General features: G+C 71.9%; 57 protein-coding genes and 1 riboswitch (1 of these 58 only partly in view). Of the genes, 28 read left to right on the top strand and 29 right to left on the bottom strand.

All coding sequences use genetic code 11. The annotated features are described in order from the left end of the window. The 6 genes in view from ACP7BP_RS08735 to ACP7BP_RS08710 are tightly spaced (at most 39 nt apart) and all read left to right on the top strand, a layout consistent with a single transcriptional unit that may run on beyond the window. Positions 1–430, top strand: partial view of a YbaK/EbsC family protein gene (locus tag ACP7BP_RS08735; protein WP_426244185.1) — the 3' portion only. Its footprint begins 44 nt before the window's first position; 430 of the gene's 474 nt are visible here — the last part of the coding sequence; its start codon lies beyond the left edge, outside the window; it ends in the stop codon at positions 428–430. A gap of 11 nt (positions 431–441) precedes the next feature. Further along, positions 442–825, top strand: coding sequence for an ArsC/Spx/MgsR family protein (locus ACP7BP_RS08730; protein ID WP_426244184.1), 384 nt, complete (start codon positions 442–444; stop codon positions 823–825). Between the two features lie 37 nt (positions 826–862). Then, positions 863–1,357, top strand: coding sequence for a SigE family RNA polymerase sigma factor (locus ACP7BP_RS08725; RefSeq protein ID WP_426244183.1), 495 nt, complete (start codon positions 863–865; stop codon positions 1,355–1,357). Continuing rightward, entirely contained in the window at positions 1,354–2,277 is a 924-nt protein-coding gene (locus tag ACP7BP_RS08720) for a hypothetical protein (RefSeq protein WP_426244182.1), read from the top strand. The genes ACP7BP_RS08725 and ACP7BP_RS08720 overlap by 4 nt, the downstream gene beginning before the upstream one ends. Positions 2,278–2,316: 39 nt before the next feature. Beyond that, a complete protein-coding gene (locus ACP7BP_RS08715; RefSeq protein ID WP_426244181.1) occupies positions 2,317–2,901 on the top strand; it encodes a DUF4126 domain-containing protein in 585 nt (194 codons plus the stop codon). 10 nt (positions 2,902–2,911) lie between these two features. Then, the gene (locus ACP7BP_RS08710) at positions 2,912–4,228 is read left to right on the top strand and encodes a phytoene desaturase family protein (RefSeq protein WP_426244180.1); all 1,317 of its coding nucleotides are present in this window, start codon (positions 2,912–2,914) and stop codon (positions 4,226–4,228) included. 2 nt (positions 4,229–4,230) lie between these two features. Here ACP7BP_RS08710 and ACP7BP_RS08705 read toward each other — a convergent pair whose 3' ends face one another. Both ACP7BP_RS08705 and metF read right to left on the bottom strand, forming a co-directional pair. Next, positions 4,231–4,842 (bottom strand): SIMPL domain-containing protein, encoded by a 612-nt coding sequence (locus tag ACP7BP_RS08705; RefSeq protein ID WP_426244179.1) that lies wholly within the window; start codon positions 4,840–4,842, stop codon positions 4,231–4,233. A 16-nt stretch (positions 4,843–4,858) separates the two neighbouring features. Then, positions 4,859–5,749, bottom strand: a complete 891-nt coding sequence (gene metF, locus ACP7BP_RS08700) for a methylenetetrahydrofolate reductase [NAD(P)H] (RefSeq protein WP_426244178.1) — start codon at positions 5,747–5,749, stop codon at positions 4,859–4,861. A gap of 64 nt (positions 5,750–5,813) precedes the next feature. Between metF and ACP7BP_RS08695 the strand changes: the two genes are divergently transcribed. The 3 genes from ACP7BP_RS08695 (at position 5,814) to ACP7BP_RS08685 (ending at position 8,439) form a co-directional block, all read left to right on the top strand. After that, positions 5,814–6,893 (top strand): polyprenyl synthetase family protein, encoded by a 1,080-nt coding sequence (locus ACP7BP_RS08695; RefSeq protein ID WP_426244177.1) that lies wholly within the window; start codon positions 5,814–5,816, stop codon positions 6,891–6,893. 80 nt (positions 6,894–6,973) lie between these two features. Beyond that, positions 6,974–7,564 carry a carboxymuconolactone decarboxylase family protein gene (locus tag ACP7BP_RS08690; RefSeq protein ID WP_426244176.1) on the top strand — a complete coding sequence of 197 codons (591 nt, stop codon included), beginning with the start codon at positions 6,974–6,976 and terminating at the stop codon, positions 7,562–7,564. After that, positions 7,561–8,439, top strand: a complete 879-nt coding sequence (locus ACP7BP_RS08685; protein WP_426244175.1) for an RNA polymerase sigma-70 factor — start codon at positions 7,561–7,563, stop codon at positions 8,437–8,439. Before ACP7BP_RS08690 ends, ACP7BP_RS08685 begins: the two co-directional genes overlap by 4 nt. 36 nt (positions 8,440–8,475) lie before the next feature. Here the strand turns inward: ACP7BP_RS08685 and ACP7BP_RS08680 are convergent, their stop codons facing one another. Together ACP7BP_RS08680 and npdG are read right to left on the bottom strand one after the other, a co-directional pair. Then, a complete protein-coding gene (locus ACP7BP_RS08680; protein WP_426244174.1) occupies positions 8,476–8,844 on the bottom strand; it encodes an Rv2175c family DNA-binding protein in 369 nt (122 codons plus the stop codon). Positions 8,845–8,874: 30 nt separating this feature from the next. Then, positions 8,875–9,552, bottom strand: a complete 678-nt coding sequence (gene npdG, locus ACP7BP_RS08675) for an NADPH-dependent F420 reductase (RefSeq protein WP_426244173.1) — start codon at positions 9,550–9,552, stop codon at positions 8,875–8,877. 191 nt (positions 9,553–9,743) lie between these two features. Here npdG and pknB point away from each other — a divergent pair, with 191 nt between their 5' ends. The 3 genes from pknB (at position 9,744) to ACP7BP_RS08660 (ending at position 13,704) form a co-directional block, all read left to right on the top strand. After that, on the top strand, positions 9,744–11,801 hold the full coding sequence (pknB, locus tag ACP7BP_RS08670) for a Stk1 family PASTA domain-containing Ser/Thr kinase (RefSeq protein WP_426244172.1): 2,058 nt from the start codon (positions 9,744–9,746) through the stop codon (positions 11,799–11,801). Positions 11,802–11,881: 80 nt separating this feature from the next. Then, the gene (locus ACP7BP_RS08665) at positions 11,882–12,820 is read left to right on the top strand and encodes a DMT family transporter (RefSeq protein ID WP_426244171.1); all 939 of its coding nucleotides are present in this window, start codon (positions 11,882–11,884) and stop codon (positions 12,818–12,820) included. A gap of 155 nt (positions 12,821–12,975) precedes the next feature. Next, positions 12,976–13,704 (top strand): NADase-type glycan-binding domain-containing protein, encoded by a 729-nt coding sequence (locus ACP7BP_RS08660; RefSeq protein ID WP_426244170.1) that lies wholly within the window; start codon positions 12,976–12,978, stop codon positions 13,702–13,704. Between the two features lie 145 nt (positions 13,705–13,849). On the opposite strand, the gene ACP7BP_RS08655 is transcribed toward ACP7BP_RS08660, so the two are convergent. The 5 genes from ACP7BP_RS08655 to ACP7BP_RS08635 form a co-directional block, all read right to left on the bottom strand. Then, positions 13,850–14,851, bottom strand: coding sequence for a threonine aldolase family protein (locus ACP7BP_RS08655; RefSeq protein WP_426244169.1), 1,002 nt, complete (start codon positions 14,849–14,851; stop codon positions 13,850–13,852). Positions 14,852–14,999: 148 nt separating this feature from the next. Next, positions 15,000–16,337, bottom strand: coding sequence for a class II 3-deoxy-7-phosphoheptulonate synthase (locus ACP7BP_RS08650; RefSeq protein WP_426244168.1), 1,338 nt, complete (start codon positions 16,335–16,337; stop codon positions 15,000–15,002). Between the two features lie 59 nt (positions 16,338–16,396). Continuing rightward, positions 16,397–17,863 carry an APC family permease gene (locus ACP7BP_RS08645; protein WP_426244167.1) on the bottom strand — a complete coding sequence of 489 codons (1,467 nt, stop codon included), beginning with the start codon at positions 17,861–17,863 and terminating at the stop codon, positions 16,397–16,399. A gap of 142 nt (positions 17,864–18,005) precedes the next feature. Beyond that, the gene (locus tag ACP7BP_RS08640) at positions 18,006–19,034 is read right to left on the bottom strand and encodes a 6-phosphofructokinase (protein WP_426244166.1); all 1,029 of its coding nucleotides are present in this window, start codon (positions 19,032–19,034) and stop codon (positions 18,006–18,008) included. Positions 19,035–19,139: 105 nt separating this feature from the next. Continuing rightward, on the bottom strand, positions 19,140–20,375 hold the full coding sequence (locus ACP7BP_RS08635) for an MFS transporter (RefSeq protein WP_426244165.1): 1,236 nt from the start codon (positions 20,373–20,375) through the stop codon (positions 19,140–19,142). An 84-nt stretch (positions 20,376–20,459) separates the two neighbouring features. On the opposite strand from ACP7BP_RS08635, the gene ACP7BP_RS08630 reads away from it, so the two are divergent. Then, positions 20,460–21,272, top strand: a complete 813-nt coding sequence (locus ACP7BP_RS08630; protein ID WP_426244164.1) for a DUF1028 domain-containing protein — start codon at positions 20,460–20,462, stop codon at positions 21,270–21,272. On the opposite strand, the gene ACP7BP_RS08625 is transcribed toward ACP7BP_RS08630, so the two are convergent. Then, positions 21,273–21,869: a class I SAM-dependent methyltransferase gene (locus ACP7BP_RS08625; protein WP_426244163.1), complete on the bottom strand. Its 597-nt coding sequence runs from the start codon at positions 21,867–21,869 to the stop codon at positions 21,273–21,275. An 82-nt stretch (positions 21,870–21,951) separates the two neighbouring features. Here ACP7BP_RS08625 and glpK point away from each other — a divergent pair, with 82 nt between their 5' ends. Beyond that, positions 21,952–23,424 carry a glycerol kinase GlpK gene (glpK, locus tag ACP7BP_RS08620; protein ID WP_426244162.1) on the top strand — a complete coding sequence of 491 codons (1,473 nt, stop codon included), beginning with the start codon at positions 21,952–21,954 and terminating at the stop codon, positions 23,422–23,424. 69 nt (positions 23,425–23,493) lie between these two features. Here the strand turns inward: glpK and ACP7BP_RS08615 are convergent, their stop codons facing one another. The 7 genes from ACP7BP_RS08615 to ACP7BP_RS08585 all read right to left on the bottom strand — a co-directional run bounded on the left by ACP7BP_RS08615 (position 23,494) and on the right by ACP7BP_RS08585 (position 28,843). Next, complete coding sequence (locus tag ACP7BP_RS08615) at positions 23,494–24,396, bottom strand: hypothetical protein (protein WP_426244161.1); 903 nt, start codon at positions 24,394–24,396, stop codon at positions 23,494–23,496. A gap of 62 nt (positions 24,397–24,458) precedes the next feature. Beyond that, positions 24,459–24,935, bottom strand: a complete 477-nt coding sequence (locus tag ACP7BP_RS08610) for a GNAT family N-acetyltransferase (RefSeq protein WP_426244160.1) — start codon at positions 24,933–24,935, stop codon at positions 24,459–24,461. Further along, the gene (locus ACP7BP_RS08605; protein WP_426244159.1) at positions 24,932–25,780 is read right to left on the bottom strand and encodes an arylamine N-acetyltransferase family protein; all 849 of its coding nucleotides are present in this window, start codon (positions 25,778–25,780) and stop codon (positions 24,932–24,934) included. The genes ACP7BP_RS08610 and ACP7BP_RS08605 overlap by 4 nt, the downstream gene beginning before the upstream one ends. Then, the gene (locus ACP7BP_RS08600) at positions 25,767–26,402 is read right to left on the bottom strand and encodes a response regulator (RefSeq protein WP_426244780.1); all 636 of its coding nucleotides are present in this window, start codon (positions 26,400–26,402) and stop codon (positions 25,767–25,769) included. Before ACP7BP_RS08600 ends, ACP7BP_RS08605 begins: the two co-directional genes overlap by 14 nt. A 46-nt stretch (positions 26,403–26,448) precedes the next feature. Continuing rightward, positions 26,449–26,955: a flavin reductase family protein gene (locus ACP7BP_RS08595; RefSeq protein ID WP_426244158.1), complete on the bottom strand. Its 507-nt coding sequence runs from the start codon at positions 26,953–26,955 to the stop codon at positions 26,449–26,451. Further along, positions 26,952–28,100, bottom strand: a complete 1,149-nt coding sequence (gene macS, locus ACP7BP_RS08590; protein ID WP_426244157.1) for a MacS family sensor histidine kinase — start codon at positions 28,098–28,100, stop codon at positions 26,952–26,954. Before macS ends, ACP7BP_RS08595 begins: the two co-directional genes overlap by 4 nt. A gap of 5 nt (positions 28,101–28,105) precedes the next feature. Continuing rightward, the gene (locus ACP7BP_RS08585; RefSeq protein WP_426244156.1) at positions 28,106–28,843 is read right to left on the bottom strand and encodes a lysophospholipid acyltransferase family protein; all 738 of its coding nucleotides are present in this window, start codon (positions 28,841–28,843) and stop codon (positions 28,106–28,108) included. Positions 28,844–28,914: 71 nt separating this feature from the next. On the opposite strand from ACP7BP_RS08585, the gene ACP7BP_RS08580 reads away from it, so the two are divergent. Then, positions 28,915–29,697 carry an alpha/beta hydrolase gene (locus ACP7BP_RS08580; RefSeq protein WP_426244155.1) on the top strand — a complete coding sequence of 261 codons (783 nt, stop codon included), beginning with the start codon at positions 28,915–28,917 and terminating at the stop codon, positions 29,695–29,697. 7 nt (positions 29,698–29,704) lie between these two features. Here ACP7BP_RS08580 and ACP7BP_RS08575 read toward each other — a convergent pair whose 3' ends face one another. Continuing rightward, positions 29,705–30,535 carry a hypothetical protein gene (locus ACP7BP_RS08575; protein WP_426244154.1) on the bottom strand — a complete coding sequence of 277 codons (831 nt, stop codon included), beginning with the start codon at positions 30,533–30,535 and terminating at the stop codon, positions 29,705–29,707. A 100-nt stretch (positions 30,536–30,635) separates the two neighbouring features. Between ACP7BP_RS08575 and ACP7BP_RS08570 the strand changes: the two genes are divergently transcribed. Together ACP7BP_RS08570 and ACP7BP_RS08565 are read left to right on the top strand one after the other, a co-directional pair. Next, on the top strand, positions 30,636–31,055 hold the full coding sequence (locus tag ACP7BP_RS08570) for a hypothetical protein (protein WP_426244153.1): 420 nt from the start codon (positions 30,636–30,638) through the stop codon (positions 31,053–31,055). 33 nt (positions 31,056–31,088) lie between these two features. Beyond that, a complete protein-coding gene (locus ACP7BP_RS08565) occupies positions 31,089–32,327 on the top strand; it encodes a TIGR00300 family protein (protein ID WP_426244152.1) in 1,239 nt (412 codons plus the stop codon). Here ACP7BP_RS08565 and ACP7BP_RS08560 read toward each other — a convergent pair. The 5 genes from ACP7BP_RS08560 to ACP7BP_RS08540 are packed head-to-tail and all read right to left on the bottom strand — an operon-like array spanning position 32,312 to position 36,245. Beyond that, positions 32,312–33,292, bottom strand: coding sequence for an ROK family protein (locus ACP7BP_RS08560; protein ID WP_426244151.1), 981 nt, complete (start codon positions 33,290–33,292; stop codon positions 32,312–32,314). The genes ACP7BP_RS08565 and ACP7BP_RS08560 overlap by 16 nt on opposite strands. Continuing rightward, positions 33,285–34,232: an ROK family glucokinase gene (locus tag ACP7BP_RS08555; RefSeq protein ID WP_426244150.1), complete on the bottom strand. Its 948-nt coding sequence runs from the start codon at positions 34,230–34,232 to the stop codon at positions 33,285–33,287. Before ACP7BP_RS08555 ends, ACP7BP_RS08560 begins: the two co-directional genes overlap by 8 nt. Then, complete coding sequence (locus ACP7BP_RS08550) at positions 34,229–34,639, bottom strand: hypothetical protein (protein WP_426244149.1); 411 nt, start codon at positions 34,637–34,639, stop codon at positions 34,229–34,231. Before ACP7BP_RS08550 ends, ACP7BP_RS08555 begins: the two co-directional genes overlap by 4 nt. Next, positions 34,636–35,805: an ArsA family ATPase gene (locus tag ACP7BP_RS08545; protein WP_426244148.1), complete on the bottom strand. Its 1,170-nt coding sequence runs from the start codon at positions 35,803–35,805 to the stop codon at positions 34,636–34,638. Before ACP7BP_RS08545 ends, ACP7BP_RS08550 begins: the two co-directional genes overlap by 4 nt. 2 nt (positions 35,806–35,807) lie before the next feature. After that, complete coding sequence (locus ACP7BP_RS08540) at positions 35,808–36,245, bottom strand: SRPBCC family protein (RefSeq protein WP_426244147.1); 438 nt, start codon at positions 36,243–36,245, stop codon at positions 35,808–35,810. 172 nt (positions 36,246–36,417) lie between these two features. On the opposite strand from ACP7BP_RS08540, the gene ACP7BP_RS08535 reads away from it, so the two are divergent. From ACP7BP_RS08535 to ACP7BP_RS08490, 10 genes are all read left to right on the top strand, one after another. Then, entirely contained in the window at positions 36,418–38,208 is a 1,791-nt protein-coding gene (locus ACP7BP_RS08535) for an AMP-dependent synthetase/ligase (RefSeq protein WP_426244146.1), read from the top strand. Between the two features lie 138 nt (positions 38,209–38,346). Continuing rightward, entirely contained in the window at positions 38,347–39,087 is a 741-nt protein-coding gene (gene cpaB / locus ACP7BP_RS08530; RefSeq protein WP_426244145.1) for a Flp pilus assembly protein CpaB, read from the top strand. A gap of 6 nt (positions 39,088–39,093) precedes the next feature. Further along, positions 39,094–40,254 (top strand): AAA family ATPase, encoded by a 1,161-nt coding sequence (locus ACP7BP_RS08525; RefSeq protein WP_426244144.1) that lies wholly within the window; start codon positions 39,094–39,096, stop codon positions 40,252–40,254. Positions 40,255–40,258: 4 nt separating this feature from the next. Then, positions 40,259–41,779, top strand: a complete 1,521-nt coding sequence (locus tag ACP7BP_RS08520; protein ID WP_426244143.1) for a CpaF family protein — start codon at positions 40,259–40,261, stop codon at positions 41,777–41,779. Continuing rightward, positions 41,779–43,701 carry a type II secretion system F family protein gene (locus ACP7BP_RS08515; protein WP_426244142.1) on the top strand — a complete coding sequence of 641 codons (1,923 nt, stop codon included), beginning with the start codon at positions 41,779–41,781 and terminating at the stop codon, positions 43,699–43,701. The genes ACP7BP_RS08520 and ACP7BP_RS08515 overlap by 1 nt, the downstream gene beginning before the upstream one ends. Position 43,702: 1 nt before the next feature. Further along, positions 43,703–44,629, top strand: a complete 927-nt coding sequence (locus tag ACP7BP_RS08510) for a type II secretion system F family protein (RefSeq protein WP_426244141.1) — start codon at positions 43,703–43,705, stop codon at positions 44,627–44,629. Beyond that, on the top strand, positions 44,629–46,218 hold the full coding sequence (locus ACP7BP_RS08505; RefSeq protein WP_426244140.1) for a sensor histidine kinase: 1,590 nt from the start codon (positions 44,629–44,631) through the stop codon (positions 46,216–46,218). The genes ACP7BP_RS08510 and ACP7BP_RS08505 overlap by 1 nt, the downstream gene beginning before the upstream one ends. Beyond that, on the top strand, positions 46,215–46,877 hold the full coding sequence (locus ACP7BP_RS08500; protein ID WP_426244139.1) for a response regulator: 663 nt from the start codon (positions 46,215–46,217) through the stop codon (positions 46,875–46,877). Before ACP7BP_RS08505 ends, ACP7BP_RS08500 begins: the two co-directional genes overlap by 4 nt. A gap of 152 nt (positions 46,878–47,029) precedes the next feature. Next, positions 47,030–47,260: a Flp family type IVb pilin gene (locus tag ACP7BP_RS08495; protein WP_426244138.1), complete on the top strand. Its 231-nt coding sequence runs from the start codon at positions 47,030–47,032 to the stop codon at positions 47,258–47,260. A gap of 92 nt (positions 47,261–47,352) precedes the next feature. Then, positions 47,353–47,544 (top strand): Flp family type IVb pilin, encoded by a 192-nt coding sequence (locus tag ACP7BP_RS08490; RefSeq protein WP_426244137.1) that lies wholly within the window; start codon positions 47,353–47,355, stop codon positions 47,542–47,544. Between the two features lie 16 nt (positions 47,545–47,560). Here ACP7BP_RS08490 and ACP7BP_RS08485 read toward each other — a convergent pair whose 3' ends face one another. The 4 genes from ACP7BP_RS08485 to ACP7BP_RS08470 all read right to left on the bottom strand — a co-directional run bounded on the left by ACP7BP_RS08485 (position 47,561) and on the right by ACP7BP_RS08470 (position 51,630). Next, the gene (locus ACP7BP_RS08485; protein WP_426244136.1) at positions 47,561–48,820 is read right to left on the bottom strand and encodes a M48 family metallopeptidase; all 1,260 of its coding nucleotides are present in this window, start codon (positions 48,818–48,820) and stop codon (positions 47,561–47,563) included. Continuing rightward, the gene (locus ACP7BP_RS08480) at positions 48,817–50,046 is read right to left on the bottom strand and encodes a hypothetical protein (protein WP_426244135.1); all 1,230 of its coding nucleotides are present in this window, start codon (positions 50,044–50,046) and stop codon (positions 48,817–48,819) included. Before ACP7BP_RS08480 ends, ACP7BP_RS08485 begins: the two co-directional genes overlap by 4 nt. Before the next feature lie 46 nt (positions 50,047–50,092). Next, positions 50,093–51,085 (bottom strand): NlpC/P60 family protein, encoded by a 993-nt coding sequence (locus ACP7BP_RS08475; RefSeq protein WP_426244134.1) that lies wholly within the window; start codon positions 51,083–51,085, stop codon positions 50,093–50,095. A 28-nt stretch (positions 51,086–51,113) separates the two neighbouring features. Continuing rightward, positions 51,114–51,265, bottom strand: a riboswitch (cyclic di-AMP (ydaO/yuaA leader). A 158-nt stretch (positions 51,266–51,423) separates the two neighbouring features. Then, on the bottom strand, positions 51,424–51,630 hold the full coding sequence (locus ACP7BP_RS08470) for a hypothetical protein (RefSeq protein ID WP_426244133.1): 207 nt from the start codon (positions 51,628–51,630) through the stop codon (positions 51,424–51,426). A gap of 128 nt (positions 51,631–51,758) precedes the next feature. Between ACP7BP_RS08470 and ACP7BP_RS08465 the strand changes: the two genes are divergently transcribed. Further along, the gene (locus ACP7BP_RS08465; protein ID WP_426244132.1) at positions 51,759–53,651 is read left to right on the top strand and encodes an LTA synthase family protein; all 1,893 of its coding nucleotides are present in this window, start codon (positions 51,759–51,761) and stop codon (positions 53,649–53,651) included. On the opposite strand, the gene ACP7BP_RS08460 is transcribed toward ACP7BP_RS08465, so the two are convergent. Together ACP7BP_RS08460 and ACP7BP_RS08455 are read right to left on the bottom strand one after the other, a co-directional pair. Continuing rightward, entirely contained in the window at positions 53,641–54,927 is a 1,287-nt protein-coding gene (locus tag ACP7BP_RS08460; protein WP_426244131.1) for an NYN domain-containing protein, read from the bottom strand. The genes ACP7BP_RS08465 and ACP7BP_RS08460 overlap by 11 nt on opposite strands. Positions 54,928–54,955: 28 nt before the next feature. After that, positions 54,956–55,237: a hypothetical protein gene (locus ACP7BP_RS08455; protein WP_426244130.1), complete on the bottom strand. Its 282-nt coding sequence runs from the start codon at positions 55,235–55,237 to the stop codon at positions 54,956–54,958. Positions 55,238–55,304: the final 67 nt, after the last annotated feature.

Genomic DNA, 55,304 nt, shown 5'->3' with positions numbered 1-55,304 from the left:
CGCACGTCGCGGCGGCGCCGGCGACGTGGTCATTCTCCCCGACAGCGTCCACACTGCCGCACTCGCCGCCCAGGCGCTGGGCTGCGAGGTCGGCGCGATCGCCAACAGCCTGCTCTTCGACGCAGGGGGCGCGCCGGTGCTGATCCTCACCTCCGGTGCCCATCGGGTCGACACCCACAAGGTCGCGCGGGCGATGGGCACCCCACCGCTCACGCGCGCGAGCCCCGACTTCGTGCGCACCCACACCGGCCAGGTCATCGGCGGCGTCTCCCCCATCGCCCACCCCGTCCCGGTGCCGACCTGGATCGACTCCTGGCTGCGCCGGTACGACGTGGTGTGGGCCGCCGCCGGCCACCCGGCCGCGGTCTTCTCGACCACGTTCACCGAGCTCGTGTCGATGACCGGCGCGACCGAGATCGACGTCGAGTGACGGACCGCCCCATGGAGATCTGGCTCAACCCCTCGTGCAGCAAGTGCCGGGCGGCCGTGACCGCGCTCGACGAGGCCGGTGTCGAGCACACCGTGCGGCGCTACCTCGACGACGTGCCCACCGTCGACGAGCTCGCCGACGTCGTGGCCCGCCTCGGCGTCGAGCCCTGGCACATCGCCCGCGACAAGGAGGCCCGTGCCGCGGGCATCGACCTGCCCCGCGAGCCCGCCCACCGCGCCGACTGGCTGGCGGCCCTGGCCGCCCACCCGAGCGCGATCCAGCGACCGATCATCACGGCCGCCGACGGCACCACGGTGGTCGCCCGCGACGCCGAGACGCTCGCGCGGGTCATCTCCCACGGCACGGGGCAACCCGGAGGCCCGGCCACGGCGTAGGAGGGGTGACACCCACCGGTCGACAAGGAGCACCCCGATGCGTCGCGAGCAGCGCGAAGCGGACTTCACGGAGTTCTACGTCGCCCGGCGCGCGGCCCTGCGCCGGACGGCGTACCTCGTCGTCCGCGACTGGCACACCGCCGAGGACCTCGTCCAGCAGGCGATGGTCAAGGTGTACGCCGCCTGGCCGCGCGTGCGCAGGGACTCGGCCGACGCGTTCGCCCGCAGGGTCGTCGTCAACGAGTGCCTGAGCCACCTGCGCAGGCGCCGCGACGTTCCTGTCGAGGAGCTCCCCGACCGCGCCGTCCACGGGGCCGAGGCCTCGCCGCTCGACGTCGGGGCCGCGCTCGACCTGCTCGCCCCGCGGCAGCGGGCGATCGTCGCGCTGCGCTTCCTCGACGACCTCTCGGTGGCCGACGTCGCGCACGCCCTGGCGATCACCGAGGGCACCGTCAAGAGCCAGACCGCCAAGGCGCTGGCCACGCTCCGCACCCATCTCCCCCAGCTCGTCCTGACCGAGGAGTCTCGATGACCGAGCAGGATCTCGCCACCCTGGTCCGCGACCACGTGTCCTACGACGAACCCGCCTTCCAGCACAGCCCCGTCGAGGTCGTCACCCGAGGTCGCCGGGTCGTACGCCGCCGGCGTGTGCTGGCCGGCCTCGCGGGCGCCGCGGTGCTGACGGTCGGCGCCGTGGCCCTGCCGCAGCTGCGGTCCGAAGGACCCGGCACCGACCGGGTCATCGACCCGGCGATCACCCAGGCCCTCGACGCGTACGACGCGGCGCAGATGCCGCGCATCATGGACGACCATGCCCGCTCGGTCTTCAGCGCCTCGGTGCCCGACCTCGGGCCGGCCGAGTTCGTGGCGTTCGACTCGCAGTCCCAGGAGCTGCCGCCGCGCTACTGGGACAGGGCCAGCGGCCTCGCCATGCAGTACGGCGCCGACTCCGAGCACCGGCTGTCGCTCACGGTCGAGCACGCCCGCAGCTTCGCCGAGGGCGACCCCGACAGGTACTGCGCGGAGGGCCTCGATGCCGGCTACTACGTCGAGTGCAGCGTCGACCGCACTCCCGACGGCGACGTCGCCATCACCACCCTGAGCGCCAAGCGGCCGATGCGCGACAGCGCCGGGCTCCAGGCCTGGAACGACAACTTCATGGCCGTGACGGCCGACGAGCTGCCCTCCATCGCGCCCGATCGGCTGTGGTTCTCCAGCGACGTCAAGGTCATCAAGTCCGAGACGTTCGTGACCTTCACCAGCGAGACCGTCCGCGCGCCCGACCTCGCGACCGCCCGCGAGCGACTCGTCGTACCCACCGCCGACCTCGCGAGGATCGGCCTCGACCCGGCGCTGGTCATGCCCGTCCCTCCGAGGGGTGAGCGCGGCTGCCCGCAGTGGACGATGCCGACCAAGGACATGACGGTCAGCTGCACCGCCGACGCCGGCTGACCGCTGGTCGACTGAGCCGCGGTCGGCCACACTGACGGCGTGGACTCACTCTCACTGGTGTTCTCGAGCGGCTGGGCGAGCGGCGTCAACGCCTACCTCGTGATCCTCGTGCTCGGCATCACCGACCGCGTGCAGGACCTGAGCCAGGTGCCCGACGTCCTGCACCGTGGCGACGTCCTGGCCGTGGCGGGGTTCCTCTACGCGATGGAGTTCGTCGCCGACAAGATCCCCTACGTCGACTCGACGTGGGACGTCATCTCGACGGCCATCCGACCCACGGTGGGCGCCGTGATCGGGGTGCTCCTCGCCGGTGAGGCGTCCTCCCTCGACCAGGCCGTGGGCGCCGTGGTCGGCGGCGGCACCGCCCTGCTCTCGCACCTCGTCAAGGCGGGCGGCCGGCTCGCCATCAACACCTCGCCGGAGCCGTTCTCGAACATCGGCGCCAGCCTCGCGGAGGACGTGGCCGTCCTCGGTGTCGTCGCCTTCGCGATCCAGAACCCGCGAGCGGCCGCCGCAGTGGCCGGCGTGCTCCTGCTCGTGGGGCTGGTGCTGCTCGTGGTCGTGGGTCGCTTCGTGCGCCGTGGCTGGCGGCGCTGGAAGAAGCGCGACGTGGTGCCCGCCTAGTCTGTCCGCCATGCGCGTGGTGGTGATCGGTGGCGGCTTCGGCGGCCTGGCCACGGCCGCGCGGCTGGCCAAGACCGGGCATCGGGTCACCCTGCTCGAGCGCTCGACCGGGCTCGGCGGCGCGCTGGCCACCCGGTCGCGGGACGGCTTCGCGTGGGACGCCGGCCCGACGACGACCCTGCTGCCGGCGGTGGTCCGGGACCTCTTCCGCAAGACCGGACGCCCGCTCGAGCGCGAGGTCGACCTGGAGCCGGTCGACCCCCTCCGCGAGCACCGCTTCGCCGACGGCTCCACCTTGGCCCTGCCCGGCGGCTCGCGAGCCGGCCAGGTCGCGGCCTTCGAGGCGCTCGGCCCCGGCCTCGGCCGATCGTGGACGGCGTACGTCGACCCGCTCGCCGACGACTGGGAGCTGCTGCGGCGCGACTACCTCGAGCGGCCGTGGGACCCGACCTTCGCACCCCGAGAGCTGACGGCACGGCTCACCGGCCGCGAGGTGCTGCACCGGCGGCTGCGCAAGGCGTTCTCCGACGAGCGGCTGCGGCAGGTGGCGGCGCTGCCGTTCACCGCCGACGGCCACGACCTGCGCAACGTGCCGGCCTGGGCGGGCGTGGTCTCCTACCTCGAGCAGCGGTTCGGCTCCTGGCGGGTGCCCGGCGGGATGGCGGGGCTGGGCCTCGCGCTCGTACGCCGCCTCGAGACCCGCGGGGTGGAGGTGCTGACCTCGACGCCGGCGCTCGACGTGGTGGTCCGCGACGGCCGCGCCGTAGCCGTGGCCACGCCGTCGGGCCGGATCGACGCCGACGCCGTGGTGTGCGCGATCGACCCGCGCCGGCTGCCCGCGCTGGCGACGTACGTGCGGGCCACCATGCCCGCGATCCCGCCGGTCGTCGCGCACGTCGGTCTCGAGGGCGGCGTGCCCGACCTGGCCGGCGAGGTGGTCCTGCATCCCGGCGACCCGGTCAAGGAGCCCCTGCTGATCGTGCGCCCCGGCGGTACGGCGCCCGAGGGGGCGCACGCGTGGACGGTCCTGGGCCGGGGCCGGCTGTCGGAGGACGTGCTGGTGGCGCTGGCCCGGCGCGGGCTCGACGTACGTCAGCGGCTCGTCACCCGGCTCGACCTGAGCCCGCGCGACCTCGTCGACGAGTGGGGCGGCTCCCCTCTCGGCGTGCTGTGGCAGGGCCGGTCCACGGTGACCAGGCGGCTGGGCCCGACCACGCCGGTCCCCGGCGTCTACGCCGCCGGTGCGCATGCCACTCCCGGCTCCGGACTGCCGTACGTCGGCCTCTCGGCAGCGCTGGTGGCGCAGGCGATCGGCCCCGCGGGCTGAGCTCAGAGCAGCTCGAAGGTCACCGTCACGCCGGCGCCGATCCGGGTCTCGCCCGGCTCGATCCTGGCCGTGCTCGTGGAGGCCGCGCGCGCGAGCTCTCCGGTCTCCATCGGCCGCGCACCCCCGCCCTCGACGACCTGCTGCACGGCGCCGAGGGTGGCGTCGCTGAGCGCCGCGAGCTGGGCCGCTCGCTCCCGGGCGTCGGCGTACGCCGCCTCGCGAGCCCGGCCCTGCGCGGCTGCGGGATCGGACACCTCGAGGGTGACGCCGTCGAGCTGGAGGGCGTCACCGATCTCCTGGGCCAGGTCGGTCAGCAGGCTGCCTGCCGCGGTGAGGTCGGGGCAGCCGATCGCGAGCCCGTGCCGGGCCTCGAAGCCACGGGCCTCGCCCTGGTTGTCGTGCCAGGTCCAGACGTTGAGGCCCTGCGAGGCGATGCGGTGCGGCTCGGTGTGCCGGCGGGCGACCTCCCCGATCCGCTCCACCGACGCCGACACGGCGGCGAACGCCTCGGCCACGCCGGCGGCCCGGCGCACGGCGGCGACCCGCACCACTGCGGAGTCGGGGACGGCCGGGGCCGACCCGTGCCCGGTGACGGTGACGGTGCGCATGCGCATGCGCCGACGGTAGCCCTCAGACGGGCAGGCGCAGCGCCTGGAAGATCTCGCGGGTCGCCTTCGACCGGTTCAGGGTGTAGAAGTGCAGCCCCGGCGCGCCGGCAGCGAGCAGTGCCTCGCACAGCTCGGTGGCGATGGCGATGCCCTCGGCACGCAGCGCGTCGGGGTCGTCGGCCAACGACAGGATGCGCGCCTCGGTCTCCGCCGGCATCTCGCGGCCCGACATGTGCACCATCCGGCGCATGGAGTTGAGGTTGAGGATGGGCATGACGCCGGGGATGATCGGGAAGTCCACGCCGAGGGCGCGGGCCCGCTCGACGAGGCCGACGTAGTCGCTGGCCCGCAGCACCATCTCGGTGACCGCGAACTCCGCGCCGGCGTCGTACTTCGCCTTCAGCGCGAGCGCATCGGCGTCGAGGCTCTCGGCGTCGCGGTGGCCTTCGGGGAAGGCGGCCACGCCGACCGACACGTCGGCGTTCTGCTTGATGAAGGCGACCAGCTCGGAGGCGTAGGTGACCCCGCCCTCGGTCGGCACCCACGGCGTGCCGGGACCCGCCGGTGGGTCGCCGCGCAGCGCGAGCACGTTGCGCACGCCCGCCTGCTCGAGGTCGGCGAGGATGCCGGCGATCTCGTCGGTCGTGTGGCCCACGCAGGTCAGGTGCGCCATCGGGAGCATCGAGGTCTCGCGCGCGATCCGCTCGGTGATGGCCACGGTGCGCTCCCGGGTCGACCCTCCGGCGCCGTAGGTCACCGAGACGAAGGTCGGCGCCAGCGGCTCGAGCTCGCGGATCGAGCGCCACAGGATCTCCTCGCCCGCCTCGTCCTTGGGCGGGAAGAACTCGAACGAGAACGACCGCCCGCCCTCGCGGACGAGCTCGCCGATGCCGCGGGCAGGATCGTTGCTCATGGCCCTGATCCTAGGGAGGGGGCGGTCCCGGTCACGGCAATGTCCACTGGCTAGTCTCACCAGGGTGATCGCCCCGTCCCCCACCTCAGGCTGGGACGCCGCGGCCTTCAGGGCCTCCGTGCAGGCCGCCCTGGACACCTTCCTCGACGACCAGGCCGACCGGCTCGCCGCCCTCGGCAGCGACGCCGCCCGGCTGCTCGCCGAGGCCCGGGCCAGCGTCCGCGGCGGCAAGCGGTTCCGCGCCGCCTTCTGCTACTGGGGCTACCGCGCCGTGCGCGAGCCGGTCGACGAGGCCGCGCTGGTCCGCGCGTGCGCCGCCCTCGAGCTGCTGCACGCGAGCGCCCTCGTGCACGACGACTACCTGGACGCCTCCGACACAAGGCGCGGCCGGCCCGCTACGCACCGCACGTTCGAGGCCCAGCACCGCACCGCCGGATGGCGCGGCGACCCCGAGCAGTACGGCGCCGCGGCGGCGATCCTGCTCGGCGACCTGCTCCTGGCCTGGTCCGACGAGATGTTGCGCTGCTGCGGGCTCGCCGAGCCCGACGTGAGCCGGGCGCTGCGCGTGTTCGACCTGTGCCGCAGCGAGGTGATCGCCGGCCAGTTCCTCGACGTGTCGGTGCAGGCGCGCGGGCGGGCCGACGTGGACACCGCGATGACCGTGCTGCGGTTCAAGTCCGCGAAGTACTCCATCCAGCGGCCCCTGCACATCGGCGCCGCGCTCGCCGGCGCGGACGAGGAGACCGTGCGGGTGCTCGGCGGTTTCGGCCTGCCGCTGGGCGAGGCGTTCCAGCTGCGCGACGACCTGCTCGGTGTCTTCGGCGACCCGGCCGTCACCGGCAAGCCGGCCGGCGACGACCTGGTCGAGGGCAAGCGCACAGTGCTCGTCGCCCTGGCCCTCGACGCTGTCGGTCGCGACGACGCCGCACTCCTCGACGCCTCGCTCGGCTCCGCGCTGTCCCCCGCGGAGGTCGGCCGGCTGCGTGAGGTGATCGACAGGTCAGGTGCGCACGCGCAGGTCGAGGAGGTCATCGAGGCCCTGGCCGACCGGGCGGTCACCACGCTGGAGGGCGCCGAGATCGACGAGGTCGCCCGCGGCGTACTCCGCGAGCTGGCTGCCGCCGCGACCCAGCGGGTCGTCTGAGCCGGGATCCACCGCGACTTGTCACAGGCCGGCCTCGGCCGGTGTCTCCATGTCCCGACCACAGGACACCAGGAGCAGGCATGAGCAGTCACACCCGAGTTCCCAGCACGGAGATCACCGGCGTCTACGGCGCCGTGATGAAGAGGTTCAGCCGCAAGATGTTCGGCGAGGTGCCCGAGCCCCTCGGGGTGATGTGGAACCACCCCGCCTCGCTCAAGGCGGGCATGGCCCTCGGCAGGAAGGCCGCGTCGTGGCACGAGTGCGACCGGGACCTCAAGTCCTACGCCCACATGGCTGTGGCGGCCCTGATCGGCTGCTCGTTCTGCCTCGACCTGGGCTACTTCCAGGCGCACAACGAGGGGCTCGACGTCGCCAAGGCCCGCGAGGTGCCGCGGTGGCGTGAGTCCGACGTCTTCTCGCCGCTGGAGCGGGACGTCCTCGAGTACGCCGAGGCGGCATCGCAGACGCCGCCCACCGTGACCGACGAGCTCTCCGCCCGCCTGCTCGAGCGGATCGGCGCCGCCGGGCTGGTCGAGCTCACCGTGTGGGTCGCCATCGCGAACCAGATGGCGCGGACCAACGTCGCCCTCGGCATCGAGGCCCAGGGGTTCTCGGCGGCGTGCGGGCTGGCGCCTCTCGCCCGGCCCGGCGGGATAGCGTCGCAGGCATGACCGACGACCCGTTCGTCACCCACCGTCGCCTGCTCTTCACGGTCGCCTACGAGATGCTGGGCTCGGCGGCGGACGCCGAGGACGTCGTCCAGGAGACCTGGCTGCGGTGGGCCGGTCTCGGTGAGACGGCCAGGGCCGACGTACGCGACGCGCGGGCCTACCTGGTGCGCATCGTGACCCGGCAGGCGCTCAACCGGCTGCGCACGGTGGCACGGCGTCGCGAGGACTACGTCGGGCCGTGGCTGCCCGAGCCGCTGCTGACGAGCCCCGACGTCGCCGACGACGTGGAGCTCGCCGAGAGCATCTCGATCGCGATGCTGACCGTCCTCGAGACGCTCGGGCCGGCTGAGCGGGCGGTGTTCGTGCTGCGCGAGGTGTTCGAGACGCCGTACGACGAGATCGCGGAGGCGGTCGGCAAGTCGCCGGCCGCGGTCAGGCAGATCGCCCGTCGCGCGCGCGACCACGTCGCCGCCAGGCGGCCGCGGATGCGGGTCGACCGCGCCGAGCAGGAGTCCGTCGTCGAGCAGTTCCTCGCGGCCCTGCAGGGTGGCGACGTGCAGGAGCTCCTCGACCTGCTCGCCCCCGACGTCGTGGTCAGGTCCGACGGGGGCGGCGTCGTGAACGCGTCGCGGCACCCGATCCAGGGTGCTCGACGCGTAGCGCAGCTGCTCGCCCGTTTCGATCAGCACGCACCCGGCGCCGTCGTGGGCACGATCTGGCTCAACGGGGCCTGCGCCGCCCGGATCGAGCTCGGCGGCGAGGTCAAGGGTGCGGTCAACCTCGTGATCGAGGACGGTCGGATCAGCCGGATCGACGCGATCTTCAACCCGCACAAGCTGACCCGGCTCGACGTGCCGGCGGAGCTGAGCCGCTGATGCGCCTGAGGGCGCAGCCTCGAGGCGACCGTGGGGTCAGAAGGCCATCGACTGCGCGCGGCGCTTGACCTCGGAGCCGCGGTTCTCGCGCAGCGCGTCGATGGGCCGGCCGGGCAGGTCGAGGTCGGTGAACAGCCAGGCGATGCTCTGCCGGTCGTCGTACCCACCGTCGTGGAGCACCGTCAGCAGCCCGGGCAGGCCCTTGACGACGAGGCCGTCCTGCACGAAGTCGGCCGGCACCTGCTGACCCGCGCCCGGAGAGGGCACGGCGGCGGCGAGCTCGTGCTCGCGAATCATCGTGCGGACGCGGCTGACCGAGACTCCCAACAGGCGTGCGGTCTCGGCCCAGTCGATCCAGTCGGGTACGAGGACGGACAGGTCGGGCCCGTCGGGCTGCTCACTCATGGGACAACTCTCCCACCCCATGGGAGCACGTCACACGTCGGACACCTTCACACCGGCGTGCGCCTTGTAGCGGCGGTTGATGCTGATCAGGTTGGCGGTCAGCGCCTCCACCTGGTGGGCGTTGCGCAGCCGGCCGGCGAAGACGCCCCGCATGCCGGGGATCGCGTCGGCCAGCGCCTGCACCAGGTCGGTGGCCGCACGCTCTTCGCCGAGCACGAGCACGTCCATGTCCACGCTGGCCACGTCGGGGTCGTCGAGCAGCACCGCGCTGACGTGGTGGAACGCCGCCACCACCGTTGCCTCGGGCAGCACGGCCTGCGCCTGCTGCGCGGCCGACCCCTCGTCGACCGGCAGTGCGTAGGCGCCCTGGTTGTCGAAGCCGAGTGGGTTGACGCAGTCGACGACGACCTTGCCGGCCAGCAGCGGGGCCAGGCCGGCCAGCAGGTCGCGGTGGCCGTCCCACGGCACCGCCACGACCACGACGTCGCCCTGCTCGGCGGCCGTGGCGTTGTCGGCCCCGCTCACGACGCCGCCGGTCGCGGCGGCGAGCTCCGTGGCCGTCTCGGCCGCCCGCTCGGCGCTTCGGCTGCCGATCACGACCGGGATCCCTGCGGCGGCCCATCGTCGGGCGAGGCCGCGCCCCTGGGGTCCGGTGCCGCCGAGCACGGCGACGATGCGGCCAGTGATGTCACCGGTGCTGGAAGTCATGGCCCAAGCGTGGCAGTACGCCGACGGCGCTGGCCTACCGGCCCGTCGAACTCCGGCGGCAGAACCCCTGTGTGACCACCGCCTGACGGGCGCTGCGCCACGCCGCAACGGGACACATAAGCCCCCGCGCGCCGTCGATCCGTACGATTGAGGCCCGGATCCTTCCCCATCCGGAAGACGGAGGTCCAGCCGTGCAGCCAGACGAGCGCGCCCGCAGCGTCCGCGCCGGTGCTGGCGACCCCTTGGTCGGTCGGCTCCTGGACCGTCGCTACCGCATCGGCGCGCGCATCGCCCGCGGCGGCATGGCCAGTGTCTACGAGGCCACCGACATCCGGCTCGACCGCGTCGTGGCGGTCAAGGTCATGCATCCCGGGCTCGGAGACGACGACGAGTTCGCCGCCCGCTTCGTGCGCGAGGCCCGGGCGGCTGCCCGGCTCTCCCACCCCAACGTGGTCGGCGTCTTCGACCAGGGCGAGGAGGACGGCGTCGTCTTCCTCGCGATGGAGCTCGTCTCGGGCCACACGCTGCGCGACGTCATCCGCAAGGAGGCGCCGATGTCGCCCTCGCGGGCGCTGGCGCTGCTCGAGCCCGTGCTCTCCGCGCTGGCCGCCGCCCACCGGGCCGGCCTCATCCATCGCGACATCAAGCCCGAGAACGTCCTGATCGCCGACGACGGCCGGGTCAAGGTGGCCGACTTCGGGCTGGCCAAGGCGGTGAGCACCGACACCCAGCACACCGCGACGGGCGGCGTACTGATCGGCACCGTCTCCTACCTCGCGCCGGAGCTGGTCGTCGACGGCCGGGCCGACGCCCGCGCCGACGTCTACGCAGCCGGGGTGGTGATGTACGAGCTGCTCACCGGCCACAAGCCGCACGAGGGCGAGTCGCCGATCCAGGTCGCCTACAAGCACGTGCACGAGGACGTCCCGGCACCGTCGGTGCTCGTCCCCGGCCTCCCGGCGTACGTCGACGCGCTGGTCGCCCGGGCCACGGCCCGGGACCGGGGCCAGCGACCGGCCGACGCCGCCGTGCTCCTGCACCAGCTGCACCGCGTCGCCCAGGCACTCGCCGCGGGCGTGCCCGAGGACCCCGAGCTGGTCGCCGACCTGATGCCGATCCGGGGAGCGGCGCTGGACCTGCCCGACCTCGAGGACGCACCCGAGTGGCTCGACACCAGCGACCTCGCCGAGGTGCGCGCCGCCCCGGCGGAGCACCCGACCACCAGCGTCGTGCCAGTGCCCGTCTCGCCGCACACCACCTCGATCGAGCCGCACGCATCCATGGCTCCGGGGCCACGTGGGCGCATCGACCGGCTGCCTGCCCCGCGTCCCGACGTACGACCCGCGGCCGGGACCCCGCGCCGCTCCCGGCGCGGCCCGGTCACGCTGGTGCTGGCCCTGCTGCTGGTCGGGGTGCTGGCCGCTGGTGCCTGGTGGTTCGGCTCGGCCCGCTACACGACCACCCCCGGGGTGCTCGGCCTCGAGCAGGCCGCCGCCGAGGCCCAGCTGGGCAAGGCGGGCCTCGACGCCCAGGTCACCGACCCGGCGTACTCCGAGAGCATCCCCGCCGGCCAGGTGCTCGCCACCGATCCCAAGCCCGGCGACCGGGTGCTCGACGGCGGCACGGTGACCCTGGTGCTCTCGGCGGGCCCGGAGCGCTACTCCGTGCCCGAGCTGCAGGGGCGGACGCTCGACCAGGCGCAGGACGCGCTGCTCGCCACCAACCTGGCGTTCGGCAAGGCCGTCGAGAGATACAGCGAGACCGTGCCCGAGGGCGTGGTGATGGCCAGCGATCCCGTCGTCGGAACCGCTCTCAAGCGCGACGCCTCGGTCAACGTCGTCGTCAGCAAGGGCCGCAAGCCGCTGACGATCAAGGACTGGACCGGCAAGCCTGCCGACCGTGCCGAGCAGGCGATGGAGAAGCGCGGGCTGGTCGTCGACCGCCAGCAGGAGCAGTTCAGCGCCACCGTGCCGGCCGGTGCGGTGATCAGCCAGAACCCCACCACCGGCACCCTCTTCAAGGGCGAGACGGTCACCCTCGTCGTCTCGAAGGGACCCGAGCTGATCGAGGTCCCGCAGGTCGTCGCGATGGGCGTCGAGGCCGCGACCGAACGACTTCAGGAGCTCGGGTTCCAGGTGCAGGTGGAGCACTCCGACAGCTACATCGGCGTCGGGTTCGTGTTCAGCTCCGATCCCGGGGCCGGCGAGATGGTGGCCAAGGGCTCGACGATCACCCTGTACCTCGTCTAGCTGTACCTCGTCTAGCTGCACCTCGTCCGGCCGCCAGCCGGCTGCCGAGTGCCTCGCACCCGGTCACTAGGGTTCCGAGCATGAGCGGCACCCCTGGCGATGCGCACGACGTCCACGACGCGCAGGACGCCGCCACCCGTCGTACGACCCTGCTCGCGATGCTGGCCCTGCTCGCCATGACGGCGTGCTGGGGGTCGACGTTCTTCCTCATCAAGGACCTCCTCGACCGGGTGCCGACCCTGGACTTCCTGGCCGTCCGGTTCGCCATCGCTACGGTCGCCCTGCTGGTCATGGCGCCCCGCGCCCTGGGCCGGCTCTCGGCCGACTCACGACGACACGCGCTCGTGCTGGGCCTGCTCTACGGCGTCGCGCAGATCCTCCAGACGGCCGGGCTCGCGCACACGGCGGCCAGCGTCAGCGGCTTCATCACCGGCATGTACGTCGTGTGCACGCCGCTGCTGGCCGCCGTACTCCTCAAGAGCCGGATCACCGCGATGACCTGGCTCGCGGTCGCGCTCGCCACGGCCGGCCTGGCCGTGCTCACCCTGCAGGGCTTCGCGGTGGGGTACGGCGAGGCGCTCACGCTCGTGGCCGCGATCCTCTACGCGCTGCACATCGTCGGGCTCGGGGCCTGGTCGAGGCCGGGCGAGGCGATCGGGATGACGATCGTGCAGATCATGGTGATCACGGTGGTCTGCTTCGTCGCCACGATCCCCGACGGCATCGTGCTGCCGAGCACCGGCCGCGACTGGTTGTCGGTGGTCTACATGGCGGTGTTCGCGGGCGCGCTGGCGCTCGTCGCCCAGACGTGGGCGCAGGCCCACCTGCCGCCGACCCGCAGCGCGATCATCATGAGCATGGAGCCGGTCTTCGCGGCCCTCTTCGCCGTGCTGCTGGGCAGCGAGTCGGTCACCGGCCGGCTGCTGCTCGGCGGCTCCATGGTCTTCGCCGCGATGCTGGTCGTCGAGCTGGCGCCCCGGCGCAAGCTCGAAGGTGAGGTGACCCACATCGCCGTGTGACGAGCCTGCCCCGACCGCCGGGCGGTTGGGCAAACGCGCTGGCGACTGCTTACCCTGTCGAGCGTCCTGAACGCCGGGAGGATCTGATGGCGACCTGTGCCACCTGTGGCCGCGACGTGGGCGCTGGGCGGTTCTGCACCAACTGCGGAACGCCGGTGTCCGAAGGCGTTGTCGCGACCGCCCAGTTCGAGCGGGTGCCGCTCGTCGTACCGGACGCCGGGCCGCGCCCGCACCGCGAGGTTCCGCGCTGGCTGCCGTGGCTGCTGGGCTGGCTGCTCCTCGCCGTCATCGCAGCGATGGTCGGCTGGGCGGTGGGCAGTGACGGGTCGCCCGCAAAGGGTTCCGCCGGGTCGTCCGCTGGGCCCGCCAGCGACGCACCAGCGTCCCCCGGGTCGGCCCCCCTGCCCGCCGGAGCCTCCGACATCACCGCGACGGCCACCGCCGCGGCGCCCGAGACCGCTCCACCCAACCAGGACCTCGACGGCAAGACGGTCACCTACGACGCCGTGCACATGCTCGACGGAGACCCGTCGACCGCCTGGCGGATGCCGGGCGACGGCACCGGCGTCGTACTCACCTTCACGCTGCCCGGGCCGACCCGGATCGCCTCGGTGGGGCTGGTCAACGGCTACGCGAAGGTCGACGGCCCGGTGGACTGGTACCCCCGCAACCGCCGCATCACCTCGGTCACCTGGGGCTTCGACGACGGCAGCACGCTGGACCAGGAGCTCATCGACAGCCCGGCGATGCAGACCATCGGCACCGAGGGCGTCGTCACGTCGACGGTCACCCTCACCCTGGACACCGTCTCCGCGCCCGGCGCGCGCGCCGGCCGGGACTACACCCCGGTGAGCGACGTCCGGCTCGGCGGGTCGTCCGCCTGACCCACGCCGTACCCGTTGAGTTGCGCGTCCGTACCCGTTGAGTCGCGCGTCCGTTCCTGTCGAGTTGCGCGTCCGTACCTGTCGAGTTGCGCGTCCGTTCCGTGCTCGATACGACGGCGCAACTCAACGGGTACGACGGCGCAACTCAACGGGGGGTGAGGCGGGCGAGCACGGCGGCGGCGTGTTCGGCATCGGCGCGGGTCACGTCGAGGTGCGTCACGATGCGTACGGCGCGCGGGCCGACCGCTCCGATGCGGACCCCCTCCTCGGCGGCACCGGCCACGAACGCCGCCGCGTCGTCGCGGGGCACCACGACGATGTTGGTCTCGACCCCGGCCGGGTCCACGCCGCACGCCTCGGCCAGCAGGCGGGCGTGCTCGTGGTCGTCGGCCAGCCGCTCGATGTGGTGGTCGAGGGCGTGCAGCCCGGCGGCCGCGAGGATGCCGACCTGGCGCATCCCGCCGCCCATCCGCTTGCGCCAGATGCGTGACTCGTCGATGTGCGCCTGCCGGCCGACGACCAGTGACCCGACCGGGGCGCCGAGGCCCTTGGACAGGCAGACGGTCAGCACGCCCGCACAGGCGCCGTACTCGCTGAGCGGGACGCCGGTCGCGACGTGCGCGTTCCACAGCCGCGCCCCGTCCATGTGCAGCCAGGCGTCGTGCCCGTCGACGACGTCGCGCAGCGGCAGGATGTCGTCGGGACGCAGCACGGTGCCGCCCGCGAAGTTGTGGGTGTTCTCGATCGAGACCATCCGCGTCTGCACGAAGAACGGCCCCATGTCGGGAGCCCACATCGCCTCGATGGCGGCCAGGTCGATGCCGCCGCGCGGGTGGGTCCAGGTGCGCATGGTCACGCCGCTGTAGGCCCCGTGGGCGCCGAGCTCCGCGCGGGCGATGTGCGCCGACGACTCGCACAGCACCTCGGTGCCCGGTCCGGCGCCCAGCCGCACCGCGAGCACGTTGGCCATCGAGCCGGTGGGCGTGAACAGCGCGGCCTCGTGGCCGAACATGCCTGCCACCCGCTCCTCGAGCTCGCGGACCGTCGGGTCCTCGCCGTAGACGTCGTCGCCGACGGGTGCGGCGGCCATCGCCGCCCGCATCGCGTCGGTGGGCTGGGTGAGGGTGTCGGAGCGGAGGTCGATCACGGGCAGAACCTACCGCCGGACCAGAGGCAGCCTGTGAACGACCCGTGTTTCGACGCGCCCGTCGCGCCGGCTCGCAAGCTCGCCAACGCGGGGCTTGCTCTACCCCTTCGGCCGACGCAGCCCGCTCGTCCCTCGCGGTCTGCTGGCCTCAGGCCTTGCGCAGCATCTTCGCCACGAGGAACGACAGCTCGAGCGACTGCACCCGGTTGAGGCGCGGGTCGCAGACCGACTCGTAGCGGTCGGCCAGGCCGGCCTCGTCGATCTCCTCGCCACCGCCGACGCACTCGGTGACGTCGTCGCCGGTGAGCTCGACGTGGACACCACCGGGCCAGGTGCCGACCGCGCGGTGCACGTCGAAGAAGCCCTGGACCTCCTCGATCACGTCGTCGAAGCGGCGCGTCTTGTAGCCCGAGGACGCCTCGAACGTGTTGCCGTGCATCGGGTCGCACACCCACGCGACGTTGATGCCCGCCGCGGTCACCTTCTCGACCAGGGTCGGCAGGCCGTCACGGATCTTCCCGGCGCCGAAGCGGGTGATGAAGGTCAGACGCCCGGCCTCGTTGTCGGGGTTGAGCTTGCCCGCGAGCGCGATCGCGTCGTCGGCCGAGGTGGTCGGTCCGAGCTTGACGCCGATGGGGTTCTTGATGTGGCTGATCAGCTCGACGTGCGCTCCGTCGAGCTGGCGGGTGCGCTCGCCGATCCAGACGAAGTGCCCGGAGACGTCGTACGGCATCTGGGTGCGGCTGTCGATGCGCGTGAGCGAGTGCTCGTACTCCAGCACCAGCGCCTCGTGGCTGGAGTGGAAGTCGACCCGGTGGAACTCGTCCGGGTCCGCCCCGATCGCCTGCATGAAGGTCAGGGCCCGGTCGATCTCGGCCGCCACCAGCTCGTAGCGCTGGCCCGCGACCGAGTCGCGGACGAAGTCGGTGTTCCAGGTGTGCACCTGGCGGAGGTCGGCGTACCCACCGGTGACGAACGCGCGCACCAGGTTGAGCGTCGCGGCCGAGGAGTTGTAGACGTCCACGAGCCGCTGCGGGTCGGGCACCCGCGACTCGGGGGTGAAGGCGTAGCCGTTGACCGCGTCGCCGCGGTAGGCGGGCAGCGTGATGCCGTCGCGGGTCTCGAGGTCGGAGGAGCGCGGCTTGGCGTACTGGCCCGCGAGCCGGCCGAGCTTGACCACCGGCACGGAGGCGGCGTACGTCAGCACGACCGCCATCTGCAGCAGGACCCGGAGCTTGTTGCGCACGTTGTCGGCCGTCACGCCGTCGAAGGTCTCGGCGCAGTCGCCGCCCTGGAGCAGGAACGCCTCGCCCCGGGACACGGCTGCGATCTTCTCCTTCAGCTCGTCGCACTCGCCTGCGAAGACGAGTGGCGGCACGGTGCGGAGGCGGGCCACGGCCGCGTCGACGGCAGCGCGGTCGGGGTAGGACGGCTGCTGCCTTGCGCCCATGGCGTGCAGCTGTTCGAGGGTGGGGACTGTGCTCACGACATCCAGGGTACGGCGACCGGGGGCGCCGGCCGATTCATGGCCGATGGGCGGTCGGTTCAGCGGTCGTCGGCGTCCTCCAGGTGCTCGATGTCACGGAAGCCGGTCTTCTTGGCGCGGATGCCGCGGTTGGTCAGCCAGGTGAGGACCCAGAGCACGATGCCGACGACGAGCAGGCCGCCGGCGATCTGGTACTGCTCCTGCTGGTCGTCGCTGCGGGCCCACGGCCCGGCCAGGAAGGCACACGCGACCGCGCCGATCAGGGGCAGCACGGTCGGCGCCCTGAAGTGGTCGTGGTCGACGGGCTGCTTGCGCAGGATCAGGACCGCGATGTTGACGATGGTGAACACGCACAGCAGCAGCAGCGCGGTCGTCCCGCCCAGCAGCGCGACGGAGGTCGCACCGTCCTCGGAGCCGCTGGCGCGGACGACGTAGATGATCAGGCCGAACGAGATCAGGGTCGTGAAGATGATCGAGACCCACGGCGTGCGCCGCGTCGGGTGCACCTTGCCGAAGGTGCGGGGCAGCACGTCCTGCCGGGCCATGCCGTAGATCAGCCGGCTGGCCATCAGCATGTTGATCAGGGCGGAGTTGGCCACCGCGAACATCCCGATGAAGGGGAAGATCGTGTCGAACGGCAGGTCGGGCGCACCGGCCGCGACGACCTGCGTCAGTGCCTGCCCCTTCTCGGGATCGATGAGGTCGCCGACGGGCACCAGCGCGACGGCGGTGATCGAGACGAGCACGTAGATCGTGCCGGTGATGCCGAGGCCGGTGAGCATCATCTTCGGGAAGTCCCGGATCGGGTTGCGGCACTCCTCGGCCATGTTGACGGAGTCCTCGAAGCCGACCATGGCGAAGAAGGCCAGCGAGGTAGCCGCGGTGACGGCGAAGAACGTGCTCTTGTCGCTCGGGCTCTCGAAGACGACCACGCGGGAGAAGTCCGCGTTGCCCTGGGTGACGGCCCACAGGCCGATCATGATGATCAGCAGCAGGCCGGAGAGCTCGACGAGGGTGAGTACGACGTTGGCCTTGACGCTCTCGCCGACACCGCGGAAGTTGACCAGCGCGACCAGGGTCATGAAGGCCAGGGCGATCAGGAGGATCCCCATGCCGCCCACCTCGAAGCCGAGGTCGAACCCGTCGTTGAGGAAGCCCGCGAAGGCGTTGGACGCCGTCGAGGCGGACGTGATGCCCGAGCACATCACCGTGAACGCGACGAGGAACGTCACGAAGTGCACCCCGAACGCCTTGTGGGTGTAGAGCGCCGCACCAGCGGCCTGGGGGTACTTGGTCACCAGCTCGAGGTAGGAGAACGCGGTGACGGTCGCGACCGCGAAGGCGACGAGGAACGGCGCCCACGCCGCGCCCCCGACCTCGCCCGCCACCGAGCCCGTCAGTGCGTAGACGCCGGTGCCGAGGATGTCGCCGACGATGAACAGCAGCAGGAGCCTCGGCCCCATCACCCTGACGAGGTCCGGCTCGTCCCCGTTCACGTCCGTGGTGTCGGTCTCGCTGGCGCTCATGGCTGCTCCCTCCGTGGCCGGGTCGCAGGGGCCCGGATCAGCCCATCGTGACCCAGATCACAACGAAGTTCCAGCACCGGCTGCCTCGTCGGCCCGTGGCGCGTCGGCCAGCGCCCCAGCGGCTGGGCCGAGGCGCGGCTGCTCAGCCGAAGAAGACCGCCGCCTCGCCGTACTCCTTCTCGCTGACGAGCTTGAGCTCGCCGGTGCCCTCGATGAGCGGCACGCGGACGATGTCGGTGCCGCGCAGCGCCATCATCGTGCCGAACTCGCCGTCTGCGACCGCGTCGATCGCGTGCAGCCCGAAGCGGGTGGCCAGCCAGCGGTCGAAGGCGGTCGGGGTGCCGCCACGCTGGATGTGCCCGAGTACGACGGCGCGGGCCTCCTTGCCGGTCCGCTGCTCGATCTCGCTGGCGAGCCGGTCGCCGATGCCGCCGAGCCGGACATGCCCGAAGGCGTCCTTCTCCCCCGACACCAGCGTCATGTCGCCCCCCTCACGCGGCACCGCGCCCTCGGAGACGACCACGATCGGGGCGTACTGGCTCTTGAAGCGGGTCTCGACGTGCGCGCAGACCTCGCCGATGTCGAAGGGCTGCTCGGGGATGAGCACCATGCTGGCGCCGCCCGCGATGCCCGCATGCAGGGCGATCCAGCCCGCGTGCCGACCCATCACCTCCACCACCAGCACCCGGTGGTGCGACTCCGCCGTGGTGTGCAGGCGGTCGATCGCGTCGGTGGCGATGTTGACCGCGGTGTCGAAGCCGAAGGTGAAGTCGGTGCCGGAGAGGTCGTTGTCGATCGTCTTCGGCACGCCGACGACCTTGACGCCGAGGTCGGCGAGCTTGGTGGCGACGCCCAGGGTGTCCTCCCCGCCGATGGCGACCAGCGCGTCGACGCCGTCCTGCTCGAGGTTGGTCCGGATCCGCTCCACGCCGTTGTCGACGTTGAACGGGTTGGTGCGCGAGGACCCCAGGATGGTGCCCCCGCGGGGCAGGATCCCGCGGCACTCCTCGATCCCGAGTGGCTTGCTCAGCCCTTCGAGCGGCCCCTTCCAGCCGTCGCGGTAGCCGACGAACTCGAAGCCGTGCTCATGCACGCCCTTGCGCACGACCGCGCGGATGACGGCGTTCAGGCCGGGACAGTCCCCGCCTCCGGTGAGTACTCCGACGCGCATGGACCCTCCGCTGCTCGGGAAATTGGAACGTTCACAACCTTGGCGAGAGTAGCGACCGTGGGCCAGGGTTGGCGACCGTCACCCGCGCGACACGGCCGTTCCGGGTCAGCTGGCCACCGGCTCGGCCTGGTTGGTGACCCTCGCGGCTGCCGCCGGCATGATCGCGGCCAACCGGTTCACTACCAGGACCGTCACCGCGGCGAGCGCGAGCATGAGGACCCACAGCGGCTCCGGCCCGCGATCGAGCAGCCACGCGAAGAGGACCGGCGCGATGGTGCCGCTGAGGTTCCACGCGAGCTGGATCAGCGAGAGGTAGCGCCCGCGCAGGTGGTCGGGCGAGGCCTCCGCCGACAGCGCGGCGAGCACCGGCCCGCCGGTGAGCTCGGCGAGGGTGTAGACGATGCCGCCCAGGACGACCGGGCCGGTGGCGACGGCCGGAGCCAGCCACCCGCACACGAGGAACACCACGAACGACGCCGCGAAGACGGCCTGGGTGAGCAGGAGCACGCGCGAGCGCACCCGCCCGGTCATCGCGTTGACCACCAGACCCTGCCCGAGGCCGACCATGATGCAGTTCACCGTGAAGATCACGCCGGTGATCCAGCCCGGCAGGTCGAGCACCTCGACGACGTAGACCGGCATCGCGAAGTTGAGGACCATCATCGGCATGGAGTAGCCCATCTGGGCGACCACGAGCAGCCGGTAGGGCCGGTCGGCGAGCACGGTCCGCCACGAGCCGGGCAACGCCTGCTGCCCGCCCCGGGCGGTGGCCGGCACCGCCAGCAACAGCCAGAACGCGACGACGTACGTCGCGGCGTTCGCGGCCACCACGGCCTCGAACGCCAGGTCGGTGCCGATGGCCAGCGCGATGCCGGAGGCCACCCCACCCACGGCGAAGCCGACGTTGCGCAGCGCCCCGAGGAAGCCGAACCAGCGCTCCCGCTCCCCCGGCCGTGAGATCGCGGCGACGATGTTGCCGTAGGAGCCCCAGAACGCCGTGCGGCCGACGGTGACCACGATCGTCCAGAGCAGCACCGCCGCGAACGACTCGGTGAACAGGTAGGCCACGAACCCGGCGGCCTGCAGGGCGTTGCCGGCGAGCAGCACCTGCTTGGCGCCGAAGCGGTCGACGAGCGCGCCGAGGACCGGGCCGGCGGGAAGGGAGACCGCCGAGGCGATCGAGATGGCGGCCCCGACCTGGAGCAGGCTCAGCGGGGTGACCGCGAGGAAGTAGAGCATCGTGAGCGGCATGAAGACGCCGCTGCCGAGCGCGTCGACGGCGATGGCCGTGACGAAGCGCCGGTGGGGGCCGATGGACGGGAAGCCGAGGCGGGAGAGCACGTGCACATCCTCCCCGGCGGCACCGACATCCCCGCAAGCGAGTTTCGGTCACCAACGCTACCTCCGGGCCACTAGCCTCTCGCCATGACGTTCTCGATCGTGGCCAGGTCCGACGACGGTGAGTCCTGGGGGGTCGCCGTCGCCTCGAAGTTCCTCGCGGTGGGGTCCGCGGTGCCCGCCGCCGTGGCCGGGGTGGGCGCCATCGCGACCCAGGCGTCGGCCAACGTCGCCTACAAGGGCCTGGCCCTCTCCCACCTCGACGAGGGCGCCACCGCCGGCGTCGCCCTGCAACGGCTGCTCGAGGAGGACGACGGGCGTGACCATCGCCAGGTGGGCATCGTCGACGTCGACGGGAACGCCGTCTCCCACACCGGCCGGGAGTGCTTCGACTGGGCGGGCGGCGTCACGGGCGCCGGCTTCGCGATCCAGGGCAACATCCTCACCGGTCCCGAGGTGGTCGACGCGATGCTGGCCGCCTGGGAGGGCTCGGTCGGCACCGCCTTCGAGCGTCGCCTGCTGGCGGCCATGGAGGCCGGCGACCGAACGGGCGGTGACCGCCGCGGGAGGCAGTCGGCCGCGCTGCTCGTCGTACGGGACGGAGCTGGGTACGACGGCCTCGACGACATCGCCGTCGACCTGCGCGTCGACGACCACCCCGAGCCGCTCACCGAGCTGGCCAGGCTGCTCGACCTCAACGACCTCTACCTGACCGCGTCGACCGACGAGGAGAAGGTCGAGATCGACGCCGCGCTCGGCGAGGAGATCGGCGCGCTCGTGCGCGCAGCCGGCCACCCCGACCTGGCCGCGTGGAGCGGCTCGGAGAACTACGAGATGCGGGTCGCCGCCGATGGCAGCTGGATCGACCGGCGGGTGCTGGCGATCCTGCGACAGCAGTGATCAGCGGGCCGGCTTCGTGGCCAGCACGTTGAACTCGTTGTAGACGAAGGCCCTCCCCGCCGCGCGTGGAAGCGGGAAGCTCCGCCACGGCCGCGGCTCGAGGCCGACGGTCCGCGCCAGGTCCTGGAGGTCCTCGCCCGTCGTCCACCGGACGTGGGTCGGGTCGGAGGCGTACCCACGTTCCTGGGGGCAGATGAAGAGCACCTTGCCTCCGGGTCGCAGGTAGGGCACGTAGGAGCGCATCAGGTCCTCCCCGGCCGTCGGGGGCAGGTGCTCGATGACGTGGGCGACGAGGAACCCGTCGAAGGACTCGGCCACCCGCAGCTCGGACTCCTCCCACTCGGCGGTCGTGAGGGCCGTGAGCCCGCGCTCCCTGGCGACGCCGACAGAGACCGCATTGTGGTCCACCCCGACCGAGCCCGGTGGCAGGGACGTCAGGTTGCGCCCGAGCCCGCAGCCGATGTCGAGCGTGCGGCCCAGGTCCTGACGGCGCAGGTTCCACCGGTACGGCGCCTGGACGTTCAGCACCCGCTTCCACAGCGCGCCCTCCTTGGCCTGCAGGCGGCGTGCGTAGTCCTCACCTCGGGTGTCGCGCATGGCCGTGACCCTAGCCTCGTGCCCGTCCCGGCCGGCGGCACTAGGTTGGGCCGCGACCTGCCCCCGTGAAGGAGCTCCCGACATGTCCGTCCTCGCCATCGACGCCGGCACCACCGGCGTGACCGCGGTCGTCGTCGACCCCGACGGGACGATCGCCGCGAAGGGCTACCAGGAGTTCGCCCAGCACTTCCCGCGACCCGGCTGGGTCGAGCACGCCCCGGAGGAGATCTGGCAGGCGACGCTGGAGGCCACCCGCGAGGTGCTGACCAAGGTCGACGCGAGCCGGCTGCGCGGCATCGGCATCACCAACCAGCGCGAGACGGTCGTGCTGTGGGATCGCGAGACCCTGGGCTCACCGCGACGGGCCATCGTCTGGCAGGACCGGCGTACCGCCGACATCTGCACCCGGCTGCGCGAGGAGGGCCACGATGACCGCGTCAGCGAGCTCACCGGCCTGCGCCTCGACCCGTACTTCTCCGGCACCAAGCTGACGTGGCTGGCGGAGAACGAGCCGCACACCTGGGCGCTCGTCGAGTCGGGCAGGTACGCCGTCGGCACCGTCGACTCCTACCTCGTCGCCCGGATGACCCGGGGCACGTGGCACGTCACCGACGTCAGCAACGCCTCCCGCACCCTGCTCTTCGACCTGGAGGCCGGCGACTGGTCCGACGAGCTGTGCGGGCTCTTCGGCGTGCCGCGCGACGCCCTGCCGGACGTCGTACCCAGCTGGGGGGAGATCGGATCGTCCGACGCCTCGTCGTTCTGCGGGCTGTCGCTGCCGATCGCGGGCATCGCCGGGGACCAGCAGTCCGCGCTCTTCGGCCAGACCTGCTTCGACGAGGGCGACTCCAAGTGCACCTACGGCACCGGGTCGTTCATCCTCACGAACACCGGCACGACGGTGCAGCGCTCGGATGCCGGGCTGCTCTCGACCGCGGCCTGGCGCTCACCCGACGGCGTGCTCACCTACGCCAACGAGGGCGCCATCTTCGTCACCGGGGCGGCCGTGCAGTGGCTGCGTGACGGCCTCCAGATCGTCGGGTCCGCAGCGGAGACGCAGGCCGTCGCGGCGACCGTCGACGACACCGAGGGCGTGGTCTTCGTGCCCGCGCTGACCGGCCTGGGGGCACCGCACTGGGACCCGCACGCACGCGGGCTGATCATCGGGCTGACCCGCGGCACCACCCGTGCCCACATCGTGCGGGCGACGCTCGAGGCGATCGCCTTCGAGGTCCGCGACGTGCTGGAGACGATGCCGGAGCTCTCCTCCCTGCGCGTCGACGGCGGGGCCGCGGCCAACGACCTGCTGTGCCAGATCCAGGCCGACCAGGTCGGAGTGCCGGTCGAGCGACCCGAGGTCGTGGAGACCACCGCCCTGGGTGCGGCGTTCCTCGCCGGGCTCGGCACGGGCATGTGGTCCTCCACCGACGAGCTGCGCGACACGTGGCAGCTCGACCGCAGGTTCACCCCCCAGGGCGACCGAGCCGCGGCGGACGCGGCCCACGCGCGCTGGACCCGGGCGGTCGAGCGGTCGAAGGGCTGGGCCGACGACTAGCCCCACCCGGCGTCTGGGTCAGCGTCTCGGTCTCGGGAGCCGCACCCGCAGCGCGGACGCGGTCACGAGCTAGTCGAGCTTCGCGAGCGCCGCCGCTGCCGCCTCGCGGTCGCGGATCGCGGCGGCGAGGGTCTCCTCCGCCTCGGCCCGCACGTCCTCGGCGTCCGAGAGCTCGTCGTCGACCTCCTCGGCGGTGGCCTCGTGCTCGGCGATCTGCCGGCGCAGCTCGTCGATCTGGGCCTGCACCTGCATGCTGCGCGCCTCGAGCTCACCCACCTCGACCGCCGCCGTGTCGTAGGCCTCCTGGGCCTCGGCGACCCCGGCCTCGGCGGCATCGAGCTTCTCCTGCGCTGCCTTCCGCCTCTTCTGGTCCGCCTCGGGATCCGGTACGACGTGCAGCTCGGGCCGCGCGGCCGGCGGCTCGTCGTCGGCCTGCCTGACGGAGGCCGTGAACCCGAGCGCCCCGGGCGCCGCGACCACCGCTGCCACGTCGACGGCCTCGACCCCCGTCGCGGCGAGGGACGCGGTGAGCATCCCGCTGCGGACGGCGGCCGCCGCGCCCTCGTCGAGCATCGCGGCGGTCAGCGTGGCCTCCACCTGCTCGACGACGGAGTCACTCAGCCGCTGGCGCTCGTCCGCCGCGCAGGCCCGGACCCGGCTGCTGACCGCTGCGGTGAGCTGGCGCCGCTGACGCGTGAGCGCGCGCAGCTCGTCGCCGTCGAGGTTCGCCTGGGCCTCCCGCAGGGCCGCGCCGACCGCGATCACCTGCTCGACCTGCTCGGCCTCGCGGCGTACGAACAGGTTGACCGCCCACGCCGCCACCGACGGCTTCCTGAGCAGCTTGACCCGTGCGGAGAGCTCCTTGTCGGAGGCCTTCAGCTCCTTGACCCGGGCGTCCCTGGCGGCCGTGAACTCGGCGACACCCAGCGCGTAGAGCTCGTCGGCGATGGCCAGCAGCGGGTCGGTGGACACGCCGCGAGCATAGGCGGCAGCCGCGTCAGCCGCCGTCCGGCGCCCCCTGCCCGACCGCCGGCTCAGTCGCCGAGCACGTACCGCATCTGCGTCGGGTGCGGCGGGAACTCCGCCTCCCCGCGCTCGCCCGTCGGCACCCAGCCGAGGTGCTCGTAGAGCCCACGGGCCCGGTGGTTGTCGACCAGGCACCACAGGTACGGCGTCTCCCCGCCGTCGCGGATCGCCGCCACCGCCCGCTCGACACCCGCGCGCCCGAGGCCCGACCCCCACCGGTCGGGGTGCACGCCGAGGTGTCGGAGGGTGCGCACGTCCCACGCGCTGAACGCCAGGACGCCCTCGGGTCCGTCGAACACCTCGACGGTCACTCCGGGATCGTCGAGCACCAGCGCCCAGCGCGCCAGGACGTCGTCGTCGGGGAAGGGGAAGCGATCCGGCGGGAAGACGTGCGCGAGCGCGACCAGGTTGGTCGCTCGCTCGGCCAGCATCAGTGCCGCGGCGTCGTCCGCGCCGGCACGGCGCCAACCGCCCGCGGCGGTCACGGTCGCCCTGCCGCGTCCCAGGCGACGTGGGCGCGCCACGTGGTGTCCCACAGCCCGCGCAGCCGGTCGTCCTCGACGCCGGAGAGGCTCAGCCCCACCGAGACGAGCGCGTCGTGCCAGTCGTCGTACGTCGTCAGGTCGCGCTGCGTCGTGCCGCCGGCGTCGATCCTGGTGTGCACGCACCCCCGCACGGTGTCGAGGGCGCCGACCGACCTTCGCTGGACCACGAGGAGCCGGGCGAAGTGACCGTCGGGCGGCGTCGACAGCACCGCGTGCGCGCCGGGGACGTCCATCGGCAGCGACCGCGCCGCCATGCCGGTGAAGGAGCCACGCGGGTCGTTGCCGAACGACCAGCCGGCGTCGTCCAGCTCGTTGATCTCGAAGGCCAGCAGGCCGTCGTGGTGGCTGCCCACCAGGAGCGGCAGAGGATCGAGGAAGCCCTCGCCCAAACCGGCGTCGGGCCACCAGCGGCCGCCCGGGTTCGCCTCGGTGGGCAGGCCGGAGACCACCAGCACGAGATGGTTCAGGTCGGCGCCGTCGCGCGCCCCTGGGTCGCTCCACACGTGTCCGTGTCGTCTCTCGACCGTGAACCCGAGGTGCTGCAGGCCCGCCCCGAGGGCGCCGTTCTGGTGGAAGCAGTACCCCGACCGGCCGGTCTCCACCACCTGGCGCAGGCAGGCGGCCTCGTCGACGGGCTGCGGCGACCCGAGCATGATGTCAAGGTTGTTGTAGGGCAGCAGCTCGAGATGCGCCCGGTGCAGGGCCTCCAGCGTCGCCAGCGTGGGTGGTGCCTCCGCGATCCCGAGCCGCGAGAGGTACGCCGCGGCGAGCTCACTCATCGTCATCGAGCCCCTGCTCGATGACGTATCTGGTCAGCTCGACGCGATTGTGCATCTGCAGCTTCCGCAGGGTGCTCTGCACGTGGTTCTGGACGGTGCGGTGCGACAGCACGAGCCGCTCGGCGATCTGCTTGTAGCTCATCCCCTTCGCCACCATCTTGAGCACCTCGGTCTCGCGCTCGGTGAGCTGTGGGGTGTCGGTGTCAGGCTGGGCCGGTCCCGACATGCGGCGGAACTCCCCGAGCACCAGTCCGGCCAGCCCGGGCGTGAAGACGGTGTCGCCGGCGGCCACCCGGTTGACGGCCGCGATCAGCTCGTCGCGCGAGGCCGACTTCACCAGGTAGCCCGTCGCCCCGGCCTTCACGGCCTCGAGCACGTCGGCCTGCTCACCGGAGGCGGAGAGGATCAGCACCCGCGCCGACGGGTCGTGCTCGAGCACGGCGCGCGTCACCTCGACCCCGTTGGGCTCGGGGATCTGGAGGTCGAGCACGACGACGTGCGGCCGGGCCGCCGGGAAGCGGGCGATCGCCTCTCGCCCCGTAGCGGCCACGCCCACGACCTCGAAGCCGGCCGCCTCGAGGTCGCCCTCGACCGCGTCGCGCCACATCGGGTGGTCGTCGACCACCATCACCCTGATCGGCCCGGTGGGCGCCCCGTCAGTCACGGGGTCCAACCTAGTGGTGATAGCGACCTCGACGGTGCAGGAGCGGCTCGTCGTCGTCGCCGACGACCAGGCCTGCGATGGCCGCGGTGACCTCGACCGACCAGCCGACGTCGCGGACGTCACCGACCACGACCTCGGCCCACGTCGACGCGTCCGCCAGCCGCGGCCCGGAGCCGGTCTGCACCCACTGCGCCTGGGCGAACGCACCGCCCGGTGCGGGCATCTGACCGGCGAACTGCTCCGCAAGGTCGCGGTGGCGCCACTCGAGGAGCTGGACGACGCACCGCGCCGCCTCGCTCCCCCGCAGCAGCTGGCCCAGGTCGGAGTCTGGGTCCAGCAGGCCGATCACCATCGGCGGCACGCCGGGGACGACGAGCATCGACGAGACGGGGAGGCCGGCCCGTTCCGCACCGGACCCAGCGGTCCAGAGCGACACCTGTCCCCCGAGCCGGCCACGAAGCCGCCGCGCCTGGTCGGGGTCGGGGTCCAGGAAGGGGTGCTCGCTGTGGATCGTCATGTCAGGTCGCCCTCCGGTCGCGGCACGGCCAGCTCCCACTCGGTGCCCCACGACCCGGTCGTCACGGTGGCGGTGCCGCCGAGCTCCTCGAGCCGGCCACGGATCGACGCGACCACTCCGAGCCGGCCCGTCGCCTCCGCGGCGACCAACCGGCCGGCCGGGATGCCGGGGCCCTCGTCGCGCACCGACACCACAACGTGCTCGTCCACGGCGTCCAGCATCACCCAGGCCGGCGCCTCGGCCCCGACGTGGACGGCCACGTTGTCGAGACAGGCACGCGTCGCGGCGACCATCTCGGAGACGACGTACGCCGGCAGCGGCACGGCCGTCCCCGGCGTCACGACGCTCACGTGCGGGCCGCTCAGGGTCTCCAGCGCGACGGCGAGGTCGGTGGACGCCGACTCGCCTGCCAGGGTGTCCTGCTGCCGGATGAGCGAGCGCAGCGACGACTCCTGCTCGCCGGCCAGCCGGCCCAGGTCGGCGAACTCGCCGCCCAGCTCGGTGCCCCGGCGCTGCACCATCGCCAGCACCTGCAGCACGCCGTCGTGCACGGCTCGGGCCAGCCGGGCCCGCTCGCCGGCAGCGGCCGCGGCGCGCTGGGCCAGGTCGCGCTCGGTTGCCATCTCCTGCAGTGACTGGCACATGTAGCCGACGATCGGGCCGCCGATCATCAGCAGGAAGACGTTGCCGTAGTTGGCCTCGCTGACGTCGGGCCGGATCACGAGGTCGACGGCCGACAGGCACGCGCCGGCGACGAGTCCGCCCTGCCAGCGCCAGTGCACGGCCCACGCCAGCAGCACGCCCATGATCCAGAAGCCCGGCACGGTGGCCCGGAAGTCCTCACCCTTGAGCCAGGGCGTGGCCAGCAGCGCACCGAGAGCCACTGCGAGGTCGCCCGCCAGCAGCGTCGCGGTGCGGCGCGGTGCGGCGGCGTACGCCCAGAGCGCGAACGCCGTCCACCCGACGAGGAGCAGCACGAGGACGGCCGCGGCCCCGGGGCGGTCGAAGTTGTCGCGCCGCCAGAAGGTCAGCACGACGAGGTTCAGGGTCACGATGACCCGCAGCACGGCGAGGGCGGCGTACATGCGGTCCTCGACCGCGACGGCAGCCGCCGACGCCCTGACGGCAGCGTGCCCACCGACCATGACGGTCAGGACGCCTTCTTCTCCTCGGCCGCCGCCTCGCGCTCGGCACGCCGGGCGTCGTCGGTCTTCTTCGACAGGTCCTTGGCGTCGGAGGCGTACATGTCGACGTACTCCTGGCCCGAGAGGCGCATGATCTCGTACATGATCTCGTCGGTGATCGACCGCAGGATGTAGCGGTCGTTCTCCATGCCCTCGTAGCGGGAGAAGTCCAGCGGCGTGCCGAAGCGGACCATCGGCCGCGTGAACGAGCCGAACTTCTTGCCGGGCGGGGCGACGACGTCGGTGCCCACGACGGCGACGGGGATGACCGGCGCCCCGGTCTCCAGGGCGAGCCGCGCGACCCCGGTCTTGCCGCGGTAGAGCCTGCCGTCGTGCGACCGGGTGCCCTCGGGGTAGATGCCGAACAGGTCGCCCTTGGCGAGGATGGCCTTGGCCGACTTCAGCGCGCCCTCGGCCGCGGACGCGCCACCGCGGTCGATGGGCACCTGACCGGCACCGGAGAAGAACTTCTTCTGGAACCACCCCTTGATCCCCGGGGTGGTGAAGTACTCCGCCTTGGCCACGAAGGTCACCCGCCGGGTCAGGGTCAGCGGCATGAACATCCAGTCGGTGTACGACAGGTGGTTGCTCGCGAGGATCGCCGCACCCTCGTCGGGGACGTTCTCCACCCCGGTCGCCTGGGGGCGGAAGAAGAGTCGGAGGACGGGCCCGAGGGCGATCCACTTCAGGAACCAATACAGCACGATCGGACTCTAGCCCGTCGCCACCGTCCGTGGCGCTCCCTCGCGAGCCGTCGCTCTGGCACGATGCCGCCATGTCGTCAGTCCTGCCCACCGCCGCTCCGTTCTCGGCGCCGGCCCGGCCCGAGCTGACCGGCGGCCGGCCGGTCGGCGTACTGCTCAGCCACGGCTTCACCGGCTCCCCCGCGTCGATGCGACCCTGGGGTGAGGCACTGGCCGAGCGCGGGTACGCCGTCGAGGTGCCCCGGTTGCCCGGGCACGGCACGTCCTGGCAGGAGATGAACACGACCACCTGGAGCGACTGGTACGCCGAGGTGTCGCGGTCGTTCGACCTGCTCGTGGCCGGCAACGACTCGGTCGTGGTCGGCGGGCTGTCGATGGGCGGCGGCCTGGCCCTGCGGCTGGCCGCCGACCACCCCGACCAGGTGGCCGGCGTGGTGCTGGTCAACGCGGCGGTCGCCACGATGCGCAAGGACGTGCTGGCGCTGCCAGTGCTGAAGTGGTTCGTGAGGTCTTTCCCCGGCATCGCCAACGACATCAAGAAGCACGGCGTACAGGAGCACGGCTACGTCCGGACGCCGCTGCGCGCAGCGCACTCGATGATGGCCAACTGGAAGCCACTGCGCGCCGACCTCGCCACGGTGACCGCGCCGGTGCTGTTCTTCAAGTCCACCGAGGACCACGTCGTCGACCCGCTCTCGCTCCAGCTCATCCGCTCGGGTGTCTCGTCGACCGACTTCACCGTGCGCAGTCTCGACGACAGCTACCACGTGGCCACTCTCGACAACGAGGCTGAGGCGATCTACGAGGAGTCGGCCGCGTTCATCGCCAGGGTGACGGCACCCGCGGCCGGCTAGCCCCGGCTCACCCGCAGTCGATCGCGCCCAGCCGGGCCAGGCCCTCCAGGTCGCCGGGTCCCCAGGTCAGCTGGCGTCCGGTGGTCTCGGCGTTCATCAGCTCGTCCGGGTCTTCCACGTGGTCGAGGCCGACCAGGTGGCCGAACTCGTGGTCGACCACCGCCTGGGCGATCGCGGTCCCCCGCCCGGGTTCGAGGCCGTCGAAGGCCGCCCAGTCGAGGACGACGGTCCCGGTGACGTACTCCAGGTGGCCGGGCCGCGACTCGACAGCGGTGCTGCCACCGAGCCCGGCGACGGCGCCGGCCAGGTCGGGGATCTCGTCCTCGGTCGCCCAGCCGACCAGGACCGGGGCCCGCTCGCCGCCGCGACCCCTGAAGTCGCGGCTGTCGGTCGTCCCCTCGTAGGAGAGGTGCAGTCCGGAGGCGTCGCTGACGTGCTCGATGGAGGTCCGGACGAGGGTCTCCCAGTTGCGCGGTGCGCCGTCGGGGTTGACCCGCACCTCGATGACCTGGCAGGGGTCGTATCCCACCGGCTCCCGACCGGGAGGCTGGGTGCGGAAGAACGCGTGGCTCCCCGACCCGTCGGGGCCGCCGAAACCGGCCAGGGCGCGCACCTGCGCCATGGTGTCACTGGGATGGATCGCCACGACGATCGCGAGGAGCGCGGCGGTGAGCACGACCACCCAGAACGTGCGGACGGGGTGTCGAGCCCGACGCGGAGCCGTCGCAGGCGGCAGAGCGCCGAGCCCGAACCGACGGTCGAGCTCGTCGAGCTCGCGCAGTCGCCGCTCCAGCTCACGGGCGGTGCGCCGCCGCCGCGCCCTCTCTCCGCCGAACACGGACACATGCTCCCCGACGGCCCAAGCACACCCCTCGCGCACCGACCCGAGGCGACCGACCGCGCGACGTCGACCACCGCCGGGCGTCTACGCTTCATAGGTGACCAGCAACGACGAGCCGGGGCGTGAGCGCGACCTCGACCGCGCGTGGCGCGACATCGTCGATCACTACGGGGAGCGGCCCACGGTCGCCCCCGAGACCCCGCCGCCGCCGGATCCGGGCCTGGAGCCCGAGCTGGTGGCGACCACGCCTCCCGTCTCCGAGCAGTACGACGAGGAAGAGCGCTTCGTCCCGCCGCCCCCGCCGCCGTTGCCCTGGGTCGAGCCCAAGCGTCGCGTGGCGTGGCTCGGGCTCTTCGGCGCTCCACTGGTGCTGCTCCTGTTCACGGTGTTCGGCTGGGGAATGCCGCGCCTGCTCGCCTACGCCCTGGTGATGGCGTTCGTCGGCGGCTTCCTCTACCTGGTCGCGAACATGCCGCGGGGCCCCCGCGACCCGGGCGACGACGGCGCGCGGATCTGACCGCTCGTCCGAGGCGCCGTTAGGGTGACCACCGTGAGCGTCAGCGAGAGCGTGGAAGTCACCGGCCATCTGATGGACAGCGGGATCCTGTCGCGCATCCTCGACGACATCCGCGAGTACGACGGCGACTACGCCATCGACCGTTTCGACGTGGGCCACGAGGCGGGTGACACCTCCCGCGCGACCATCACGGTCACGGCCGAGGACGACGAGGCGCTCCAACGGCTGCTGATGCGGCTGCAGACGCGGGGAGTCAACCAGGTCGACCCGGGCGAGGCCGCCGTGCGGGAGGCAGAGCAGGACGGCGTCTTCCCCGACGGCTTCTACTCCACCACCAACCTGGCGACGAAGATCCGCCTCGACGGCCGGTGGTTCGACGTCGAGAACCCGGAGATGGACTGCGGTCTCGTCGTCGAGGCGCACGACGACGGTCGCCGCGTCTACACGCTGCCGATGTCCGACGTACGCACCGGCATGCAGGTCGTGTGCGGCGCATCCGGCATCAAGGTGACCGTGCCGGTCGTCGACAAGAGCCAGGAGTCGTTCGGCTTCATGGAGTCCGACGTGTCGTCGGAGAAGCCGCAGGCGGTGCTGGTGCGCCAGGTCGCCGACGGCATGCGGGAGGCCAAGGCGGCCGGCAAGAAGGTGCTGTGGGTGGGCGGCCCCGGGGTCGTCCACACCGGTGCTGCGCCGGCGCTGGTGTCGATGGTCGACGCCGGCTTCGTCGACGTGCTCTTCGCCGGCAACGCGCTGGCCACCCACGACATCGAGTCGAGCCTCTACGGCACCTCGCTGGGCGTCGATCTCGCCCAGGGCCGCGGGGTGGAGCACGGACACGAGCACCACATCCGGGCGCTCAACACCATCCGCAAGCAGGGCTCGATCAAGGCAGCCGTGGACAGCGGCATCCTCACCGGCGGCATCATGCACGCGCTGGTCACCCACGAGAAGCCGTTCGTCCTGGTGGGCTCGGTGCGCGACGACGGCCCGCTGCCCGACGTCTACACCGATGTCATCGAGGGCCAGCGGGCGATGCGCGCCGAGATCAAGGACGTCGGCTTCTGCCTGATGGTGGCGACCATGCTGCACTCGGTGGCGACCGGCAACATCCTGCCGGCGTCGATCCCGCTGGTGTGCGTCGACATCAACCCGGCCACGGTCACCAAGCTCGCCGACCGCGGCTCCTCGCAGGCCCGCGGCATCGTCACCGACGTCGGGCTCTTCCTCGAGCAGCTCGCGATCGAGCTGGTGCCCGACTACCGCCGGAGCTGACTCTCCCGCACGAGCACCGCAGCCCCGACCAGGCCGGCCCGCGGGCCCAGGTGCGCTGCCAGCACCGGAGGTACGACGCGGTGCGCCGCTCCGACCAGGGACCGCTCGAGGGCCACCCGGGCCGGGTCGAGCAGCCGGTCACCGGCGGCCGAGACGCCGCCCCCGATGACCACGCAGTCCGGGTCGAAGGCCGCCACCAGGTTGGCGACGCCCACTCCCAGCCAGGAGCCCACCGTCGCGAAGGCCGCGCGCGCCAGCAGGTCTCCCGCCGCGGCGGCATCGGTGACCATCGGCCCGGTGAGCTGCTCGGGGTGCCCGCCACAGGCCTCCTCGAGCATCGTCGGCTCGTGGCCGAGGCGCTCGCGGGCGTAGCGGACCAGCGCGTTGCCGGAGGAGTACTGCTCCCAGCAGCCGCGCCCGCCGCACTCGCACTGCTGACCGTCCGGCACCACCTGCATGTGGCCGAACTCGCCGGCCATGCCGTTGGCCCCGCGCACCACGTGACCGTCGAGCACGAGCCCGCCGCCGATGCCGGTTCCGAGGGTCACCACCACGGCCGAGCCGGCCCCGCGCGCGGCGCCGTACTCCCACTCGGCGACCGCCGCGCACGTCGCGTCGTTCTCGAGCGCGACCGGCACGTTCCAGCGCTCGGCCAGCCGCGCCCGCACCGGCTCGTCCTGCCAAGGCAGGTGCGGGGCGAACATCACCCGCTCCCCCGTCGCCTCGACGAACCCGGCCGCCGCCAGGCCCACCCCGGCGATGGGCGAGTCCCCGGCCACCGCGTGCACGGCGTCGGTGAGGGCGTCCTCGATGAGCGAGGCGTCGACGCGGCGGCCCGGGGTGGCGGCGCGGGCAGTGCGCACCACGGTGCCCTCGTCGGAGACGACCCCGGCGAGCACCTTGGTGCCGCCGACGTCGACGCCGATCCACACGGGCTCGGCCATCGGTCCCCCGGTGTCAGTCACGGACCCTGGCCAGGTCTGCGGCGCCGATCAGCCCAGCGTGATTGCCCAGCGTGGCCTCGCGGATCTCGAGCTCGGGGTGGTAGCCACGGCCCGGCAACGACGCCTCGAACGCCGCCCTGAGCGGGTCGAGGAGCAGATCACCGGCCGCGCTCACACCGCCGCCGATGACGGCGACGGCAGGGTCGAGGACGGCGGCCAGCGAGGCGATGCCCTCTCCCAGCCAGCGGCCCAGGTCGGCGAGCTGCCCGATCGCGAAGCGGTCGCCCTCGGCCGCGGCGACCGAGATGAGCGGACCGTCGATGTCCTCGACCCGACCGCCGGCACGCTCCAGCAGGGGCTGGGCGAACGGCGATCCCGCCTCGACCGCCGCACGCGTCTCGCGGACCAGCGCGGTGCCGCTGCCGTACATCTCGAAGCAGCCGCGGTTGCCGCAGCCACACAGGTGCCCGCCCGGCACCAGGCGGAGGTGGCCGATCTCGGCAGCGACGCCGAAGGCGCCCCGGTGCAGCCGGCCGTCCAGGACGATGCCGCCGCCGATGCCGGTGCCGACGGTGACGAGCAGCAGGTCGTCGACGTCCTCGCCGGCTCCGAAGCTGAACTCTCCCCAGGCGGCCGCGTTGGCGTCGTTCTCGATCACGAAGGGAAGGTCGACGCGCGCCTCGAGCTCGGCCCGCAGGTCGACGTCGCGCCAGGCGATGTTGGGGGCGAACAGCACCGTCGCCCGGTTGCGGTCCACGTAGCCGGCGGCGCCCACTCCCACCGCGACGATCTCGTGGCGCGACCGCAGCTCGCCGACGAGCGCGACGATGGCGTCCTCCATGCCCTCGCTGTCGGTGGCCGGTGACTCCACCCGGATCTCCTCGACCACTTTGCCCTCGGGGTCGACGACGCCGCCCGCGATCTTGGTGCCGCCCACGTCGATCCCGCACGCCAGGCTCATACGTCGTCCTCCCAGTCGCCCTCGTCGACGTCGATGTGCTCCACGTCGGCCGAGCGGCCCTCCCGGCCGTCGTCCGGCACCGCGGTCGCGAGCGCGCCGACGACCGCGTGCATGAGGGACGTCGCGGCCGAGGTCAGGTGGCCGCGCACCTCCGGGCTCATCGAGCGCACGGCGTGCACGGTGCGGCAGACCGGGCACCACGTGCACTCGGCGGCGCCGGTCGCCAGGTGCGCCTCGACGTCGCGGACGGCATCGCTCGCCCGCGACGCGAGGTCGCCGACGTTCGCGCCCAGGTCGCCGTGCTCGCGCGCCCACCCCGACAGGGCGCCCATGAGCTTGGCGGCCTCCTCGGCGAGGCTGCCCACCTCCGGCGGCTCATCGCCCGACCGGCTCCCTGAATGGGTCACGACGTCCCGTCCTCCATCCGCACCTGCAGCTCGCCGTCCTGGACACGTGCTCCGGTGACCCGGTGCCGGGTGAGTCCGGCAGGCAGCGTGAGGAGACGACGATACGACCCCACCGTCACCACGAGCTCGTCGCCGTTCCTGCCGAGATCCACGTCCGCCCTGGTGACGCCCGGCAGCCGCAGGGAGAGTACGGCGCCCCGGCTCGTGCGCACGATCCGGAACGGCCCGTCCTGGGTCGGTGTCGCGAGGGGGTCCGTGTCGTCGTACACCTCCCGGGCGAGGTCGATCAGCGCCTCGACCCCGACCGGCTCCGCGGCGCGGTAGACCGAGCGCCACAGCCGCAGCCCCGGAAAGGAGGCCGCGGCCTCGGCCAGCACGACGTCCTGGGCTGCGACCCAGCCCGACCGCCAGTCGTCACCGTCGGCCCCGGGGAAGATCCGGTTGGCGACCACGCCGTCGACCCGGTAGCCGAACAGCGACAGGGTCGTGTACGAGCGCCGCGCCTCCGCCAGCACGACGCTCTCGGGCGTCATCACCAGCCGGACGCTCGCCTCGGGCCCGGAGAGCAGAGCGCGCACCTCCTCCAGCTCGGCGTACAGCCGCTCGACCGCGTCGAAGACGGTGTCCTCGGGCATCGGCACTCCGGCGGCGCGCGAGAGCACCGGCCGCAGCGCCTTCACCACGCGCCGCTCGACCGGGAGGACGCGCTGCATGTACCAGCCGAGCGCCTCGGGCAGGGCGAGGAGGCGCAGCGTCTCCGCGGTCGGCGCGCAGTCGACGACGATGACGTCCCACTCGTCGGAGACGGCGTGGAGGCGCAGCTCGAGCAGGGCGAGCACCTCCTCCGCGCCCGGGATGACCGTCAGCTCGGCGGCGGCCACCGGGTCGACACCGGCGACCTCGAGGACCCGCAGCAGGTAGCGCTGGATGTCGGCCCAGCTCTGCTCGAAGCGCAGCTGGGCGTCGACCTGCTGGGCGTAGAGCCCCTCGGCGATCCGGGTCGGCTCCGCGCCGACCGGGGTCGCGAACGCGTCGGCGAGCGAGTGCGCCGCGTCGGTCGACAGCACCAGGGTGCGGTGGCCGCCGGCGGCGGCGAGCGCCGCGGTGCCGGCGGCGACGGTCGACTTGCCGACGCCGCCCTTGCCCGTGAAGAGGAGGATCCGCAACGTCAGAGGGACTCGACGCGCTTCTTGAGCCCCTTGAGAGCCGTGTCGATCAGGATCTTCTCGCCCTTGCGCTTGAGCATCCCGATGAGGGGGATCGACACGTCGAGGGCCAGCCGGTAGGTGACCTCGGTGGAGGCGTTGCCCAGCTCGCGGAGGACGTAGGCACCGTCGAGCGACCTCAGCATCTTGCCCTCGACGAGGGTCCAGGTGACCTCGTCGTCGCCCGACCACTGGTAGCTCAGCGTGTACTCGTCCTTGATCGGGGAGACGTCGAGCGAGAAGAACACCTCGTCGGCCCGGCCGTCCGACCCCTGGCGCACGACGTCGGCGGTCTTCACGCCCTTGGCCCACGTGGGGTACGACGGGAAGTCCGCGATGACGGCCATCACGTCGGCGGGTGCGGCGTCGATGACGATCGAGGAGGTGGTCTGTTCGGCCATCGAGACCCCTGAGGGTGCGAGTCGGCGCGGGCGACCGACGGGGTGGGCTGGGGGTTGCGACCCTACCGGATCGACGACCTCGCGAGAGCGGCCAGCAGCGCCCCCGTGGGCGGACTCGCCCACCCGGCGGTACCGTGCGCATGGTCATCAGCCACACCCCGCAGGAGGCCCCGTGCGTGAGTTCTCCACGCCCCTGAACACCGAGATCCCGGCCACCGGGAACCTCACCGACGACGTCGTCGCCAACGCACGGGAGGCAGGCGCCACGGTCGTGTTCAGTCGCCGGGTCGGCGAGACGTGGCAGGACGTCACGGCGCAGGACTTCCTCACCGAGGTGCGCTCGGTGGCGAAGGGCCTGATGGCTGCGGGCATCGAGGCCGGCGACCGCGTGGCCCTCATCTCCAAGACCCGCTACGAATGGACCCTCTTCGACTACGCCATCTGGTTCGCCGGCGCGGTCACGGTGCCGATCTACGAGACCTCCTCGGCCGAGCAGGTGCACCACATCCTGAGCGACTCCGGTGCCCGCGCCGTCGTCGCCGAGGCCACCGAGCACATGGCCCGCATCGCCGGGGTGCGCACCGACCTCGACGAGCTGCACCACGTCTGGTCCATCACCGACAACGCCGTGGGCGTGCTCGCGGGGCTGGGCGAGGACATCTCCGACGACGAGCTCGAGGCCCGGCGTACCAGCGCGACGCCCCTCGACCTGGCCACCTTGATCTACACGTCCGGCACGACCGGCCTCCCCAAGGGCTGCATGCTGACGCACGGGAACTTCATGTTCGAGCTGGGCGTGGCCGTCGAGGAGCTCGACCGGCTCTTCGACGTGGAGGGCTCGTCGACCCTGCTGTTCCTGCCGCTGGCTCACGTGTTCGCGCGCATCATCCAGATCGGCTGCGTCAAGGCGCGCGTCCGCCTCGGGCACAGCTCCGACATCAAGAACCTGGTCGCCGACCTGCAGGCGTTCCAGCCGACGTTCATCCTGGCGGTCCCCCGGGTCTTCGAGAAGGTCTTCAACACGGCCTCCCAGCGCGCCACCGCCGACGGCAGGGGCGCGATCTTCAACCGCGCCGCCGACACGGCCATCGCCTACAGCCGCGGTCTCGACAAGGGCCGGCCCGGTGTCGCCGTACGCGCGCAGCACGCGGTCTTCAAGCGGCTCGTCTACGGCAAGCTGCTCGCTGCGCTCGGCGGGAGGTGCGAGTACGCCGTCTCCGGCGGCGCCCCGCTGGGCGACCGGCTCGGTCACTTCTACCGCGGGATCGGGCTGACCGTCCTCGAGGGCTACGGACTCACCGAGACGACCGCAGCGCTCACCGCCAACCTGCCCGACGCACAGAAGATCGGCACGGTCGGTCGGCCGCTGCCCGGCACCGCGGTGCGGGTCGCCGACGACGGCGAGCTGCTCTTCTGCGGCGGCCAGGTCTTCGCGGGCTACTGGCACAACGAGGAGGGCACCACAGAGGTGCTCGACCGGGACGGCTGGTTCCACACCGGCGACGTGGGCGAGGTCGACGACGAGGGGTTCGTCCGGATCACCGGACGCAAGAAGGAGATCCTGGTCACGGCCGGCGGCAAGAACGTCGCGCCCGCGGTCCTCGAGGATCGGCTCCGGGCCCATCCGCTGATCGACCAGTGCATCGTCGTCGGCGACGGCCAGCCCTTCATCGCCGCACTCGTGACGATCGACGAGGAGACCTTCCCGGACTGGGCGGAGCAGCACAGCAAGTCCGGCGGCGTGGCCGACCTGGTCGACGACGCCGACCTGAACGCGGCGATCGAGCAGGCCGTCGAGGACGCCAACAAGGCCGTGTCGAAGGCGGAGTCCATCCGCAAGTTCGCGATCCTGCCGGTCTCCTGGACCGAGGAGGACGGGCAGCTCACCCCGAGCCTGAAGCTCAAGCGAAACGTCGTGCTCAGGGAGTTCCGGGACGACGTCGAGGCTCTTTACCTTCCTTGACGAAAACCACCACGCGCAGCCTCATTGACCACTAGCGTTTGATCGTGTAGCCGTACCGGGCCGGCCTCGGCCTCCCGGACCGCCGACCGGACGAACCACAGGGACGCCACCCGTCCCTGAGTGAGAGGCCAGCCCCCGATGGACCGTCGCAAGCTCATGCTCCTGGCAGCCGTGATCGTCGCTGCGCTGGGCACCGTGCTCGTGTTCTTGTACGTCCAGGGCGCCGACAGTCGTGCCGCCGCTAAGTTCGACCACGTCGAGGTGCTGCGCGCAGTCGCGATGATCGAGCCTGGCGAGACCATCGACGCGGCAGCCGCTGGCGGCAAGCTGCAGCTCCAGCCCGTGCCTGCGGACGCAGCCATGCAGAACGTCGTGTCCACCATCGACGACCTCGTCGGCGAGGCCGCGAACACCCGGATCTACCCCGGCGAGCAGATCATCACCGACAAGTTCGGCGACGCGGGTGATGCCTCCCTGCTCCCCATCCCCGAGGGCAAGATGGCGATCTCGGTCCAGCTGACAGACGTCTCCCGCGTGGCCGGCTTCATCAAGGCGGGATCACGCGTCTCGATCTTCGTGAACGGCACCGGGAAGGCGGTCGTCGACGGCACCGTCTCCGAGGACGAGCCGATCACGCGTCTCCTGCTGCCCGACGTCACGGTCATCGCGGTGGGCTCGACCACCCCGACGGCCCCGGGCGAGGGCGCCGTCGTCGAGGCCCTGCCGGCCACCATCCTCACCCTGGCCGTCGACCAGAAGGAGGCGGAGCGGGTCATCTACTCCCAGCAGAACGGCGACCTCTCGTTCGCGCTGCGCAACTCCGACAGCGAGGTGACGGCCTCAGACTCCGGCGTCACCATCGACAACCTCTTCAAGTGACCTGACATGCCCGTCGTCGTCGATCCCGACCAGGTCAAGGTGGCCGAGCTGCTCAAGGCTCTGCCGCCCGGCAGCCACGCCATGGACACCTTCGAGCGGCTCGAGACGTGGCTCGACCAGCGCGACGAGGAGTACGCCGTCGTCCTGGGCCCGAACCTGTCCCTGGACGCCGCCCTCACGCTGTCCGACCAGATGCGCACCCAGCGCCCCACCATCGGCGTCGTGCTGATCCGTCAGGCGGTGGACACCGACGTGCTCACCCGGGCGATGCACGCCGGGGTGCGCGAGGTCGTCAGTGACGGCGACATGGCGGCCATCGGCGCAGCGCTCGACCGTGCGCACGAGGTGTGGATCGCGCTGCGCGGCAGTGCCCCGGCGCCGACGCTGGGCAAGGTGCTCACCGTCTTCTCGCCCAAGGGTGGGGTCGGCAAGACCACGGTGTCGGTCAACCTGGCCCTGGCCCTGGCCGCCGACGCGAGCCGCAAGGTCTGCCTGGTCGACATGGACCTCGCCTTCGGCGACGTGGCGATCACCCTCCAGCTGTTCCCGACGCACTCGATCGAGCACCTGATCGGCAGCGAGAGCACCCTCGACTTCGGGCTCGTCCACAGCATGCTGACCCCCCACGAGTCGGGGCTGATGGTGCTGGCGGCGCCGAGCCTGCCGGATGCCCGAGACCGGGTCACCGGCGCGCTCGTCACCCGAGTGATCAAGGCGCTGCAGGAGCACTTCGACTACATCGTGGTCGACAGCGCGCCGACGTTCGACGAGCAGACACTCACCGCGCTCGACGGCACCGACGAGTGCGTGATCGTCGCGACGCTCGACGTACCCACGCTGAAGAACGTGCGCGTGGCGCTCGACACCCTCGACATGCTCAGCATCGCCTTGGACCACCGCCACCTGCTCCTGAACCGGGCGGACGACCAGGTCGGGCTGGGCGCCGACAAGGTCGAGTCCATCCTCGGCATGGAGGTCGCCGCACGCATGGTCACCTCGATGGAGATCGCGGCCGCCACCAACGCCGGCCAGCCGATCGTCGTCTCTTCGCCCGACCACGAGTCCTCCAAGGTCATCCGCGCCCTCGCGACCCGGCTGACCGGCGAGGTGCTCGACCACGACGCCTCATCGACCGCCGGCTCCCGGCGCTTCCGAATCAGAAGGTGACCAGATGAGCGGTCTCGCCGATCGACTCGCGCAGGCACGGCGTCGCCAGGAGGACGCACCCGCCGCTGACGGGGTCGAGCCCCCTCAGGACGACCGGGACGACCTCGACGACCTGATCATCGGGGCGCCGTTGACCACCACGGTCACCGCTCCCGTGCCCCCGCCCGAGCCGTCGACGACCCAGGTCGGCAAGCGGCGGGCCGCCGTACCTGCCGGCGAGCCGCCGTCCCGGCGCTCGCTCCCCCAGCAGACCGACCGGCTGGGAGACATCAAGGCCAGCGTCCACACCGAGCTGCTGCGCCAGCTCGGCCCCACGCTCTACGCCGCCAACCTGGACCAGAACGAGCTCGACCAGAAGGTGCGCGGCGCCCTGCACGACGTGCTGTCGTCCCAGGAGAAGCCGCTCAGCGCCGTCGACCGAACCCGCGTCACGCAGGAGATCAGCGACGACATCCTCGGCTACGGGCCGATCGAGCCCTACCTCCGTGACCCGGAGGTCTCCGAGGTCATGGTCAACGGACCCGACAGCATCTGGCTGGAGCGCGGGGGCCGGCTCGTGGCCGCCGACGCCAACTTCACCGACGAGCTGCACCTGCGCCGCACCATCGACAAGATCGTGTCGCGCATCGGGCGGCGCGTCGACGAGTCCAGTCCCATGGTGGATGCCCGGCTGCCCGACGGCAGCCGCGTCAACGCGGTCATCCCCCCGCTCTCGATCGACGGCTCCGCGCTCACCATCCGCAAGTTCGCCGCCGACCCGCTCACGGTGGACGACCTGATCCGGTTCGGCTCGCTCAGCAACCGGACCGCCGACTTCCTGGACGCCTGCGTGCGCGGCCGTCTCAACATCATCGTCTCGGGCAGCACCGGCGCCGGGAAGACCACCACCCTCAACGTGCTGTCGTCGTTCATCCCGCACGACGAGCGGATCGTCACCATCGAGGACGCCGCGGAGCTCCAGCTCAAGCAGGAGCACGTGGTCCGGCTCGAGTCGCGGCCCTCCAACATCGAGGGGAAGGGTGAGGTCTCGATCCGCGACCTGGTCAAGAACAGCCTGCGCATGCGTCCCGACCGCATCATCGTGGGCGAGGTCCGTGACTCCTCGGCCCTCGACATGCTCCAGGCGATGAACACCGGCCACGACGGCTCGATCTGCACGCTGCACAGCAACGGTCCCCGGGACACCCTGGCGCGCCTCGAGACGATGGTGCTGATGGCGGGCATGGACCTGCCGATCCGCGCCATCCGCGAGCAGGTGGCCTCCGCGGTCGACCTCATCGTCCACCAGACACGCTTCAAGGACGGCACCCGCCGGATCACCCACCTCACCGAGGTGGAGCGGATGGAGGGCGACGTGATCACGCTGCAGGACATCTTCGCCTTCGACAACTCCGCCGGGTTCGACATCCACGGATCGGCGCTCGGCCGACTGCGGGCCACCGGCCTCCGTCCGAAGTTCCTCGAGAAGATGCAGTACTCCAACGTGAACGTCGACCCGATGCTCTTCGCGATGGACGGCCTGTGATGGCGCGTCTGCCCCGGGTGGTCGTGGTCGCTGCGCTGGCGACGATCACCCTTCTCGGCCCGGGTCAGGCCGCGTACGCCGCCGACGAAGCCGCCATCACCCACGTGCAGCACGAGGCCGGCGCCGTCAGCCTGCTCGTCAGCGTCCCGCCGGACTCCGACATCGACCTGTCGTCCGCCGAGGTGACGATCGACGGCGCGGCCGCCGACGCCACGGCCAAGCGTGCCGCGGGCAGCACCACCGTCCGTCGTACCTCCGTGCTCGCCATCGACACGAGCAACTCGATGCGGGGAGCACGGTTCGCTGCGGCCAAGGCCGCGGCGCTGGTCTATCTCGACACCCTCCCCGCCGACGTCTACGTCGGCATCGTGACCTTCGACAGCGACGTCTCGACGCCCCTGTCGCCCACGCTCGACCGCGACGCCGCCCGCGGCGTCATCGACAAGCTGTCGCTGCGGCCCAAGACCCGCCTGTACGACGGCGTTCTCGCAGGCGTCGAGATGGCCGGGACCGAGGGGCAGCGCAGCCTGCTCGTCCTCTCCGACGGAGCCGACACGAGCCGCACCGAGATCTCGGCCGTCCAGAGCGCCATCAGCGACGCGGAGGTCCTCACCGACGTCGTGTCCCTCGAGCAGGCCGGCGACGCCGTCGAGCCCCTCTCGCTGATGGCCGCCGCCGGCGACGGCCAGGTGATCAGCGCCGACTCCGGAGCCCTGGCCGACACGTTCTCCGCGGAGGCCGACGTGCTGGCCCGGCAGGTGCTCGTGACGGCGAACGTGCCCGCCTCGGTCACCGCGACCGACGCCACGGTCGCGGTCTCCCTGCAGGCCGGCGCCACGACATTGACGGCCGAGATCTTCGCGCCGGTGCGCGAGCGCACCGCGAAGCCGGCGACCACGCCCCTGCCGTCGCCCCCGGGCACCGACTCGGCGATCCAGATCCCACTGTGGGGCGTCTACACCGGCGTCGGCCTCGTCGGCATCGGTCTCCTCGGCTTCATCTCCATGCTCGTGCTGTCCCTGGGGCGCCCGGCCGAGCTGACCGCGGCAGAGCGGGTCGTCCAGTACGCCGCCGCCGGGGGTCGCGGCCCGACACCCGCCGAGCGCAAGCAGGCCGAACAGCCCCTGGCCCAGGCGAAGGGCGCCGCCGCCGGCGTCCTCAGCCGCAACAAGTCGCTCGAGCAGCGGATCGCGCGCAGGCTCGACGCGGCGGGCAGCGGGTTCCTCCCGTCGGAGTGGCTCCTGCTGCACGCCGGCATCGTGGTCGGCGCCGGGCTCCTCGGTCTGCTCGTCGGGCGCGGCAACATCGTCCTCGGACTGGTGTTCCTGCTCCTCGGAGTCCTCGTGCCGTGGGTGTGGCTGGGCATGATGAAGAAGCGCCGCTACAAGGCCTTCAACGCCGCCCTGCCCGACACGCTCCAGCTCATCTCCGGCTCCCTCGCCGCCGGGCTCTCCCTCGCGCAGTCGATCGACACGATCGTCCGGGAGGGTGGCGAGCCGGTGGCCACCGAGTTCCGCCGGGTCCTGGTGGAGACCCGGCTGGGCGTCAACATCGACGACGCCCTCGAAGGGGTCGCCGAGCGCTTCGACTCCAAGGACTTCTCCTGGGTCGTCATGGCCATCCGCATCCAGCGCCAGGTCGGCGGCAACCTCGCCGAGCTGCTCGACACCGTCGCGGGCACCATCCGCGAGCGCGAGTACCTGCGGCGACAGGTCCTCAGCCTCTCCGCCGAGGGCCGGCTCTCCGCCTGGGTGCTGGGGCTCCTCCCTCCCCTGTTCATGGTCTACCTGCTGCTCACCCAGCCCGACTACTTCGGTGTCATGTTCACCTCGCCACTCGGCTGGCTGATGATGGGCGGCGCCGCTGTCGCGTTGGCCGTGGGGGCGTTCTGGATGAGCCGGCTCGTGAAGGTGGAGGTGTGACATGACCCTGCTGCTGATCCTGGGCGCGCTGCTCATCGTCCTCGCCATCTACCTGTTGTCCCTGGCCACCTCGGGGAGCACGCAGCACCAGCCCGGAGTCGAGCGGGCGATCGCCGCGCTGCACTCCATGGGTGGGGCTCCCAAGGAGCTCACCGCGGAGCTCGAGAAGCCCTTCTCCGAGCGCATCATGGCTCCGCTCCATGAGCGGGCCCTCGGCCTCGGCCGCCGCCTCACGGGGGCCGACTCCGCGCAGCGGATCACCCACAAGCTGGACCTGGCGGGCAGTCCGGTCGGCTGGAGCGTCGACCGGGTCGTCTCGCTCAAGGTCATCGGCGCCGTCGCCGGACTGGTCGTGGCCGGGCTCGTCACCACCCTGCTCGGCCTCAGCCTGGGCCCGCGCGTGGGCTTCACCCTGGTGGGCGCGGTCGTCGGCTACTTCGGTCCGAACCTGTACCTCTACCAGCGTGCCTACGACCGGCAGGCGCAGATCGCCAAGGAGCTCCCCGATGCCATCGACCTGATGACCATCAGCGTCGAGTCCGGGCTGGCCTTCGACGCCGCCGTCCAGCAGGTCGCCTACAACACCACCGGCCCGCTCGCCGAGGAGCTCTCGCGAGTGCTGCGGGAGATGCAGATCGGATCCTCGCGAGCCGACGCGCTGCGGGCCATGGCCGAGCGCTCCAACCTCGCCCAGCTGCGCAGCTTCATCAGCGCCCTGGTGCAGGCCGACGCGTTCGGTATCCCGATTGCGCAGGTCCTGCGCGTACAGTCGTCCGAAATGCGCATCAAACGGCGTCAACGTGCCGAGGAGAAGGCCATGCAGGTCCCGGTCAAGATGACCATCCCGCTGATCTTCTGCATCCTCCCCTGCCTGTTCATCGCGGTGCTCGGCCCCGCCGCCATCAACATCATGGAAAACTTCGGCTGATGGGCCGGGCCGTGCGGCCGCACTCGGGGCTGGTCGACGGGGCGCGCGCCTTCGTCCTGCTCGCACTCGGGGCGCCGGTGCTGTGGGCTCGCGAGATCTACGGCGTGCTGGGCCTGATCGCCCTCATCGGCATCTGGTTCTCGGTGTCGCTGGCCATCCGCACCCGCCTGCCGCTGGTCCTGGTGTGCCTGGCCGAGGCCCTGCTCGTCGGGCTCGTCTGCGGCATCGCCTTCGCGCAGGCTCCCGCCCTGCTGGCGGCCCTCGCGGTGCCGCCGTTCGCCCATGGTCTGTGGCGCGGCGCGCGCGGAGTCGCCGCGTCCGTCTCCGCCGAGGCCATCGGCCTGGTCGTCGTCATCGGACTCGGCCAGGCGGCTCCCACGGCCGACCAGATGGCCGACGTGTTCACCTGGCTGGTCACCGGCTTCGGTCTCGGGCTCGTCGCCAGCTTCCTGGGCTCGCTGGCCGACGACGAGCCGGACAGCTCCGCGCCCTACCGCGAGGCCAGGCTGCTCATCCGTGAGCTGCTGGACCTCTCCGGAAAGCTCAGCGGCGGCCTGGACCCGACGAGCATGGCGGGCTCGATCCTCGAGGAGGTGAGCGCCGAGCTGCCCGTGCAGCGCGCGGTCCTCTACGTACGCCGCGAGGACCGCCTCATCGCCCTCGCGAACCAGGCTTCCTCCGAGGAGCTCGAGCCGCCGTACACCGACGAGCTGGCGGACACCGCCTGGTCCGAGTCCACGGTGCAGGTGGTCGGCCACGACTTCGCGTTCCCGCTGACCACGTCGGGTGAGACCATCGCTGTCGTCAGCGGGCGGTTGGCCGCCGGTCTCGATCCCGAGCTGCTGGGGCTGACCAAGCAGCTCCGCTCCATCGCAACCGGCCTCGAGCCGATCGCCCTGCGCCTCGACACCGCCCAGCTGTTCGCCGAGTTCCGAGATGCCGCCACGTCCGACGAGCGGCGCCGGCTCGCACGGGAGATGCACGACGGGGTGGCGCAGGACATCGCGTCGATGGGCTACATCGTCGACGCGTTGATCAGCTCGGCGCCCACCCCGGACCACGAGGCGGCCCTGCGCCAGCTGCGGTCGATGATCACGTCCGTGGTCGGCGAGGTGCGCCACTCCGTGATGACGCTGCGCACCCAGGCCGGATCCAGCGAGAGCCTCGGCGCCGCGATCGCCGCCCTCGCGCGTCATCTCAGCGACGTGAGCGGCATGCCGATCGCGGTGACCGCCGACGAGCGCACCAGCCGCCTGCGGCACGAGGTGGAGGCGGAGCTGCTCCGTATCGCCCAGGAGGCGATGAACAACGCCGTGCGGCACTCCCATGCCTCGCTCATCGACGTGCACTGCCGCGTCCACGCGCCGTCCGCGGAGATCGTCGTCACCGACAACGGTCGTGGACTGCAGCCCGGGCGCAGCGACTCCCACGGTCTCTCGATCATGCGCGAGCGCGCCGCGCTGATCGGCGGCACCCTCGAGGTCGGCCCCCGAGCGGGCGGCGGCACCCGTGTCTCGGTGCGGGTAGGCGATACTGCAGGCGTCAGACCGGCCGACCCCACCACCCCGAAGGACCGCATCGACGCATGAACGCCGACAGCGCCAGCCCGACGACCGTCCTCCTCGTCGACGACCACGAGCTGATCCGGCACGGTCTCGCCACCGCGTTCTCGCTCGACCGGACCATGAGCGTCGTGGGCCAGGCCGGGTCCGTCGCCCAGGCCATGGAGGGCTGGAACGCGCACCGGCCACAGGTCATCGTCACCGACCTCCAGCTCCCCGACGGCACGGGTCTCGACGTCGTCCGCGCCGTCCGCCGTGACCAGCCCGACACTGGGCTCGTCGTCCTCACGATGCACTCCGGCGACGAGCAGATCTTCGCCGCCATGGAGGCGGGCGCCTCGGCGTTCGTCGGCAAGGACTCGCCGTCCACCGAGGTCGTCAAGGCCGCCAAGCACGCCGCCGTCTCTCCGCGGACGTTCCTGTGCGCCGGCCTCTCGGCCGCGATGATCCGCCGGACCACCGGGGAGTCGACCCGGCTGTCCGACCGCGAGCACGAGGTGCTGCTGCTGCTCGCCGACGGTCTCGGCGCCGGCCAGATCGCCGGGCAGCTCTACATGAGCGAGTCCACGGCGAAGTCCCACATCGCCCGGATCTACCAGAAGCTGGGCGCCACCAACCGCGCCCAGGCGCTGGTGACGGCGATGCGCAGCGGTCTGCTGTCGAGCATCTCGCCGAACGGCCGCTGAGGGCGCACCCGGGTCACTGCCGGGGTAGCCCGTTCGGGCTACCAATCCTCGACTGATGTGTGGACCGCACGGATCGGCGACAACGGCGACGATTGACCCATCGGGCCAGGCGAGTGCCTACCGACCCAGCATCCTTAGCGGAAGGACTCACCATGATCCAGTACCTCACCATCCTCATCCAGGGCCAGAAGGCCAAGATGGACGAGCGCGGCGCCTCCGCCGTCGAGTACGGCCTGCTCATCGCCGGCATCGCGGCCATCATCGTCGTCGCCGTGATGGCCCTCGGCCCGATCGTCAAGGAAGCCTTCAGCGACACCTGCACCGCGATCACGAGCAATTCCGAGACCACGATCTCCGGGACCTGCGCGTCTTCGTCCAGCTGATCCGATCAACCCTTCTTGAGGCACCGATGGCCGTGGGCACCAGCCCACGGCCATCTGCCTTCCCCGGCCCTGATCACCCACGAGGCGAGCCAATGACCATGCCCTGCCGGTCGGTCGAGCGCGGTGCCAGCGCTGTCGAGTACGGACTGCTCGTCTCGGGCATCGCCGCGGTCATCGCCGTGGCCGTCTATGCCTTCGGTGGCGTTGCCGGGGAAGTGTCCCTGGACAGCTGCAAGCACATCACCAGCGCCACCGGCACCACCATCAGCACCTCCTGCGAGTAGCCAGGCGGAGATCGGGTCAGTCGGGCAACACCCGCTCTGCGATCGCGATCCGGGTCAGGACGCCGGGATGCGACCCGAACCACCACTGCGACCACCCTGGCGGCGTCGGGTCCGCGACCGAGCGCAGCGCCAGCTGGCGCTGAAGCTCCACGAACGGCGCCCGCTCGCCGGTGACCCGCAGCGCGTCGACGTCCGCACGGGTCTCGATCTGCCTGCTGATGCCGTTCTGCACCGGCATCGACAGCACCGTCCCGAACGCCATCAGGGCCAGCACCAGTGGCACCACGGCCGGGTCCGCCATCCGGTCCCCCGCGCTCGCTGGACGGCGGCGTCGCGGCCAGCCGACCACCAGGGCCAGCAGGCCGACCCCGGCCACCGCGCCGGCGGCTCCCAAGGTGGTGCCCACCACGACGTCGCGGTGGCGGGCGTGCGCCAGCTCGTGCGCCACCACCGAGAGCGCCTCGTCCCGGGGCAGGTCCTCGACGAGGTTGTCGTAGAGGACCACCCGGCGCGTACTCCCGAAGCCGCTGACATAGGCGTTGAGGGTGGTCGTACGGCGTGAGGCATCGGCGACCAGCACGTCGTCGATCGGCACCCCCTCCTCGGCGGCGACCTCGAAGATGCCGGTACGCAGCCCACCGTCGGCCAACGGCGTGAAGGTGTTGAACAGCGGCTCCACGAGCAGCGGGTAGACGAAGGATCCCAGCACGACCAAGCCGGCCAGCAACGCCGCCGCGATCGCGGGCCACGCACGGCGCCAGCGCCGGGCCAGCCCCACGAGCACGACCAGCGCGAGACTGAACACCACGATGTCCAGGGCCTCGCCCTTCACCGTGTCGAGGGCGTACCCGCCCCACGACTGCCTCGTCAGGTCGTAGTCGAGCTGCTGCCGGCGCAGCATCACGGCGAACGGCAGCGTGACCAGCCGTCCCGCCAGGTCGCACACCGCCACACCGAGCACGACCCTGATCCACCAGGGTCCGGGCAGCTTCTGCATCAGGCGCCGGCCGATCGGAGTGAAGCCCAGCAGCGCGGCAACCGCCAGCGACACCGCGAGGGAGCCCCAGCTCCACACGCGCGCCCAGCGGGCGTAGTCCTCGGCGCGGGACAGCTCCGCCGAGCCGAACACCGATCCCGGGTCCACCGGCGCCACCCGGCCTCCGGGGACCGGTTGCCACGGCACCAGCAGGATCGCGAGCACGACGAAGCTCACGCAGCCCACGAGGGTGACCCAGCCGGCGATCCGTCGCTCTCCCGACCGGGGCGTCTGCTTCACGACGCCAAGTCTTGCAGGCGCTCCCGCCACAGCCGGACCAGGTGCCGTTGGCCGATGCCGGCCCTGCGCAATGCGGCCCTCGGCGCGGTGCCGGAGTCGGCGTCGCGATAGACCTCCTTCAGCCCGTCCTCCCCCACTTGGTCGGCCAGCACCACGCAGGCGAGCCAGGCCGACTCGTAGACCGCCTCGAGACCCTCGGCCGACGGGTCGAACTCCTCAGCGCCCGGCAGCCGGTCGGGTGGCCCCTCGCGGCGCACCTGACGCGCGATCCGGGCAGCCGTGACAGAGAGCGGCAGCCGGACCTCGCGGAGCGCGACGTAGTCGGCGAAACCCTCGAGCAGCCACAACGGCATCGGGCTGAGTGCTGCGCCGGTCGCGACGTGGACCACCTCGTGGGTCATCACGATCTGCGCGCCCTGGCTGCGCAGCCGCCCCGAGACATCGGGGTTCACGAGCACGTGCACCGGCGCCTGGTCGTCCTGGGAGCCGTCGACCGTGGTGGTCACAGCAGCGACCGCCTCGTAGCTTCCTCGGGGCGATCCGAGGGCCGCGTCAAGAGCGGCCGCCGACGGCGGCACCTCGACCACCACGGACGGCCGCCACCTGGGCAGGACCGCCCGGACCACGGGGTAGGCCGCGCGCAGCCGGTCGGCGTACGTGCGGGCGACCCGGCGTGACTCCGCGGCGAGCACCAGGATGCCTTCGGCCCGTACGACGTGTACGCGCTGGCCCAGCCAGACCGGCGAGCGGCGCTCGCTGGACGTGCTCGAGGCGTCTCCGAGAGAGGCGATGCCCACGCCGTCGCCGATGGGCACGAAGCCGACCACGACCTCCGCAGCTGCTGGGCTGCGGTCGAAGCCGGCGAAGGCCCAGGTGAGGTCGACGGCGGCCCGCCACGACCCGTCGGGCTCCGTCGCGCCGATCTCGTCGACGTAGCGCATCGAGAAGTCCTCGACGTGGAGGTCGCGGCTGTTCGCCACCACGGCTGCCAGCAACGCCCGCGCCGCGACGTCGGGCGCGAGCGACGCCACGGCCGTGGCGTCACCTGACTGCACGGCGTGCTCGAGCGCGTGCAGGGCCGAGCTGGCGAGCGCGGGCCGCGCACTCGGTCGCTCCCCCGCTGCGGCACCACCGCGCTGGATCGGCACGCGGTAGGTGTCGTCGCGGAGCAGCAGCGTGCCCCCGACGACCAGGGCCGACACCACGACCAACGAAAGACCGGCCACCCACCAGCGTGGGTGACCGGTCCTCGAGGTCATCTGCGGGGCCCCATCAACCGGGGCGCACGGCTCCGACGTACGGCATGGAGTAGAGGCCTGCGACCGCCACGCCCGTGCCCGGGTTGGCGGCGTGCACGATCAGGCCGTTGCCGATGTACATGCCGACATGGCTGATCGGGCTGTAGTAGAACACCAGGTCGCCGGGCTGCAGGTCGCTGGCCGCGACGTGCGGACCGGAGCCGTACTGGGCGCTGGAGGAGTGCGGGAGGCCGACGCCGGCCTGCGCCCAGGCCATCATCGTGAGGCCGGAGCAGTCGAAGGCGCTCGGGCCGGCGGCGCCGTAGACGTAGGAGTCGCCGACCTGGGCCATGGCGTAGGCGACGGCCGCCGAGGCGCGGCCCGAGGCAGGCACGTCCGAGGGCAGGCGCGTGGTGTCGCCACGAGAGAGGGACATCAGGCGCTGGCGCTCGTCGTCCTTGAGGTCGGAGAGCAGCTCCTTGGCCTCGGCCAGCTTCTCGTCGACCTCCGCCTTCTCGTCGGCCAGCTGAGCGGTGACCTCCTTGATCTCCGTCGACCGCTCGGTGGTGGCCTCGTGACGAAGGTCGAGGGCATCGAGCTCGGTGGAGTAGGAGGAGAAGAGGTCCGACTGGAGGTCGTTGAAGGCCGACATCGTCGAGAGCTGTCCCAGGAAGGCGCTGGGGTCGTCGGAGACGACGACCTGGCCCACCGTGGAGATGCTCTCGCCCTGGTACTGACGCAGGATCGAGTCGCGCACCTGGTCGCGGACGACGTCGAGGCGGGCGTCCTGGCGACGTTCGTCGGACTCAAGGGTGCCGAGATCCTGGGTGAGGTCGTCGAGCTGCAGCTTGGCGTCGTGGAAGCGCTCCTGCGCCTGCTCGGCCTGGTGGTAGAGGCGGTCGACGCGCGCTTGCACGTCCTTGATCTCGGGCTCGGCCTGCGCGGGGGTGGCCGCGACGAAGCCGGTGACGGCTATCGCGGTCAGCCCGACGAGGGCGGTGCTGATTCGCAGCCGGTCGTGGATCACGAGCGGGCGGTCTCCCTTGTGGTGTCGTACGCCTACCGGGTGAGCTGACGGGTTCGGGCACGACTTGCCCTACACCGTCTCCTCGGCCGCGTGCGCGGCCGCCTTGACGGCGATTCACCCCAGAGGGATTTGGTTCCCCGGTTCCGGGTCGTGGTCGCCCACGGCCCAAAGGACTCGGCGCGGCCCCCGCGCGGATCCTGATGATCCACTGTCACGGGAGCCTGAGCGACCGAGACTAACCGCGACCGGAGGGGTTGGCCAAACTTTCAACAGGATGTCGCGGCCCAATCGACCGAATCGCGGACTTCTCGTCACACCACTCACATGCGTCACACCAGTCACGCGGACTCCGCCTCGGGGCCGGCCACCGGCCGGACCAGGCGCAGTGGTGGCACCAGCCCGCCCGCCGCCAGGACGTCCAGTGCTGCGCGCTCGTCGTCGTCGAAGGTGAGCTCGGGAGGCGGGCCCAGGAGCACCGTGACCACGCAGTCGTGGCAGGCAAGCCCCCGCACCAGGCAGGTGTCACAGTCGATCCGTGTCGTCATGTCCTGGACTGAACCAGGGGGCACCGACATTCCGCCCCGCACCGACCCGAGGTCGGCGTGTCGCCACCCGTGCGTCTTGCCCCAAACCGCTCACACGACCGGTCTGGGCCACTTAGCATCGAGGCGCCATGAACGACCAGATATCGCGCTTGCGACAGCTTCGGGTGCTGCTGATCTCGGTGATCTACGCGGTGCTCTTCGCCGGCGTGTGCGCGCTGCTCCTCGAGTGGAGCACGACGTGGGGCGCCGCGGGCTGGAACGACCACTGGTACAGCCCGTTCACCCGCGGCAGCGGCTTCTACCTCGAGATCGCGGCACTCACCATCGTGATCTATCTCCTCATGGCGATCACTGGCCGGCTCTGGCTCTCCCTCGGAGTCATGCTGTCTCTCACGCTCGTCGTCGCCGGCGCCAATGTCGCCAAGCTGCGGGTCCGTTCGGAGCCGCTCTACCCCAGCGACCTCGACTTCCTGTCGACGCCGCGCTTCGTGCTTGCCATGGCCTCACCCACCACCTGGTTGCTCGCGGTCCTGCTGGTCCTAGCCGTCCTGGTCGCGTTCATCTGGATCGGACACCGGCTCGAGCCCGCCTTCCCACGCGTGCGCAGGAGCACCGCCCCCCGACGCTGGACGGCGCTGCTCGTCGTACGCGCCGTTGTTGCGCTCGCGTGCGTGGTCGCCCTCGTCCAGGCCACCCGGTTCAACGAGCCCGGGAACGCGTGGCGCGGCGTCTACGAGAGCAAGGACGTCGCCTGGAAGTTCTGGTACCAACGCCTCAACTACCGGGCCAACGGCTTCGTCGGAGGGTTCCTCTACAACATGCCGTCCGTGGCGATGAAGGCTCCCGAGGGCTACAGCGAGGCGACGATGCGTGCCCTCACTGCTCGGTGGAGAGCCGCGGCCGCCGAGACCAACCGCGGCCGCGACGCCGCCCGCCTGGACGACGCCAATGTGGTCGTCATCCTCAGCGAGGCGTTCAGTGACCCGACCCAGCTGAAGGGCCTCGAGCTCGATGAGGACCCGATCCCGCGCACCCGAGCGACGATGTCGGGCACGTCTTCGGGCACGATGCTCGCCCAGTTGTACGGCGGGGGTACGGCGAACATGGAGTTCGAGGCGTTGACCGGGCAGTCGCTCGCCCTCCTCTCACCGCAGACGAACACGCCGTACCAGCAGTTCGTCGCCGATCAGGACGGCTTTCCCTCGGCGGTGGGCCTCTTCAAGGGCACGGGCCACCGTGCCATCGCGATCCACCCGTACTTCACCGGGATGTACCAGCGGAAGAAGGTCTACGAGAACTTGGGCTTCGACGAGTTCATCCACGACACGACGATGCAGTCCGACGCCAAGATCGAGAACGGGGACTTCATCTCCGACGAGAGCGCCTTCGACGAGGTGCTCCACCAGATCCGCACCATCGACCAGCCTGCCTTCATCAACCTCGTGACGATGCAGAACCACGTGCCGGTGGCCGGGTCCTACGCTCATCCGCTCCCCGTGGACGGCGTGTCCGATGAGCAGGCGGACTCGGCCGGCCAGTACGCCCGCGGCCTGACGTACACCGATGAGTCGCTCGACCGGATGCTGGCTGCTCTCGAAGAGACCGACGAGCCGACGTACGTAGTGTTCTACGGAGACCACCAGCCGGGCATCTACGGCGACGAGATCGTCGAGAAGAACCCGGGGATCGGGATGTACCGCACGCCGTACTTCATCTGGTCCAACCAGGGCACGGTGCCGGCAGCGGAGCCGTTAACCAGCCCGACGATGTTCCTGCCCATGCTCTTCGAGATGGCGGGCGCGCGGATCCCGCCATACTACGCCCTGCTCGAGGCGGTGCGCGCCGAGGTCCCTGCGATGGAGCAGGGCAAGTACTTCGACCCCACGGGTAGGGAGTACACCGCCACCACACTCACCCCTCGTGCCAGGGAGCTGCTGCACGACATGGCCCTCGTGCAGTACGACTTCTCGATCGGCCAGCGCTACGCGGCCGACGAGATGTTCTACCCGCTCAGCCGGTAGGACCGAGCAGGACGACCAGCGCCGCGGAGTCGACGCAGCGCGCACCCGCACGGCGTACGTCGGCCGCCAGCTCCTGGTCACTCGTCACGACCACCAGCGGGCGACCTGGCGGCTCGGCGGCCACCAGGTCGCGGATCACGTCGTCGGCGATGACGCCCTCCGGGCTGAACAGCACCTTCACCCCACGCGGTGTCGCGACGACGGGGCGGCTGGTCGATGCGGCGGCGTCGAACACCACGGTGGTCTCGGCGCCGGTGCGCGCGACCACGGCAGCCAGGCCTCCCAGGAGCCGGACTCGCTGGGCCTCCAGCGAGGACTGCTCCCAGGCGGTTTTGCTGACGTTGTAGCCGTCGACGATCAGCCGGGCGCGCGGCAGGGTCAGCAGCTGCTCGAGCAGCGCGGGACCCGCCGGAGGGCTCGGTCGGGCCGTGACGGGCGCGCCGGCGGCGTCGATCTCGGCCTCGACGCGGTCGCCGGGCGCCCCCTCCACCGTGGGCAGCGCCAGCTCGCGACGCAGGCCGTTGGCGGCGTCGAGCACCGTGTCGAGGAGGAGCCGGGCACGCAGGGTGGCCTCGTCGCGCTGGGTGCGTGCGTCTCGTCTGTCGGTCCGCACGCCGGCCGTGAGCTCGTCGACCTGGGCGCGGAGCCGGCGAATCTCGGTCTCCGCGCGGGCGGCGACCTGACTGGCGGCGCCCTCGGCCGACGACAGCGCGGCGCGGGCCTCGTCGAGCGCGGCCTGGGTCGCGCGCTGGCTGGCGCGCGTGTCGCCGAGCTTGCGCCGCAAGGTCATGTTCTCGCCCCTGAGCTCGTCGAGCCGCTGCCGGTGGTTCGCCTTCCCCTCGCGCAGCTGGGACTCCAGCGCATCGACCCGCTGGCGCAGCCGGTCCAGCTCGGCCGTCCCGGCATCCGTCGACGCGGCCGGGCTCAGTCGGCCGAGCGCATCGGCGTACATCTCTCGCCAGTCGTCGGGGCGCGTCAGCCAGGACCAGGCAGCTGTCGAGGCCGGGTCGTCGCCGGGCTGGGCCGCCGCGGCGACCTGCACCCCGACCGCGGCTCGGAACCCGTCGTCGGCCAGGGCCGCCGCGATGGCCGACCCGCCCAGCCGGGCGCGGCGCTGCGGCGCGAAGAGCACCACCCTCCGCAGCGGCGCAGGGATGTCGCTCACCGCCGGGAGCGCGGCAGCAGCCAGCGCCAGCACCCGCAGGCGTACGACGTCGGGAAGGTCCGCCAGCTGCGGAGCTGCCGCGTCCGATGCGGGCTCCGGCGCGGCACTCATCCGGTGGTCACGAGGCGGTCACCTCGTCCTAGCTCCGGCCAGCCGCCGGATCGTCGCCCGTGGGGTCGTCCGCGAGCGAGGCCTCATTGCGGTCCACGAGCTCGATGGCGTCGGAGCGACCGCACCAGCGGCAGGTCACCGACTCCAGGGCCTCGTCGTTGACCTGCTCGTTCTCGACGACGTGGTCGCCGGCGAGGTCGAAGTGCCAGAACTCGGTGGTCCGTCGACTGCGACTGACGTCGAAGCGGGTCAGGTTTCCACAGCCGGCGCAGCGCCAGCGGTGCGACCCGTCGGGAAGGGCTGTGGTCACGAGAGTCTCCTGTCGAGCGGGTTCGGTTCGGTCCGGACGGAGCATCGGCACGCCGATCGCCGTCAGC

The sequence above is a fragment of the Nocardioides sp. LHG3406-4 genome, assembly GCF_049897745.1.
Classification (GTDB): Bacteria; Actinomycetota; Actinomycetes; order Propionibacteriales; family Nocardioidaceae; genus Nocardioides.
The sequence above is the reverse complement of the archived record's forward strand: the minus strand, read 5'-3'. Positions and strand labels throughout refer to the sequence as shown.

Excerpts from the sequence above, each read along its gene's own strand:
- glpK (WP_426244162.1), top strand. The coding sequence starts at position 21,952 with ATGTCCGTCCTCGCCATCGACGCCGGCACCACCGGCGTGACCGCGGTC.
- ACP7BP_RS08690 (WP_426244176.1), top strand. The coding sequence starts at position 6,974 with ATGAGCAGTCACACCCGAGTTCCCAGCACGGAGATCACCGGCGTCTAC.
- ACP7BP_RS08605 (WP_426244159.1), bottom strand. The coding sequence starts at position 25,780 with ATGACGATGAGTGAGCTCGCCGCGGCGTACCTCTCGCGGCTCGGGATC.
- ACP7BP_RS08665 (WP_426244171.1), top strand. The coding sequence starts at position 11,882 with ATGAGCGGCACCCCTGGCGATGCGCACGACGTCCACGACGCGCAGGAC.
- ACP7BP_RS08520 (WP_426244143.1), top strand. The coding sequence starts at position 40,259 with ATGAGCGGTCTCGCCGATCGACTCGCGCAGGCACGGCGTCGCCAGGAG.
- ACP7BP_RS08710 (WP_426244180.1), top strand. The coding sequence starts at position 2,912 with ATGCGCGTGGTGGTGATCGGTGGCGGCTTCGGCGGCCTGGCCACGGCC.
- ACP7BP_RS08580 (WP_426244155.1), top strand. The coding sequence starts at position 28,915 with ATGTCGTCAGTCCTGCCCACCGCCGCTCCGTTCTCGGCGCCGGCCCGG.
- ACP7BP_RS08515 (WP_426244142.1), top strand. The coding sequence starts at position 41,779 with ATGGCGCGTCTGCCCCGGGTGGTCGTGGTCGCTGCGCTGGCGACGATC.
- ACP7BP_RS08500 (WP_426244139.1), top strand. The coding sequence starts at position 46,215 with ATGAACGCCGACAGCGCCAGCCCGACGACCGTCCTCCTCGTCGACGAC.
- ACP7BP_RS08540 (WP_426244147.1), bottom strand. The coding sequence starts at position 36,245 with ATGGCCGAACAGACCACCTCCTCGATCGTCATCGACGCCGCACCCGCC.
- ACP7BP_RS08730 (WP_426244184.1), top strand. The coding sequence starts at position 442 with ATGGAGATCTGGCTCAACCCCTCGTGCAGCAAGTGCCGGGCGGCCGTG.
- ACP7BP_RS08505 (WP_426244140.1), top strand. The coding sequence starts at position 44,629 with ATGGGCCGGGCCGTGCGGCCGCACTCGGGGCTGGTCGACGGGGCGCGC.
- ACP7BP_RS08680 (WP_426244174.1), bottom strand. The coding sequence starts at position 8,844 with ATGAGTGAGCAGCCCGACGGGCCCGACCTGTCCGTCCTCGTACCCGAC.
- ACP7BP_RS08600 (WP_426244780.1), bottom strand. The coding sequence starts at position 26,402 with ATGGTGGTCGACGACCACCCGATGTGGCGCGACGCGGTCGAGGGCGAC.
- ACP7BP_RS08630 (WP_426244164.1), top strand. The coding sequence starts at position 20,460 with ATGACGTTCTCGATCGTGGCCAGGTCCGACGACGGTGAGTCCTGGGGG.
- ACP7BP_RS08685 (WP_426244175.1), top strand. The coding sequence starts at position 7,561 with ATGACCGACGACCCGTTCGTCACCCACCGTCGCCTGCTCTTCACGGTC.
- ACP7BP_RS08490 (WP_426244137.1), top strand. The coding sequence starts at position 47,353 with ATGACCATGCCCTGCCGGTCGGTCGAGCGCGGTGCCAGCGCTGTCGAG.
- ACP7BP_RS08645 (WP_426244167.1), bottom strand. The coding sequence starts at position 17,863 with ATGAGCGCCAGCGAGACCGACACCACGGACGTGAACGGGGACGAGCCG.
- ACP7BP_RS08470 (WP_426244133.1), bottom strand. The coding sequence starts at position 51,630 with ATGACGACACGGATCGACTGTGACACCTGCCTGGTGCGGGGGCTTGCC.
- ACP7BP_RS08725 (WP_426244183.1), top strand. The coding sequence starts at position 863 with ATGCGTCGCGAGCAGCGCGAAGCGGACTTCACGGAGTTCTACGTCGCC.
- ACP7BP_RS08555 (WP_426244150.1), bottom strand. The coding sequence starts at position 34,232 with ATGAGCCTGGCGTGCGGGATCGACGTGGGCGGCACCAAGATCGCGGGC.
- npdG (WP_426244173.1), bottom strand. The coding sequence starts at position 9,552 with ATGACTTCCAGCACCGGTGACATCACTGGCCGCATCGTCGCCGTGCTC.
- metF (WP_426244178.1), bottom strand. The coding sequence starts at position 5,749 with ATGAGCAACGATCCTGCCCGCGGCATCGGCGAGCTCGTCCGCGAGGGC.
- ACP7BP_RS08720 (WP_426244182.1), top strand. The coding sequence starts at position 1,354 with ATGACCGAGCAGGATCTCGCCACCCTGGTCCGCGACCACGTGTCCTAC.
- ACP7BP_RS08640 (WP_426244166.1), bottom strand. The coding sequence starts at position 19,034 with ATGCGCGTCGGAGTACTCACCGGAGGCGGGGACTGTCCCGGCCTGAAC.
- ACP7BP_RS08460 (WP_426244131.1), bottom strand. The coding sequence starts at position 54,927 with ATGAGTGCCGCGCCGGAGCCCGCATCGGACGCGGCAGCTCCGCAGCTG.
- ACP7BP_RS08525 (WP_426244144.1), top strand. The coding sequence starts at position 39,094 with ATGCCCGTCGTCGTCGATCCCGACCAGGTCAAGGTGGCCGAGCTGCTC.
- ACP7BP_RS08595 (WP_426244158.1), bottom strand. The coding sequence starts at position 26,955 with ATGACGATCCACAGCGAGCACCCCTTCCTGGACCCCGACCCCGACCAG.
- ACP7BP_RS08705 (WP_426244179.1), bottom strand. The coding sequence starts at position 4,842 with ATGCGCATGCGCACCGTCACCGTCACCGGGCACGGGTCGGCCCCGGCC.
- ACP7BP_RS08495 (WP_426244138.1), top strand. The coding sequence starts at position 47,030 with ATGATCCAGTACCTCACCATCCTCATCCAGGGCCAGAAGGCCAAGATG.
- macS (WP_426244157.1), bottom strand. The coding sequence starts at position 28,100 with ATGGTCGGTGGGCACGCTGCCGTCAGGGCGTCGGCGGCTGCCGTCGCG.
- ACP7BP_RS08510 (WP_426244141.1), top strand. The coding sequence starts at position 43,703 with ATGACCCTGCTGCTGATCCTGGGCGCGCTGCTCATCGTCCTCGCCATC.
- ACP7BP_RS08465 (WP_426244132.1), top strand. The coding sequence starts at position 51,759 with ATGAACGACCAGATATCGCGCTTGCGACAGCTTCGGGTGCTGCTGATC.
- cpaB (WP_426244145.1), top strand. The coding sequence starts at position 38,347 with ATGGACCGTCGCAAGCTCATGCTCCTGGCAGCCGTGATCGTCGCTGCG.
- ACP7BP_RS08625 (WP_426244163.1), bottom strand. The coding sequence starts at position 21,869 with ATGCGCGACACCCGAGGTGAGGACTACGCACGCCGCCTGCAGGCCAAG.